This window comes from Streptomyces sp. NPDC053367 (genome assembly GCF_044545925.1).
Taxonomy (GTDB): Bacteria; Actinomycetota; Actinomycetes; order Streptomycetales; family Streptomycetaceae; genus Streptomyces.
Genome location: NZ_JBITYN010000003.1, coordinates 57,672 through 111,892, shown reverse-complemented (window position 1 = coordinate 111,892; position 54,221 = coordinate 57,672). Strand labels below are relative to the sequence as shown.

General features: G+C 72.7%; 59 protein-coding genes, 5 tRNA genes and 1 other RNA gene (2 of these 65 cut by a window edge). 31 read left to right on the top strand and 34 right to left on the bottom strand.

All coding sequences use genetic code 11. The features are described 5' to 3' along the window. The 3 genes from ACIGXJ_RS10155 to ACIGXJ_RS10145 form a co-directional block, all read right to left on the bottom strand. A protein-coding gene (locus ACIGXJ_RS10155) for a YceI family protein (protein WP_399642897.1) crosses the window boundary here: on the bottom strand, positions 1–204 show its start. The gene continues 618 nt to the left of window position 1, outside the view; 204 of the gene's 822 nt are visible here — the first part of the coding sequence; the start codon lies at positions 202–204; its stop codon lies off the left edge, out of view. A 97-nt stretch (positions 205–301) separates the two neighbouring features. Next, positions 302–2,791 (bottom strand): MFS transporter, encoded by a 2,490-nt coding sequence (locus ACIGXJ_RS10150; protein ID WP_399642896.1) that lies wholly within the window; start codon positions 2,789–2,791, stop codon positions 302–304. A 13-nt stretch (positions 2,792–2,804) separates the two neighbouring features. After that, positions 2,805–3,293, bottom strand: a complete 489-nt coding sequence (locus ACIGXJ_RS10145; protein WP_399642895.1) for a MarR family winged helix-turn-helix transcriptional regulator — start codon at positions 3,291–3,293, stop codon at positions 2,805–2,807. A gap of 276 nt (positions 3,294–3,569) precedes the next feature. Here ACIGXJ_RS10145 and ACIGXJ_RS10140 point away from each other — a divergent pair, with 276 nt between their 5' ends. Beyond that, positions 3,570–3,764, top strand: a complete 195-nt coding sequence (locus ACIGXJ_RS10140) for a hypothetical protein (protein ID WP_399642894.1) — start codon at positions 3,570–3,572, stop codon at positions 3,762–3,764. Positions 3,765–3,798: 34 nt separating this feature from the next. Here the strand turns inward: ACIGXJ_RS10140 and ACIGXJ_RS10135 are convergent, their stop codons facing one another. From ACIGXJ_RS10135 to ACIGXJ_RS10105, 7 genes are all read right to left on the bottom strand, one after another. Beyond that, on the bottom strand, positions 3,799–4,065 hold the full coding sequence (locus ACIGXJ_RS10135; protein WP_399642893.1) for a hypothetical protein: 267 nt from the start codon (positions 4,063–4,065) through the stop codon (positions 3,799–3,801). Between the two features lie 177 nt (positions 4,066–4,242). Continuing rightward, positions 4,243–5,154, bottom strand: coding sequence for an RNA polymerase sigma factor SigF (locus ACIGXJ_RS10130; protein WP_399642892.1), 912 nt, complete (start codon positions 5,152–5,154; stop codon positions 4,243–4,245). Positions 5,155–5,467: 313 nt separating this feature from the next. Continuing rightward, positions 5,468–6,331, bottom strand: coding sequence for an RNA polymerase sigma factor SigF (locus ACIGXJ_RS10125; protein ID WP_399642891.1), 864 nt, complete (start codon positions 6,329–6,331; stop codon positions 5,468–5,470). 153 nt (positions 6,332–6,484) lie between these two features. Beyond that, positions 6,485–6,778 carry a Dabb family protein gene (locus tag ACIGXJ_RS10120; RefSeq protein ID WP_399642890.1) on the bottom strand — a complete coding sequence of 98 codons (294 nt, stop codon included), beginning with the start codon at positions 6,776–6,778 and terminating at the stop codon, positions 6,485–6,487. Next, entirely contained in the window at positions 6,775–6,954 is a 180-nt protein-coding gene (locus tag ACIGXJ_RS10115) for a hypothetical protein (RefSeq protein WP_399642889.1), read from the bottom strand. The genes ACIGXJ_RS10120 and ACIGXJ_RS10115 overlap by 4 nt, the downstream gene beginning before the upstream one ends. Positions 6,955–7,328: 374 nt before the next feature. Next, the gene (locus ACIGXJ_RS10110; RefSeq protein ID WP_399642888.1) at positions 7,329–8,033 is read right to left on the bottom strand and encodes an AAA family ATPase; all 705 of its coding nucleotides are present in this window, start codon (positions 8,031–8,033) and stop codon (positions 7,329–7,331) included. Beyond that, complete coding sequence (locus ACIGXJ_RS10105) at positions 8,030–8,788, bottom strand: GntR family transcriptional regulator (protein ID WP_399642887.1); 759 nt, start codon at positions 8,786–8,788, stop codon at positions 8,030–8,032. Before ACIGXJ_RS10105 ends, ACIGXJ_RS10110 begins: the two co-directional genes overlap by 4 nt. A 477-nt stretch (positions 8,789–9,265) precedes the next feature. Here ACIGXJ_RS10105 and ACIGXJ_RS10100 point away from each other — a divergent pair, with 477 nt between their 5' ends. The 14 genes from ACIGXJ_RS10100 to ACIGXJ_RS10035 all read left to right on the top strand — a co-directional run bounded on the left by ACIGXJ_RS10100 (position 9,266) and on the right by ACIGXJ_RS10035 (position 19,775). After that, complete coding sequence (locus ACIGXJ_RS10100) at positions 9,266–9,535, top strand: DUF6284 family protein (RefSeq protein WP_399642886.1); 270 nt, start codon at positions 9,266–9,268, stop codon at positions 9,533–9,535. After that, the gene (locus ACIGXJ_RS10095; protein ID WP_399642885.1) at positions 9,532–10,389 is read left to right on the top strand and encodes a protein spdB; all 858 of its coding nucleotides are present in this window, start codon (positions 9,532–9,534) and stop codon (positions 10,387–10,389) included. The genes ACIGXJ_RS10100 and ACIGXJ_RS10095 overlap by 4 nt, the downstream gene beginning before the upstream one ends. Further along, on the top strand, positions 10,389–10,736 hold the full coding sequence (locus ACIGXJ_RS10090; protein ID WP_399643658.1) for an RRQRL motif-containing zinc-binding protein: 348 nt from the start codon (positions 10,389–10,391) through the stop codon (positions 10,734–10,736). Before ACIGXJ_RS10095 ends, ACIGXJ_RS10090 begins: the two co-directional genes overlap by 1 nt. A gap of 1 nt (position 10,737) precedes the next feature. Next, positions 10,738–11,055: a hypothetical protein gene (locus ACIGXJ_RS10085; RefSeq protein WP_399642884.1), complete on the top strand. Its 318-nt coding sequence runs from the start codon at positions 10,738–10,740 to the stop codon at positions 11,053–11,055. A gap of 2 nt (positions 11,056–11,057) precedes the next feature. Further along, the gene (locus ACIGXJ_RS10080) at positions 11,058–11,231 is read left to right on the top strand and encodes a pRL2-8 (RefSeq protein WP_399642883.1); all 174 of its coding nucleotides are present in this window, start codon (positions 11,058–11,060) and stop codon (positions 11,229–11,231) included. Positions 11,232–11,349: 118 nt separating this feature from the next. After that, complete coding sequence (locus tag ACIGXJ_RS10075; protein ID WP_399642882.1) at positions 11,350–13,479, top strand: ATP-binding protein; 2,130 nt, start codon at positions 11,350–11,352, stop codon at positions 13,477–13,479. A gap of 204 nt (positions 13,480–13,683) precedes the next feature. Next, the gene (locus ACIGXJ_RS10070; protein ID WP_399642881.1) at positions 13,684–14,151 is read left to right on the top strand and encodes a hypothetical protein; all 468 of its coding nucleotides are present in this window, start codon (positions 13,684–13,686) and stop codon (positions 14,149–14,151) included. A gap of 19 nt (positions 14,152–14,170) precedes the next feature. After that, positions 14,171–14,425, top strand: coding sequence for a hypothetical protein (locus ACIGXJ_RS10065; RefSeq protein ID WP_399642880.1), 255 nt, complete (start codon positions 14,171–14,173; stop codon positions 14,423–14,425). 91 nt (positions 14,426–14,516) lie between these two features. Beyond that, a complete protein-coding gene (locus ACIGXJ_RS10060; RefSeq protein WP_399642879.1) occupies positions 14,517–15,617 on the top strand; it encodes a DNA cytosine methyltransferase in 1,101 nt (366 codons plus the stop codon). Continuing rightward, positions 15,614–16,507, top strand: a complete 894-nt coding sequence (locus ACIGXJ_RS10055; RefSeq protein WP_399642878.1) for a bifunctional DNA primase/polymerase — start codon at positions 15,614–15,616, stop codon at positions 16,505–16,507. The genes ACIGXJ_RS10060 and ACIGXJ_RS10055 overlap by 4 nt, the downstream gene beginning before the upstream one ends. Further along, the gene (locus ACIGXJ_RS10050) at positions 16,504–16,935 is read left to right on the top strand and encodes a hypothetical protein (RefSeq protein WP_399642877.1); all 432 of its coding nucleotides are present in this window, start codon (positions 16,504–16,506) and stop codon (positions 16,933–16,935) included. The genes ACIGXJ_RS10055 and ACIGXJ_RS10050 overlap by 4 nt, the downstream gene beginning before the upstream one ends. Then, positions 16,932–18,083, top strand: a complete 1,152-nt coding sequence (locus ACIGXJ_RS10045; RefSeq protein ID WP_399642876.1) for a DUF3631 domain-containing protein — start codon at positions 16,932–16,934, stop codon at positions 18,081–18,083. Before ACIGXJ_RS10050 ends, ACIGXJ_RS10045 begins: the two co-directional genes overlap by 4 nt. 205 nt (positions 18,084–18,288) lie before the next feature. Continuing rightward, on the top strand, positions 18,289–18,519 hold the full coding sequence (locus ACIGXJ_RS10040; RefSeq protein WP_399642875.1) for a helix-turn-helix domain-containing protein: 231 nt from the start codon (positions 18,289–18,291) through the stop codon (positions 18,517–18,519). A gap of 11 nt (positions 18,520–18,530) precedes the next feature. Beyond that, positions 18,531–19,775, top strand: a complete 1,245-nt coding sequence (locus tag ACIGXJ_RS10035; protein WP_399642874.1) for a tyrosine-type recombinase/integrase — start codon at positions 18,531–18,533, stop codon at positions 19,773–19,775. Between the two features lie 280 nt (positions 19,776–20,055). Here the strand turns inward: ACIGXJ_RS10035 and ACIGXJ_RS10030 are convergent, their stop codons facing one another. The 5 genes from ACIGXJ_RS10030 to ACIGXJ_RS10010 form a co-directional block, all read right to left on the bottom strand. Beyond that, positions 20,056–20,184 (bottom strand): hypothetical protein, encoded by a 129-nt coding sequence (locus ACIGXJ_RS10030; RefSeq protein ID WP_399642873.1) that lies wholly within the window; start codon positions 20,182–20,184, stop codon positions 20,056–20,058. 464 nt (positions 20,185–20,648) lie between these two features. After that, a tRNA-Ser gene (locus tag ACIGXJ_RS10025) sits at positions 20,649–20,733 on the bottom strand. 59 nt (positions 20,734–20,792) lie between these two features. Then, a complete protein-coding gene (tadA, locus tag ACIGXJ_RS10020; protein ID WP_399643656.1) occupies positions 20,793–21,224 on the bottom strand; it encodes a tRNA adenosine(34) deaminase TadA in 432 nt (143 codons plus the stop codon). A gap of 89 nt (positions 21,225–21,313) precedes the next feature. Then, positions 21,314–21,853, bottom strand: coding sequence for a hypothetical protein (locus tag ACIGXJ_RS10015; RefSeq protein WP_399642872.1), 540 nt, complete (start codon positions 21,851–21,853; stop codon positions 21,314–21,316). A 314-nt stretch (positions 21,854–22,167) separates the two neighbouring features. Next, positions 22,168–22,878: a hypothetical protein gene (locus ACIGXJ_RS10010; RefSeq protein ID WP_399642871.1), complete on the bottom strand. Its 711-nt coding sequence runs from the start codon at positions 22,876–22,878 to the stop codon at positions 22,168–22,170. 95 nt (positions 22,879–22,973) lie between these two features. On the opposite strand from ACIGXJ_RS10010, the gene upp reads away from it, so the two are divergent. After that, complete coding sequence (gene upp, locus ACIGXJ_RS10005; RefSeq protein ID WP_399642870.1) at positions 22,974–23,609, top strand: uracil phosphoribosyltransferase; 636 nt, start codon at positions 22,974–22,976, stop codon at positions 23,607–23,609. Between the two features lie 56 nt (positions 23,610–23,665). Here the strand turns inward: upp and ACIGXJ_RS10000 are convergent, their stop codons facing one another. Both ACIGXJ_RS10000 and ACIGXJ_RS09995 read right to left on the bottom strand, forming a co-directional pair. After that, positions 23,666–24,313: a LytR C-terminal domain-containing protein gene (locus ACIGXJ_RS10000; protein ID WP_399642869.1), complete on the bottom strand. Its 648-nt coding sequence runs from the start codon at positions 24,311–24,313 to the stop codon at positions 23,666–23,668. Positions 24,314–24,413: 100 nt separating this feature from the next. Next, positions 24,414–24,710, bottom strand: a complete 297-nt coding sequence (locus ACIGXJ_RS09995; protein WP_004943146.1) for a type II toxin-antitoxin system VapB family antitoxin — start codon at positions 24,708–24,710, stop codon at positions 24,414–24,416. 104 nt (positions 24,711–24,814) lie between these two features. On the opposite strand from ACIGXJ_RS09995, the gene ACIGXJ_RS09990 reads away from it, so the two are divergent. Next, positions 24,815–26,380: a helicase HerA-like domain-containing protein gene (locus ACIGXJ_RS09990; RefSeq protein WP_399642868.1), complete on the top strand. Its 1,566-nt coding sequence runs from the start codon at positions 24,815–24,817 to the stop codon at positions 26,378–26,380. A 33-nt stretch (positions 26,381–26,413) separates the two neighbouring features. Here ACIGXJ_RS09990 and ACIGXJ_RS09985 read toward each other — a convergent pair whose 3' ends face one another. The 4 genes from ACIGXJ_RS09985 to ACIGXJ_RS09970 form a co-directional block, all read right to left on the bottom strand. Then, positions 26,414–26,539, bottom strand: a complete 126-nt coding sequence (locus ACIGXJ_RS09985; RefSeq protein WP_399642867.1) for a hypothetical protein — start codon at positions 26,537–26,539, stop codon at positions 26,414–26,416. A 49-nt stretch (positions 26,540–26,588) separates the two neighbouring features. Next, a complete protein-coding gene (locus ACIGXJ_RS09980) occupies positions 26,589–26,912 on the bottom strand; it encodes a hypothetical protein (RefSeq protein ID WP_399642866.1) in 324 nt (107 codons plus the stop codon). 75 nt (positions 26,913–26,987) lie between these two features. Further along, the gene (locus ACIGXJ_RS09975; protein ID WP_399643654.1) at positions 26,988–27,626 is read right to left on the bottom strand and encodes an HdeD family acid-resistance protein; all 639 of its coding nucleotides are present in this window, start codon (positions 27,624–27,626) and stop codon (positions 26,988–26,990) included. An 84-nt stretch (positions 27,627–27,710) separates the two neighbouring features. Then, positions 27,711–28,301 carry an HhH-GPD-type base excision DNA repair protein gene (locus ACIGXJ_RS09970; protein ID WP_399642865.1) on the bottom strand — a complete coding sequence of 197 codons (591 nt, stop codon included), beginning with the start codon at positions 28,299–28,301 and terminating at the stop codon, positions 27,711–27,713. Positions 28,302–28,378: 77 nt separating this feature from the next. On the opposite strand from ACIGXJ_RS09970, the gene ACIGXJ_RS09965 reads away from it, so the two are divergent. The 7 genes from ACIGXJ_RS09965 (at position 28,379) to ACIGXJ_RS09935 (ending at position 36,425) form a co-directional block, all read left to right on the top strand. Continuing rightward, entirely contained in the window at positions 28,379–30,457 is a 2,079-nt protein-coding gene (locus ACIGXJ_RS09965) for a penicillin acylase family protein (RefSeq protein ID WP_399642864.1), read from the top strand. Then, positions 30,450–31,079 (top strand): GNAT family N-acetyltransferase, encoded by a 630-nt coding sequence (locus ACIGXJ_RS09960; protein WP_399642863.1) that lies wholly within the window; start codon positions 30,450–30,452, stop codon positions 31,077–31,079. The genes ACIGXJ_RS09965 and ACIGXJ_RS09960 overlap by 8 nt, the downstream gene beginning before the upstream one ends. Then, positions 31,076–31,549 carry a cupin domain-containing protein gene (locus ACIGXJ_RS09955; protein ID WP_399642862.1) on the top strand — a complete coding sequence of 158 codons (474 nt, stop codon included), beginning with the start codon at positions 31,076–31,078 and terminating at the stop codon, positions 31,547–31,549. The genes ACIGXJ_RS09960 and ACIGXJ_RS09955 overlap by 4 nt, the downstream gene beginning before the upstream one ends. Continuing rightward, positions 31,546–32,322, top strand: a complete 777-nt coding sequence (locus ACIGXJ_RS09950; protein ID WP_399642861.1) for an SDR family NAD(P)-dependent oxidoreductase — start codon at positions 31,546–31,548, stop codon at positions 32,320–32,322. The genes ACIGXJ_RS09955 and ACIGXJ_RS09950 overlap by 4 nt, the downstream gene beginning before the upstream one ends. Positions 32,323–32,667: 345 nt before the next feature. Next, positions 32,668–34,272, top strand: coding sequence for a copper resistance CopC/CopD family protein (locus tag ACIGXJ_RS09945; protein ID WP_399642860.1), 1,605 nt, complete (start codon positions 32,668–32,670; stop codon positions 34,270–34,272). 111 nt (positions 34,273–34,383) lie between these two features. Continuing rightward, positions 34,384–35,796: a histidine kinase gene (locus ACIGXJ_RS09940; RefSeq protein WP_399642859.1), complete on the top strand. Its 1,413-nt coding sequence runs from the start codon at positions 34,384–34,386 to the stop codon at positions 35,794–35,796. Further along, the gene (locus ACIGXJ_RS09935) at positions 35,793–36,425 is read left to right on the top strand and encodes a response regulator (protein WP_399642858.1); all 633 of its coding nucleotides are present in this window, start codon (positions 35,793–35,795) and stop codon (positions 36,423–36,425) included. The genes ACIGXJ_RS09940 and ACIGXJ_RS09935 overlap by 4 nt, the downstream gene beginning before the upstream one ends. A 10-nt stretch (positions 36,426–36,435) precedes the next feature. On the opposite strand, the gene ACIGXJ_RS09930 is transcribed toward ACIGXJ_RS09935, so the two are convergent. From ACIGXJ_RS09930 to ACIGXJ_RS09910, 5 genes are all read right to left on the bottom strand, one after another. Then, positions 36,436–37,533, bottom strand: coding sequence for a hypothetical protein (locus ACIGXJ_RS09930; RefSeq protein WP_399642857.1), 1,098 nt, complete (start codon positions 37,531–37,533; stop codon positions 36,436–36,438). Further along, the gene (locus ACIGXJ_RS09925) at positions 37,530–38,177 is read right to left on the bottom strand and encodes an ankyrin repeat domain-containing protein (protein ID WP_399642856.1); all 648 of its coding nucleotides are present in this window, start codon (positions 38,175–38,177) and stop codon (positions 37,530–37,532) included. The genes ACIGXJ_RS09930 and ACIGXJ_RS09925 overlap by 4 nt, the downstream gene beginning before the upstream one ends. A 58-nt stretch (positions 38,178–38,235) precedes the next feature. Then, positions 38,236–38,808, bottom strand: a complete 573-nt coding sequence (locus ACIGXJ_RS09920) for a heme-binding protein (protein ID WP_399642855.1) — start codon at positions 38,806–38,808, stop codon at positions 38,236–38,238. Between the two features lie 640 nt (positions 38,809–39,448). Further along, the gene (locus ACIGXJ_RS09915; protein ID WP_399642854.1) at positions 39,449–39,670 is read right to left on the bottom strand and encodes a hypothetical protein; all 222 of its coding nucleotides are present in this window, start codon (positions 39,668–39,670) and stop codon (positions 39,449–39,451) included. A 319-nt stretch (positions 39,671–39,989) separates the two neighbouring features. Beyond that, positions 39,990–40,077, bottom strand: a tRNA-Ser gene (locus ACIGXJ_RS09910). A gap of 72 nt (positions 40,078–40,149) precedes the next feature. Between ACIGXJ_RS09910 and ffs the strand changes: the two genes are divergently transcribed. The 6 genes from ffs to ACIGXJ_RS09880 all read left to right on the top strand — a co-directional run bounded on the left by ffs (position 40,150) and on the right by ACIGXJ_RS09880 (position 49,163). Then, an RNA gene (gene ffs / locus ACIGXJ_RS09905) (signal recognition particle sRNA small type) lies at positions 40,150–40,248 on the top strand. 214 nt (positions 40,249–40,462) lie between these two features. Further along, positions 40,463–42,763 (top strand): DNA polymerase III subunit gamma and tau, encoded by a 2,301-nt coding sequence (locus ACIGXJ_RS09900; protein ID WP_399642853.1) that lies wholly within the window; start codon positions 40,463–40,465, stop codon positions 42,761–42,763. A 130-nt stretch (positions 42,764–42,893) separates the two neighbouring features. Continuing rightward, a complete protein-coding gene (gene purD / locus ACIGXJ_RS09895; RefSeq protein WP_399642852.1) occupies positions 42,894–44,147 on the top strand; it encodes a phosphoribosylamine--glycine ligase in 1,254 nt (417 codons plus the stop codon). Positions 44,148–44,422: 275 nt separating this feature from the next. Then, positions 44,423–46,390 (top strand): hypothetical protein, encoded by a 1,968-nt coding sequence (locus tag ACIGXJ_RS09890; protein WP_399642851.1) that lies wholly within the window; start codon positions 44,423–44,425, stop codon positions 46,388–46,390. A 240-nt stretch (positions 46,391–46,630) separates the two neighbouring features. After that, positions 46,631–48,139: a N,N-dimethylformamidase beta subunit family domain-containing protein gene (locus ACIGXJ_RS09885; protein ID WP_399642850.1), complete on the top strand. Its 1,509-nt coding sequence runs from the start codon at positions 46,631–46,633 to the stop codon at positions 48,137–48,139. A 124-nt stretch (positions 48,140–48,263) separates the two neighbouring features. Next, positions 48,264–49,163 carry a phosphoribosylaminoimidazolesuccinocarboxamide synthase gene (locus tag ACIGXJ_RS09880; protein WP_399642849.1) on the top strand — a complete coding sequence of 300 codons (900 nt, stop codon included), beginning with the start codon at positions 48,264–48,266 and terminating at the stop codon, positions 49,161–49,163. Positions 49,164–49,256: 93 nt separating this feature from the next. On the opposite strand, the gene ACIGXJ_RS09875 is transcribed toward ACIGXJ_RS09880, so the two are convergent. From ACIGXJ_RS09875 to ACIGXJ_RS09840, 8 genes are all read right to left on the bottom strand, one after another. Beyond that, positions 49,257–49,332, bottom strand: a tRNA-Gly gene (locus ACIGXJ_RS09875). Positions 49,333–49,355: 23 nt separating this feature from the next. Further along, positions 49,356–49,964, bottom strand: coding sequence for a response regulator (locus tag ACIGXJ_RS09870; protein ID WP_399642848.1), 609 nt, complete (start codon positions 49,962–49,964; stop codon positions 49,356–49,358). Next, positions 49,961–51,169 (bottom strand): sensor histidine kinase, encoded by a 1,209-nt coding sequence (locus ACIGXJ_RS09865; RefSeq protein ID WP_399642847.1) that lies wholly within the window; start codon positions 51,167–51,169, stop codon positions 49,961–49,963. Before ACIGXJ_RS09865 ends, ACIGXJ_RS09870 begins: the two co-directional genes overlap by 4 nt. Positions 51,170–51,241: 72 nt before the next feature. Continuing rightward, positions 51,242–52,006 (bottom strand): ABC transporter permease, encoded by a 765-nt coding sequence (locus tag ACIGXJ_RS09860; protein ID WP_399642846.1) that lies wholly within the window; start codon positions 52,004–52,006, stop codon positions 51,242–51,244. Further along, the gene (locus ACIGXJ_RS09855; RefSeq protein ID WP_399642845.1) at positions 52,003–52,953 is read right to left on the bottom strand and encodes an ABC transporter ATP-binding protein; all 951 of its coding nucleotides are present in this window, start codon (positions 52,951–52,953) and stop codon (positions 52,003–52,005) included. Before ACIGXJ_RS09855 ends, ACIGXJ_RS09860 begins: the two co-directional genes overlap by 4 nt. 133 nt (positions 52,954–53,086) lie before the next feature. Then, positions 53,087–53,159 (bottom strand) — tRNA-Gly (locus ACIGXJ_RS09850). Positions 53,160–53,239: 80 nt separating this feature from the next. Further along, positions 53,240–53,311, bottom strand: a tRNA-Gly gene (locus ACIGXJ_RS09845). A gap of 124 nt (positions 53,312–53,435) precedes the next feature. Then, positions 53,436–53,753, bottom strand: coding sequence for an Lsr2 family protein (locus ACIGXJ_RS09840; protein WP_399642844.1), 318 nt, complete (start codon positions 53,751–53,753; stop codon positions 53,436–53,438). A gap of 311 nt (positions 53,754–54,064) precedes the next feature. Here ACIGXJ_RS09840 and purS point away from each other — a divergent pair, with 311 nt between their 5' ends. Next, positions 54,065–54,221, top strand: partial view of a phosphoribosylformylglycinamidine synthase subunit PurS gene (gene purS, locus ACIGXJ_RS09835; protein ID WP_015659417.1) — the 5' portion only. 107 nt of this gene lie beyond the right edge of the window; the window shows 157 of its 264 coding nt (coding positions 1–157); it begins with the start codon at positions 54,065–54,067; its stop codon lies beyond the right edge, outside the window.

The following is a 54,221-nucleotide window of genomic DNA, read 5'->3' as shown; positions in this document are numbered from 1 at the left end:
GGCGCTCGCGGCGGCGGGCGCGTAGCCGACGGCCGTCACGATCACCGTGTACGCTCCCGGCGCCAGGTCGGTCGTGTCCCGTACGGCGCCCTCCTCGTCCGCCTCCGCCCGCAGCACCTGGGTGCCGCTCATGTCGGTGACGGTGACGACCGCGTGCGACACGGCCCATCCGTCGCGGGTACGGACCTTCGCGGTCAGCCCCATCTCATGTACTCCTCAGGTCGGAAAAGAAGGACCGGCCCGCGGCGGGACGCGCACCTCCGCTCAGAGCGCGCGCCCCGCCACGGGCCGGGGCCGGGAACTACTCGCCGGGGTGGGCGAGTTCGATGTCGTGGCCGTCGGCGCCGGGGCCGGCGACCGTGAGGGACGTGGCCACGGGCGGGTAGCCGGTCGCGATGACCGTGTACTCGCCGCCGTCCAGATCGGTGAAGGCGTACGCCCCGTCCGCGCCGGTCGTCGCGGTGCCGGCCACGTTGCCCGCCGCGTCCAGCAGCGTCACCCGGGCGTCGGCCAGCGGCCCGTGCGGGGCCCGTACGACGCCGGTGATCCGGGCACCCGCCTCCAGCTCGACCTCGACACGGGTGATTCCGGTGCCGCCGACCTCCACGGGCAGGGCACGCGGCCGGAACCCGGCGGCGTTGACCGCCACGGTCACCGTGCCGGGCACCAGCTCGGTGAGGGCGAACTCGCCCTGCTCGCCGGTGGTCGCCGTGGCCAGCAGCTCGCCCCGTACGTCGGTGACGACGACCATGGCGTCGCTGACCGGCCGCGCGTCCTCGGCGGCGCGGACCGTGCCGGTCAGACCGCTGGTGCCGCTGAGGAGGATGTCGTACGCCACCGGGTCGTCGTTCACGACGATCGTGGACGCCTGCGGCTGGTGGCCGTCGGCGGCGGCGATCAGGACGTACGAGCCGGGGCCGGGGGTGTCCACGGTGTAGGAGCCGTCGGACTGGGCGACCGAGCGGCCGAGCTGGCGGCCCGAGAGGGAGATCAGCGTGACGGCGGCGCTCGGGACGGGGGCGCTCTCCGCGCCTCGTACGACGCCGTGCACCGGGACGCCGCCGGACACGGGCTCCTCACCGGTGACGGCGACGGTGGCCGTGGCGGTGGCCGCGGGCCGGGTGGGCGCGGAGGCCGGGGTCCGCGAGGCGTTGGCCGCGGTGGCGGTCTTGGCCTCGGCGACGGTCTCCTCGTTCGCCGCGGCCGCCTGGGCCAGGGCGCCGCTGGTGCGCAGCGGGACCTCCTTGATGAAGAGGGTGACGACGAAGGCGAGGAAGGCGATCGGGGTGACGTAGAGGAAGACGTCGGCGATGCCGTGGCCGTACGCGCCCTCCAGCCAGGTGCGGATCGGGGCGGGCAGCAGGTCCATGTCGGGGATCTGCCCGGAGCCGGCGGCCTTGGCGGCGGCGGCCTGCTCCCGCGGGCCGAGCTGCCCGATGGTGTCCTGCGCGTAGTGCGTGATCCGGGTCGACATCACCGAGCCGAGCGCCGAGACGCCCACCGCGCCGCCGAGGGAGCGGAAGAAGGTGACGACCGAGCTGGCGGCGCCGAGTTCGTGCGGGGCGACCTGGTTCTGGGTGGAGAGGACCAGGTTCTGCATCATCATGCCGACGCCGAGGCCGAGGACCGCCATGAACAGGGCGATCTTCCAGTAGTCGGTGTCGTAGCGCATGGTGCCGAGCAGGCCCAGACCGGCCGTCAGCAGCACACCGCCGCTGACCAGCCAGGCCTTCCACTTGCCGGTCTTGGTGATGATCTGCCCCGAGACCGTCGAGGACACGAACAGGCCGGCGATCATCGGGATCGTCATGACGCCCGACATGGTCGGGGACTTGTCCCGCGCGAGCTGGAAGTACTGGCTGAAGAACACGGTCCCGGCGAACATCGCGATACCGACGAACAGCGAGGCGACGGAGGCCAGCGCGATGGTGCGGTTGCGGAACAGGTGCAGCGGGATGATCGGCTCGGCGGCCCTGGTCTCGACGAACAGGAAGACGAGCGTGAGCAGCAGCGCGCCGCCGACCATCGTGTACGTCTGCCAGGAGAGCCAGTCGTACTTGTCGTCCGCGAAGGTGACCCAGACCAGCAGCAGGCTGACGGCGGCGGTGATGAAGAAGGCGCCGGCCCAGTCGACCTTCACCTTGCGGCGGCTCTCCGGCAGGTGCAGCGTCTTCTGCAGCACGACCAGGGCGATCAGCGCGAAGGGCACACCCACGTACAGGCACCAGCGCCAACCCAGCCAGTCCGTGTCGGTGATGACACCGCCGACCAGCGGGCCGCCGACCGTCGCGACCGCGAACGTCGCGCCGAGGTATCCGGAGTAGCGGCCGCGCTCGCGCGGGGAGATCATCGCGGCCATGATGATCTGCGCCAGCGCGGTCAGACCGCCGGCGCCGAGACCCTGGATGACCCGGGCGCCGATCAGCATGCCGGGGTTCTGGGCGAGACCGGCCACGACCGAGCCGACGATGTAGATGACCAGCGCTATCTGCACCAGCGCCTTCTTGCTCACCAGGTCGGCGAGCTTGCCCCACAGCGGGGTGGAGGCCGTCATCGACAGCAGGGCCGCGGTGACGACCCAGGTGTAGGCGCTCTGGCCGCCGCCGAGGTCCTGGATGATCTCGGGCAGCGCGTTGGAGACGATCGTCGAGGACAGGATGGCGGCGAACATGCCGAGCAGCAGCCCGGAGAGCGCCTCCATGATCTGCCGGTGGGACATCGCCCCGCCGTCGGAGGAGCCTCCCCCGTGCTTGGCGTGGGCCCGCACACCGGTCGGTGTGGTCGTTGCCATGGGCTTCCTTCTCTTACTTCGATTCCGCGGGTGTACGGGTGGTCTGCTGCGGGTCCTCGGCGTACGTCGCCGGCCGGCAGTCGCCGAAGCTGTCGCGCAGGCGGGTCATCAGCCCGATGAGCTGGCCCACCTCGTCGTCGGTCCAGTCGCCGAGGCGGGTGGCCAGCAGACGGGTCGTCCGCCGGGACAGCTCGTCGAGCTGGGCGCGGCCCGCCGGGGTCAGCCGCAGGATCCTGGAGCGCTTGTCCGCCGGGTCGGGGGAGCGCTCGATCCAGCCGCGGGCCGCCAGGTGGGCGACGTGCCTGCTGGTGACCGACATGTCCACCGAGAGCAGCTCGGCGAGCCTGCTCATGCGCATGTCGCCGTTCCTGTCCAGCAGGGTCAGGACGGCCGCCGAGCCCGCCGGGCAGTCGGCGGGCAGGATCCTCGCCAGGCCGCGCTTCACGGCGCCCACGGCGCTGAGCTGGCGGGCGAGTTCCTCGTAGAGCGCCTGCTCGGCCATGGCACCTCCTGGTTCGTTGCTTAGGGCAACCATAAAAACAGATGGTTGACGAAGGCAAATTAAATCGGGCGTCCCGGACATAAAAAGTTGGCAAAGGCAAGTATTGCGGCCGTAAACCGCCAGGTGGGCCTGCCCGCGCCCACCGGGGCGCCTGTCTCCGGCGGCACCGACCCCTCGTGGCGCCCACCGCCCGCACGCCCTGCGGACGCCCGGGAGCCGGTCCGCCCCGCACCCGCCGCTTGGGCCGCGCACGCGGATTCGCTAGGCTCGCGGCCCATGGCCAACACCCAGAACCCGCAGGGCAACTACGACCCCGCAGGCAGCACCCAGATGTTCCGCGCGTTCGTCGACGAGGCTCCCCAGGCCAGTGGCCCGCAGGCCTCCTCCTCCGGCCCGCGGGTCGGTCTGATCGTCGGCGTGGTCGTGGCGATCGCGGTCGTCGCGGCCGTCGCCTGGCTCGCGCTGAAGTAGGGCCGACGGGCGGGCGGCCGACACCGGCCGCCCGTCAGGTCCGTACCACCGAGACGTCCCGCGTCTCGACGCACACCCCGAGCGGCACCCGCCACGCCTCCACGCACGCCTTCCGGGCGGGTTCCGTCCGTGTCCCCGGCGCCGTCGCCATCGGCAGGTCCTGTGCCGGCCTCGCCGTGCTCCGGTCGGCGCCCGGCGTGCCGATGATGTGCGGAGCGAGGGTGGCCGCCCCCGAACGCGCCGCTGTGCCGCCTGCGTCGTGCAGTTCTGCTGTCGCGCTCTCGTACCGCCGCTCCGGCACGGCCTCCCCCGACACCGGCTCGCCCCGGACTCGGACGACGGCCGCCGAGGCGCCCGGCAAGGCGCGTCGGCGGCCGTGTGTCGTGGCTCGTGCCGAGGCCGTCGCGAGAGGTGTCGCGAGCTGGTGGCCGACGGTCCGTCAAAGAGAAAGCAGCGAGGCTTACTCGATCAGACCGCCTCAGTCCGAGATCAGGCCGTCCCTCAGCTGGGCCAGCGTGCGGGTGAGCAGGCGCGAGACGTGCATCTGGGAGATGCCGACCTCCTCGCCGATCTGGGACTGGGTCATGTTGGCGAAGAAGCGGAGCATGATGATCTGCCGCTCGCGGGGCGGGAGTTTGGCCAGGAGCGGCTTGAGGGACTCGCGGTACTCGACGCCCTCCAGGGCCGCGTCCTCGTAGCCGAGGCGGTCGGCCAGGGAGCCTTCGCCGCCGTCGTCCTCGGGGGCGGGGGAGTCCAGCGAGGACGCGGTGTACGCGTTGCCGACGGCGAGCCCGTCGACGACGTCCTCCTCGGACACGCCCAGCACGGAGGCGAGTTCGGCGACCGTCGGGGAGCGGTCCAGCTTCTGGGAGAGCTCGTCGCTGGCCTTGGTCAGGGCGAGCCGCAGCTCCTGGAGCCGGCGCGGCACGCGCACCGACCACGACGTGTCGCGGAAGAAGCGCTTGATCTCACCCACGACCGTCGGCATGGCGAACGTCGGGAACTCCACGCCCCGTTCGCAGTCGAAGCGGTCGATCGCCTTGATCAGCCCGATGGTGCCGACCTGGACGATGTCCTCCATCGGCTCGTTGCGCGAGCGGAAGCGGGCGGCGGCGTAGCGCACGAGCGGGAGGTTCAGCTCGATCAGGGTGTCCCGGACGTACGCGCGTTCGGGGCTGTCCGCGTCGAGTGCGGCGAGCCGCAGGAACAGGGAGCGGGAGAGGGTGCGGGTGTCGATGTCCCCCGAGGTCGGGGGCGCCGGGACGGTGGCGGCCGGGAGGTCCTGGGCCGGCGCGGCCTCCGGAGCCGAGGCGTCGTCGAACGCGGCGTCGGGCGCGGACTCGCTCTTCGTGAGCGTGAGCACCTTCGAGCTGCCCTTGTCTGCGGACATGCCACCCCCTTTGGGTCGCGGACGGTCGCGGCCGGCCCTCATGCCGAGGAGCACAGCCCTCACCTGAATACCGGAGCCGGAGCCACGGCAAACGCGCTTCCGGCAGAATGTCACATGTCGGCAACGCGCTGTAGTGACATGTCGACATGCGAGATGCGAATAGGCCCTGGAAACAGGGGGTGTGACGGTTTTTCAGGGCCTTTTCGACGGCAACTGCGCAGGTGGACGATTCGCTCCCGCAGGTTACCCCTCGCGCGCGTGTTCCAGGCTCTCTCCAGCACTCTTCAAGACGTCCCCGGACGCCGGGGCGCTCTCACGCCTCGATGCGGTTGGCCATCCGCAGCCGCTGGAAGCTGCGTGCGAGCAGCCGGGAGACGTGCATCTGGGAGACGCCGAGTTCGGCGCTGATCTGGGACTGGGTGAGGTTGCTGTAGTAGCGCAGCAGCAGGATGCGCTGTTCGCGTTCGGGGAGCTGGACCAGGAGGTGGCGGACCATGTCCCGGTGCTCCACGCCGTCCAGGGCGGGGTCCTCGTAGCCGAGGCGGTCGAGGAGGCCGGGCAGTCCGTCGCCCTCCTGGGCGGCCTCGAGGGAGGTCGCGTGGTACGAGCGCCCGGCCTCGATGCACGACAGCACCTCCTCCTCGGTGATGCGCAGCCGCTCGGCGATCTCGGCGGTCGTGGGGGTGCGGCCGAAGGCGGTCGTCAGGTCCTCGGTGGCGCTGTTGACCTGCACCCACAGCTCGTGCAGCCGGCGCGGGACGTGGACCGTGCGGACGTTGTCGCGGAAGTAGCGCTTGATCTCGCCGATGACGGTCGGCATGGCGAAGGTCGGGAACTGCACGCCCCGGTCGGGGTCGAAACGGTCGATGGCGTTGATCAGCCCGATGGTGCCGACCTGGACGACGTCCTCCATGGGCTCGTTGCGGGAGCGGAAGCGGGCGGCGGCGTAGCGCACGAGCGGGAGGTTGGCCTCGATCAGCGCCCCGCGCACCCGGTCGTGCTCCGGCGTGCCCGGCTGGAGCTCCTTGAGCTGGGCGAAGAGCACCTGTGTCAGCGCCCTGGTGTCCGCCCCTCGGCTGCGCTGCGGAGCGGCCGGAGCGGGAGCCTCTTCCTGGGGCGGCGCAGTACTGGCCGACACGGTCAACGCCACCTCTTCATCGGTCAACTCATCCGTCAAAAGCGGTCATAGCATCACAAGACATGCCCACTGTGTGCAAGCACCGCATAACCCCGTGTTGAGGTACCAGTTGGGGCATACCGCCCAGAAGGGATGGGTGCCGGACGTGCGAAAGCCCCGCACCCGGACGGTGCGGGGCCTGCCGTGCGGCGGTCAGAACTCGTAGTCGGCGATCACCCACGTGGCGAACTCCCGCCACAGGGCCACGCCCGCCTGGTGCGCGGGGTGCTCGACATAGCGGCGCAGCGCCTCGGCGTCCTCGAAGGCGGAGTTGATCGCGAAGTCGTAGGCGATGGGGCGGTCGCTGAGGTTCCAGCCCAGCTCCCAGTGGCGGAGCTCGGCGATCTCGCCGTCGAGGGCGCGGAAGGCCTTCTCGCCCTCGACGACGCGCGGGTCGTCACGGTCGACGCCCTCGTTGAGCTTGAAGAGGACCAGATGGCGGATCATGAGTTACCTCCGTGGGCGACCCAGGACATGAAGTCGCCGATGGCCTTGGCGGCGTCCGAGATGCCCTCGAACCCTATCTGCACGTAGTCGGCCGCCTTGGCCGGGTCGGTGATGATCAAGTACAGGACGAAGACCACGAGTACATAGACGGCGATCTTCTTCGCGTTCACCGCCACCGCGGCCTCCCCTGTCGCCTGCCCTGGCCTACGAGCTCCTGCGTACCGGCGGCGAGTGTAACTTCACGTCGTATTTGAGGACCAACGGCCTGCCCGTCGAGGGCCGCGCCGCGGGACCCCGCTCCCCGCACGCACGAAGGGCCCCGCCTTGCGACGGGGCCCTTGTTCGAGCGGTAGCGGAGGGATTTGAACCCTCGGTGACTTGCGCCACACTCGCTTTCGAGGTCTGTTCGTGCTGGTCAGGGCATGACCCGGGGCCGTTCATCCCCGTTCATTCCCGTACTCCGGCCCGTGCCGTGAACAGCTCTGAACGGCGCTGGACCGGCATGAATGAGACGGAAACTGAGACGGACGGGGGCGGGCTGACCAGCCCGTTAGCCCTTCCTCGCCGTCTCGTCCATGCGCGCCGCAGCGTCGTCCAGGGCTGCAATCACGGTCGCAGGATCCCCGTCGTACGTGAGGTGCGGTTCGTCCTCTCCGGGCGGGAAGAAGCGGGTGCGGTACCGCTGGAGGTCACTCTCGGAGAAGTAGATGGCGTTGGGGTCGTGTGCGTGGTCCTCGTTGCGCTTGCTGATCCGTGACCAGAGTTCGTCATGGCTTGCTGCGAGAAGGACGAGCAACGGGATGGCGCCGGCATCGGTTGCGACGGCTCGCCACCGCGCGCGGTCCTCCGGGGTCCAGAGGCCATGGTCGAGCACGGCGTCACCCCCCGACAGCAGCCTTTCCCGGAGTTCGACAGCGACGTCCTCAAGGACCGGCCGTTCAAGGGTGGGGAAAGAGCCGCGCGGGAAGTCCACGCCGTATACGCCGTGACGGCGGAACATCTCCTCGTCCGGGCACAGGCGTACGAATCCGCGAGCGGCGAGGGCGCGGGAAAGCGTGGTCTTGCCAGAGCCGGGAAGGCCGACCAGCAGGACACAGAACGGCGGGCGTGAGGACATTGGTTTCGTCATGGTCTCGGAGATGGCGGCCATCTCGTCTTCGGCCTCCGGCGTGATCGTGCCAGTGCTGCGGGCCGCGAGCAGTACGCCCAAGCGGTCTTCGAGCACGCTCCACAGCGTGTCATCCACGACCGTCACGGGGAAACCTCCGATTCAGTCCGCCACGTTCGCCCCGGACTGCCCAGGTCGACGCCGTACTCAACGACGCTACCTTCGCTGTCGATGAACTTCGCTGTCATCACGACGACCGGTTCGGCCGGCGGGTTGCTGGGGTCAAGCTCTAGGAGCCGTGCATCCTCCGCGGTCAGCAGGCGGGCTGAGGCGGTGTCCACACGATGACTGATCGGGCGGCCGGTCGTCTGCGCGATGAGCTGGAGTGAAGTACCGCCGGTCAGGCGTTCGCTCAGGGCCAGTTGTGGGATGAGCTTTCCGTACTGAGCGGGGATCCAAGAGGTGCTGTGGGCCACGATGCCATGCCGGTCCCTGTAGACCCGGCGACGACGGATCACGTCTGTGCCCGGCTCAATGTCCAGAGCCTCAGCGACGTCAGCCGGGGCAGGCACCACGGCCGCCTGGTGCGAGTCGGACCGCTCGCCTGAACCCCAGCTCGAACCTGTGCGTCGCCCCCGGTCTTGGCGCTGAGACCCCGAAGACATGGGCGCCGGCCGGTCGAGGACTTCGGTACCGATGCCGTGGATTCCTCGCACCAGGCCCTCGTTGCGCAGCTTGCGCAAGGCTTTCTCGGCCGTCGCCGTGCTGACGCTCCACTCCTCCGAGAGGTTTTTGATGCTCGGCAAGAGGGTCCCTGGCTGTAGCTGACCAGACGTAATCAGCTCGGTGTAGTGGGCGGCGATCTTCGCGTACGGCGCCCGATTGTCGGCCTGGCCTGCCATGTCGTCCGCTCCCTGTCGTCACTTCCCTGAGGTTCCCTAGCTTACCGCTTGACACCGCAGGGAACCCTAGGGAACCTTAGGGATGTGCCCGCCGGTCGGCTCGACTGATCGGGGGCGCTGGTTCCCGACGTGCGCTCAATCGGCCGTCAGGGGGCGACAGCAACGCCCGGAGGAAAGCCCGCAGGGGTGAGTACGAAGGAAGCGTCAGTTGATTGAAAACTCAACAGCGTGCCGAGGGAAGCCCGTTCCCCCTTCGCAATCAAGAGAGCGGGCGCGCGTAGGTCCTGCCCTGCGCGCGGTACAGCGCGACCTTCAGCCTTCCGCCGCACGATGCGGCGGCCGGTTGCCTCCGCTGCTCGTCTCGTACGAGCAGCGCCGAGGGGAGCCGGATGTTCCGACTCAACGGCAAGCGCCCCCGGTGCGGGAACACCGAGGGCGCGGTTCGGGCCGTTCACCTGTGGAAGGACACACGACCCAATGAGCCACATCGTCACTGTTCAGGACGCTGTTACCGCGTTCGCCGACTTCATGGAGCCGACGGACGCCGAGCTGGACGCGATCGAGCAGGAGTCGCCGCTGATCCTGGCGGAGGTCGACCTGCTGGACGCGCAGATCATCACGCTCGACCGCACCCCGACCGAGTTGGACAAGCGGCGCATCCGCCGGGCCCGTAACCGTGTGCTCGCCGCGCGCCGGGATCTGGTGAACCGCGCGGCCGGTGCGAGCGCGCCGGGGGGTGCGGCGTGAAGGCCAAGACCGTTCTTCCCTCTGTCGCGATGACGGCGGTGTCCATGGTGCTCACCCTCGCCGTGGTGGTGATGTGGCTGGGCGCCGCGATGCCGTGGCCCGTCGCCCTGGTCGTCGGTCTGGGCATCGACGGCGGATGGCTCGCCACCCTCGCCTACGAGCGCAGGCTCGCCGCGCAGGGCGACCACAGCCGGCCCGTGACCGCCGTCGGCTGGTTCTTCGGCCTGGTCGCCACGGGCGTCCTGGTCGCCCACGCGCTGCTGGCCGAAGCATCTTCCGGGGCGTGGCTGGCCGTGGCATGGCTGCCACTCGCGGCCAAGGCGCTGTGGCTGGTGCATGGGTTGTGGGAGCGCACCGCGCTCACCCCGGCCGCGCTGGACGCCATCACCGGGATTCAGCAGGAAGCCCGCGACGAAGCGGCCGTGGCCCGTGCCCGGCTGCGCGCCGAAGCCTCTACGGAGGAGACCCGGCTGACGGCCGTGACGCAGGCCGGTGCTCGCGTCGCGCGCGTCCAGGCCAGGACCGCCGAGACCCTCGCCGGGGCGTGGTCGACGCTGGAAGCGGCCCGGCGGGGCGAGGACACCGGCAGGGCGCTGACCAGCGTGACGGCCCGCGTCACACCCGACGACACACCCACATGGGAGCTCCCGGTGTGGGGGCCCGTCGAACCCCTGCCCGCGCTGGAGACGGGGCCCGCCTTGAGTGACGCGGACCTTGCGGAGCTGGTGGACAGCATCCGGCGCAGCGAGGTTCCTGCGCTGTCGTACCGGGAGATGGCCGCCCGGTTCCGCGCGGCCGGCCACTCCGCCTCCGAGGTCCGGCTGCGGGCCGCGTGGAAGCGCGTGGCTGTCTGATGGGCGCGCTGCCGGTGTTCCGCTGGCGCCTGGCCCCGGACGGATACGCCACCCGCCGCCAACTCAGGTCCCGCGGACTGCGGCCCGGCGGGCAGCCCGTCGCGGCCCAGCTCGAACGGCCGCGTCGACGGCGTGAGCCGCTGGTCGCCTACCTGTACCGCATCGACCTCGCCAAACCCGTACGGCCGATGACGCCGGCCCGGCGCCGTGCACTGGAGTGCGCGATGCGCGCCCGCCGCACCTGCCCCAAGTGCCACACGGACGCCGGATACGTCATCCCGCCCTCGCTCGGCATGTGCGTTCCCTGCGCCTACCCCGAACCCTGCGACGCCCTGAGGAGTGCCTGAGATGGGCAAGCCCAACACGAGCAAGCTGGACCGCGAGATCAAGCTGACGACGCGCAAGTTGGAAGCCGTCCGCAAGGGCGAGATGTGGGCGCTGACCGGCCCGGAGCGGCGCAAGGTGCTGCGGGCGCTGGCCGGTGGCGGTTACAACGTCGTGCGCGGCAAGAGCACCGGCCGCGCTGAGCGCAACCTTGACTCCGTCGCCGTCACGGCCGTGACCCGGCTGGAGGCCGAGCTGCACGCGCTGCACAAGGAGCGGGCCCGCATCGTCGCCGAGGCTGCCGCCGCCAAGGCCGCCAAGACGTCGTCCGGGTGGTGGTGACCATGGCCGAACTGGAGACACCGCCGGGCGAGTGCCCTCAGTGCTGGCGGCACGCCTACGACTCCCGCAACGCCCACAGCCATCTGGGACCGCGTGAGGACTGCCCGGAGTGCGTCGACCACATGATCAACGGCTGCCCCTACCTGGTGCCGAAGAAGTCGTACCGGTGGTGGTGACACCCCGTACCTGAGCACCCCGCACCCCTGACGGGCGGCCCTGATCCGCCGCCCGCCCACTCTCTCTTCCGTGTCTGCAACTCCCGCCCTGATCTGGGCAGTCAGGAGTCCCGTCGTCATGAGCGACAACGTCGTTCCCCTGCACAAAGACACCACCCCCGTCGCGTCGGCCGTCACCCGGCTGACGGTCGTGCCCGACCCGGCCGCGCCCGTCCCGACGCCGATCGAACGCCCCGTGCCGCTGTGGGTCCGTTCCGGTCGGGCCGTCCACCGCGCGGTCACGCACGAGAACACCCGCACCGCTGCACGCGCCGTCGCCCGGCACAGCCTGTATGTGTGGGGCGGGGCGAGGATCATGCGCCGCCGGGCGTGGGACGGCCGCACGGCCGCCCGGTACGAGCGCTACATGCGCGCCGCCGAGGCCGCGGGAAACATGGAGCTGGCCGCCGAGTGGGAGGAACGCGGGCAGCGCTTCCGCGAGGCCCGCCACCGCCGCCGTATGGACCTGCTCACCTCACCGATCGATGCCGCCCGGGGCCTCGCGGCCGGCGCGGGGATGAGCGTCGGGGGCCTGGTCGCCCTCGGCGTCGTCATGGCCGTGGCGACCAAGGACGCCGGAGACGTCTTCACCCCGCTCATGGCCACGGTGGAGTTCATCAACCTGCTCATCACCATCGTCTCCGTGGTGTGGGGGCCGCTGATCTCGATCGGCCCGTTCCTCGCCCTGCTCGCCTTGTGGTCGGTCGGCCGACACCAGCAGGCCGCACCCGCGTGGGCTCTTCCCCCGAACGCCCGCTCTGCAGAGGGCGAGGCCATCACCCCGTCGATCGTGGTCAAGGCCCTGCGCGACCTCGGCGTGCCCGCCCTCGCCCGCGCCATCAAGGAAATGGGCGACGCCGGCGCGTCCATGCTCGGCCCGATCCGCATCGCCGGATGCGGCGTGGAAGTCGACGTCACCCTCCCGTCCGGCGTGTCGACGAACGAGATTCAGCAGCGCCGCAGGAAGCTCGCCGAGAACCTCACCCGCCACGAGCACGAAGTCTTCATCACCATCCCCGAAGCTGCCCGCACGGTGCGCCTGTGGATCGCCGACTCCGGCGCGCTGGACGAGCCGATCGGCCCGTCCCCGCTGGTCACCGACGACACCCTGACCGCCGACTACGCCAAGGGCCGCGCCCCCTGGGGGCAGGATCTGCGGGGGGACGCTGCCGCGCTGAGCGTGTATCAGCGGCACCTGCTCATCACGGGTCTGTCGAACCAGGGCAAGACCGCCGCCCTGCGTGCGCTCGCGCTGTGGCTCGCCCTGGACCGGTCGGTGGAGTTCTGGCTGGGCGACCTCAAGGGCGTGGGCGACTGGGCCATGTTCGACGGCCTTGCCACCCGGCTCATCCAGGGCCCGACCGACGAACATGTCATCCAGGTCACCGAGATGGTTGAGGACGCGGTGGAGGAGATGAACCGCCGTCTCCAGGCCCCGCCCGGCACTGAATTCCCGCCGCTGATCGTGGTCGTGGATGAGGCGCAGGTGGCATTCATGTGCCCGGTCAAGGACGCGGACAAGCGCCCTTACGGCGGCTCGTCCTCCACCTCCCGGTACTTCATGGCCGCGCGGAAGATCCACAACCAGGGGCGGGCCGTGAACGTGCTGCTGTGGCAGGGCACGCAGGACCCCACCGACCAGAACCTTCCCAAGCTCGTGCGCGAGGGCGCCCACACCCGTGCCTCCCTCGCCCTGGGGACGGAGTCGCAGGCCCGCATGGCGCTCGGAGACAAGGCCGTCGACGGCGGCGCCGCACCGAACCTGCTGCGGCCGGGCCTGGACAAGGGAACGCTGGTCGTCGCGTCCGACGGCATCGCCGTCCCCAAGGGGCAGTCGTCCATCACCGTGCGCACGCACTACATCAGCACCGACGATGCCAAGGTCATCGCGAACCGGGCCAAGGCTCTGCGCGACGGCGTCACGACCCTGACCGTCATTGAGCGCGGCGCCGACCGCGACCCCCTCGCCGACATCCTCACCGTCATGGGCGACGCATCCCGGGTGCGGACCAAGGACGTCCTCACCCGCCTCGCCGCACTCAACTCAGACGCCTATGGCGACTGGTCGTTCCTCGACCTGACCCGCGTTCTCGACGGCACCGGCGCCGAGCCGTACAAGTCCGACGGCAAGATGACGATCAGCCGTGAGCGCCTCGCCCGTGCCCTCGCCGACCGCGCAGCGGACGATTCCGCTTCTGCCGACGAGTAGAGGGAGGCGCCCCCTCCCCGGGCCAGGGAGGCAGGGAGAACTCCCTAACCGCCTCCCTGACCCGCCTCCCTGGTCCTGACCTGCACAGATAATCGCTCAGGGAGTCAGGGAGGCACGCAGGTCAACACCCCCGAAACCCCCTCCACACACCCTCGGCAAGGGGGTGTCTCAGCCTCCCTGCCCGCCGTCCGGAAGGGATTCCGCATGTACCCGGAGCACAGCCCGAACGCCCCCGCAGCGCGGGCCGCAGAGGTCCACCACCCCACACCCCTCGCCCCCACCGTGGCCCCGTACGGGGCGCCCCTGGTCCCGGTGCAGCCGCACGGCGTGCCGGCGGTCGCGAGCGTCGTCCTGCCGGACGGTCGAGTCGTCACCGGCTACGCCGTCAGCCCCGCCCAGCCCGAACCGGTCACGGCCAAGCCGCCCGTCTCCCGCGCGGCTGTGAACGTCGCCCTCGGCGGCGTGGGGTTCCTCGCGGTGAGCGGCGGCCTGCTCCTGCTGAGCACGTTCATCGCCGCGCTCACGGCACTGGTCACCCAGCTCGTCATCCTCGCCGCCGTCATCTTCGGCGGATGGATCGCCGTGCAGGCGCTCAGCACCCGCCGCGACAGCGGTGGGACCACGGTCAACATCGGCAAGGCCGTCATCAAGCGCAACACGTTCCACGGCTGACAGGAGACCCACACCCGTGATGCGACTGCGTATCCAGACCGCGAACTGCCCCCGCTACGCGCTCATCCTCACCGACACCCCGCGCCCCGACTGCGTCAACTGCGCCGGTGCGGGCGGCATCTTCCACGACTACGCCGACCACACCGGCGAATACGCCGGCACCGAGTGCGAGCCCTGCGCCTGCTGGACCGACTGGCGTCTCAGGCTGCTGCCCCTGCCGTCCTGGCTCCGCCGCCGCCCCCGCGGCGGCTACAGCGACGAACCGCCCTTCTAGCTACGCCAAGGGCGGCCCCCACCTCTCGCCAAAGAACGCGGGGCCGCCCTTGCCAACCAGAACCCACTCAAGGAACTGGAGATCTCCCAGCATGACCCAACCCACCGACATTCGGCGAGCATCTGACTCGCCCCGCATCCTGGCGCTGTGCGCCGGCTACGGCGGTTTAGAGGCCGCAATCCGGTCCCGCATCGGCGGCCAGGTCGCCGCGTTCGCCGAGAACGACCCTTACACCGCAACTGTGTTCACCGCCCGCCACCCGGGCGTGCCCAACCTCGGGGACATCCGCCACGTCGACTGGAACCGCGTCCGGGACGTGTTCCGGCCGGACGTGATCGGCGCCGGTTTCCCCTGCCGCAACACCTCGAACGCCGGACGAAGGGACGGGATCAATGGGCAGTGGTCGCGGGTCTGGAAAAACGTCGCTGAGGCTGTGGGCCACGTTCGACCGCGCCTCGTCTTCCTGGAAAACGTGGCGGCGCTCCGCTCGCGGGGGCTGGACGTCGTCGCCGCGGACCTGGCCGCGATCCGGTATGACGTCCGGTGGACATGCGTACGCGCTGGTGACCCCGAAACCGGGGCCCCGCACGAACGCGACCGCTGGTTCGCAGTTGCCCATCCCGCTGATGCCGACCCCCACCAGTTCGGACGGCACTGGCGGCCCCGGCACCAGCCCGAAACGCAAGGGCGGGATGAACCTGCGCACCGCCGTCACGAAACTTCCGACGCCCCCGCAGTCGTGAGCCTGCTGCCCACGCCGGCGGCACGCGACTGGAAGTCGGGGGCGTCGAACCTGCTCGACCGCAACGCCCGGCCCCTGAACGAGGTCGCCGTGAACCTGCTCGCCGGTATCGACAACACCCCCAGCGGGCCGGTCCCGCTGGACGAACGGTGGGTGGCCTCGGACGGCACCGACTTCGGGCCCGCGATCCGCCGTTGGGAGCGCATCACCGGACGTCCGGCGCCCTGCCCCACCGAACCGGGCACGCGCGGCAACCGGCGCCTGTCCCCGCTGTTCACGGAGTGGATGATGGGTCTGCCCGAAGGGTGGGTCACCGCCGTGCCCGGCATCCCCCGCAAGGAACAACTGAAGATCCTCGGCAACGGCGTCGTACCTCGCCAGGCCCACCACGCCTACGGCCTGCTGCTCGGCGCCCATGACGCCGCGCTGGCGCTGGGGGTGGCGGCATGAACGAGGACCTGATGCGCGCCGCTCTGGAAGCCGCCGAGCGCGGCTGGCACGTCTTCCCCCTGCGGCCCGGCACCAAGCGGCCCGCCCTCCACGGCGAGCAGACATGCCCCCGCACCGGCCCGTGCGCTGGCGGGCATCTGAAATGGGAGCAGCGCGCCACCACCGACCCCGACCGCATCCGCGCCGCCTGGGCCCGCGCCCCCTACAACGTGGGCATCGCAACCGGCCCGTCCGGTCTGCTGGTCGTCGACCTGGACGTGCCCAAGGACAAGGGCAGTTCGGACACGCCTTGCGGCGCGACGACCTTTGCGGCGCTCTGCGAGCGCGCCGGCCACGCAATCCCCGCCACCTACCGCGTGCGGACCGCGAGCGGCGGGGTGCATCTGTACTTCAACGCCCCGCCCGGCACCCGCCTCACCAACACGGCGGGCACGATCGGGGAGTTGGTGGACACCCGCGCGTGGGGCGGTTACGTCGTCGCGGCGGGCAGCACCACCCCCACGGGAACCTACGAGCCCCTGTGCGGCCCTGAGACGGCCGCACTGCCCGGATGGCTGCACACCATCCTCCAACCCGCCCCCAAATCCCCTCAGGCCCCCTCCACGGCTGTAGCAGGGCAATCCCGCCGATACGCGGACGTAGCGCTCGCCGCCGAGACACGAAACGTCGCTTCGGCGGTCCACGGGGAGCGGGAGGCGAAACTCTTCCGCGCCGCACGCGCGTTGGGGCGGTTCGTCGCGTGGGGCGACCTCCCCCGTCACGTGGTCGAGCAGGCTCTTCAGGGAGCGGGGGAGGCGGCCGGACTCACCGCGGCCGAGTGCCGCTCCACCCTGCGCAGCGCCCTGAACTGGTCAATCAGCCACAACCAGACCAGGAGGAACGCGGCATGAACACCCCGCCCCGCCCCCTCCTGAAGAGCATCCCCACCACCCCGGACGGCCCGCAGCCCGCCGAACCGGCCGCCCCGCCGGCGGCCGTGGGCGAGCCGAAAGGCGTCGCCCGTAAGGGCGTCCGAACTACTCTTCGTTCTGACCGCCCGTGGGCCGACCCCGTCCGCCCCAACCCGTTAGACCCCACACCGGAGCAGCCCGGGCTGCGCGTCTACGCCCCGCCGGTCTACCGCGACCACTACGACGGGGCCCGCTGGTCCAAGCGCTACGGCGACACCCCTACCGCCGCCTACGCCTGCCCCTGCGGGCAGACCCGCACCGCGCGCGGGCAGCAGGCCGTGGCCGAACTGGTCGCCGACTACGACGCCCACAAGCACTTCTGCACCGGGGCCCCGGCCTCGCACACGGAAGGGAGGGCCGCCGCATGAGCGCCCCGCAGCCCATCGACGGCGCCGCCCTGCTCGACGAGGTCGAGCGGTTCCACCGCCGGTTCAACGTCTTCCCCACGGATGCCGCCTACGTTGCCGTCGCGCTGTGGGACGCCCACGCCCATCTGCTCGACTGCTTCGACTCCACCCCGCGTCTCGCCTTCCTGTCCCCCGAACCGGGGTCGGGCAAGTCGCGGGCGCTTGAGATCGTGGACACCCTCGTTCCCCAGCCCATGACGGCCGTCAACGCATCAGCCGCCGCCCTGTTCCGCGCGGTGTCCGGGCCGAACGGCCGACCGACCATCCTGTTCGACGAAATCGACACGATCTTCGGACCCAAGGCAGGGGACAACGAGGAACTACGCGGCTTCCTCAACGCCGGCCACCGACGTACCGGGGTCACCTACCGGTGCATCGGTGACGGCGGCAACCAGACCGTTCAGGCGTTCCCCTCCTACTGCGCGGTCGCGGTCGCCGGACTCGGCTCGCTCCCGGACACGATCATGACCCGGTCCGTCATCATCCGCATGCGCCGCAAGGGCCTCAACGAGACCGTGGAGCCCTACCGGGCCCGCATCCACGAGGCCGAGGGCAACAGGTTGCGCGACCGGCTCGCCCAGTGGACCGAACAGGTCCGCGCGCAGGTGGCGGACACGTGGCCGGACATGCCAGACGGCGTCACCGACCGGCCCGCCGATGTCTGGGAGCCCCTGCTGGCCGTCGCGGACGCTGCCGGGGGCGAGTGGCCCGAACGGGCCCGCAACGCCTGCGTGACCCTGGTCAAGGCATCCAGGGCCAACGACAAGGGCAGCCTGGGCATCCGGCTCCTGACCGACCTGCGCGATCACGTCCTGGTCGGCATCGACCGCCTGCCCACCGTCGCGATCCTGGACCGGCTCAACGCCCTGGACGATGCTCCGTGGGCCGACCTGGGCGGCAAGCCGCTCGACAACCGGCGGCTTTCCCGGATGCTCGCGGAGTACATGACGGCCGACAACGAGCCCATCAGCTCCCGCAACATCAAGACCGGCGGGAGCGTCCTCAAGGGCTACTACACCGCCGATCTCTGGGACGCGTGGGCCCGCTACTGCCCGCCACCCCCGGAAAGTCCGCTACCTCCGCTACCCGGCACCGAAAACGTGGCCTGACCAGCAACAACGCGGTAGCGGCAACCGGCCCCGGTTGCCGCTACCGCCCCGCTACCCATCCGCTACCGCTACCCCTTCCCGCTACCCCGAACAGGCCCCTGACCTGCGCGGTAGCGGCGGTAGCGGAAGTAGCGGCCCTCAGAAGGGGGTCTAGGAAGACCCCGCTCCCAACTCCCCGCCCGTGAGACGAAGGAGCGTCAATCGCATGGACACGGCCAACCTCGCCGATGCCCTCGATCCCACCCTCGTGCTGCTGACCGTGGAAGAGGCTGCCCGCCGTCTCCAGATCGGTCGAACCGTCTGCTACCGGCTCATCCGCTCCGGAGAGCTGGAGTCCATCACCGTCGGTCACCTCCGCAGGGTTCCCGCCGACGCTGTGCCGGAGTTCGTCTCCCGCCGCCGCATGAGCCACCGCCCCGCCCGCACTGCCGCCTGAGGAGTGAACGTATGACCGAAGCGAACGGCGAGAAGAAGCGCACCCGACAGCCCAACGGGCGGTCGTCCATCTACCAGGGCAGTGACGGCAAGTGGCACGGTCGAGTCACCGTCGGCGTCCGCGACGACGGCCGGCCGGACCGGCGCCACGTCGAACGGAAGACTCGCGCCGAGGTGACGGCCGCCGTCCGCGAGCTGGAGAAGCAGCGCGACGCAAAGACCCTCGCCAAGCCGGGCAAGCCCTGGACGGTCGAGACGTGGCTGACGCACTGGGTCGAGACCATCGCGCCGCTCGCGGTGAATGAGAACACCATGGTCGGCTACGGCGTCGCCGTCCGAAAGCACCTGATTCCCGCCCTGGGCGGTCACCGGCTCGACAAGCTCAGGCCGGAGCACATCGAGCGGTTCTACGGGCGGATGCAGGCCGACGGCCGTAAGGCCGGAACGATCCACCAGATTCACCGCACTTTCCGCACCTCGCTGAATGAGGCGGTACGGCGGGGCCACCTGGGCCGGAACCCCGTCCAGCTCGCCAAGGCGCCCCGCGTCCGGGAAGAGGAAGTCGAGCCCTTCACCGTGGAAGAGGTGCAGCGACTCTTGCAGGCCGCCGACGGCCGCCGGAACTCCGCACGCTGGGCCGTGGCGCTCGCGCTCGGACTCCGGCAGGGCGAGGCACTGGGCCTCAAGTGGTCGGACGTGGACCTTGAGCGGGGCGTCCTGATGGTCCGCCGGAGTCGTCGACGCCCGCGCTACGCCCATGGGTGCGATGGCACCTGCGGCCGGAAGGCTGGCTACTGCCCTCAGCGTCAGCGGACGAACCCCGAGACGGCCGAGACGAAGTCGCGCGCGGGACGGCGCGCGGTCGGTCTGCCCGCGCAGCTCGTCGACCTGCTCAGGGTCCATCGGATCAAGCAGGATGCCGAACGCGCGGCGGCCGGTGAGGACTGGGCCGACGAAGGATGGCTCTTCGCAACCCCGACCGGCCGGGGCACGTCACCCCGCACGGACTACGACGACTGGAAGGAGCTGCTGGAGGACGCCAAGGTGCGGGACGGCCGTCTGCACGACGCCCGCCACACCGCGGCTACCGTCCTGCTGATCCTCGGAGTCTCCGAGCGGGCCGTGATGGGGCTCATGGGCTGGTCGACCACGGCCATGGCCGCGCGGTACCAGCACATGGTCGACTCCGTCCGCAGTGACGTTGCCCGTCAGGTTGATGGACTCATCTGGAAGCCAGAGACAGGCCCAGCCGCGTGACCAGCTACGTTGGCGCCTAGGACGCTGGCGCAATGCTCAGCCGCGGAAAAGTTCGGTGGAAATGGTTGGCGGAATACTCGCCGACAACAATGCCCGACTGTCGTAAAACTTTGACGCGGACCGTAATGTCAAACTGCCACCGTCAAACTGATACCGTCTATGACGACGACCAGACCTCGCCCTCCCGCGAGATTGAGGCTCGCGGACAGCGAGGGCGAGGCTTTGGTGGCGTCGTGAGCCCTGGCTGATCACTCAGCCGGGGCTCACACCTGCTTGCGGATCACAGACAGCGCTCATAGAGCCACGCGATCACGAGGAAGACCTCGCAGCCGGCGGACACGCGCTCCGAGGAGACGTGCGGCTGTACGTGTTCCTGCCACCGATCCCTCAGCCACTTGAAGGGCTTCAAGATCGGCTCCTTTCTGACCCGAGGGTCAGAGAGGCGGGGTGGCGCCCCGCTTCGCCGGAGACGCAATCCGCGCCCCCAGCTGAAGGGTGCGGTTCGTTGTCCTCGGAAGGAGTAAGCAGGACGATACAGCGCGCGTCGAAAGAATCCCCAATCGTTCGCCCGTAAGTGCCCCTTGCGGCGAGGCCGTTGGAGATTTTCGCAGTTCAGGGGCTTCCGCTTGAGTTCCTCGTATGCCACTAAGAAATAGGCGCAGCCAACACCGGCCCCTTACCTGTGGAAAAGCACGCGCGCGCGTGTACGTCGTCGATCTCTTCGCGGGGCCTGGTGGAGTGGCTGTGAGGTCACAGCACGCGCACGGTGGAGCATCAGCCCGAGCGTGGGCCGCGCGCTGCCAACCGAGACGGAAACTGAGACGGAAGCCAGAAGGGGCGCCCGGTTCGATGACCGGGCGCCCCTTCTACCTGCGGTAGCGGAGGGATTTGAACCCTCGGTGACTTGCGCCACACTCGCTTTCGAGGCGAGCTCCTTCGGCCGCTCGGACACGCTACCGAGGGAGACCTTACAGCACGCCGGGCCCAGGTCAGAAATCGATATGCGGGCGGCCGCGGTCAGCGGGAGCGGAAGAAGTCGGTGAGCTGCCGGGCGCACTCCTGCGCGAGGACGCCCTCGACGACCTCGGGCCGGTGGTTGAGCCGCCGGTCGCGTACGACGTCCCAGAGCGAGCCGGCGGCGCCCGCCTTGTCGTCGCGGGCGCCGTAGACGACGCGGTCGACGCGGGAGAGGACGATCGCGCCCGCGCACATCGTGCACGGCTCCAGTGTCACCACCAGGGTGCAGCCGGTCAGCCGCCACTCGCCGAGCCGCTCGGCCGCGCGCCGGATGGCGAGCACCTCGGCGTGGGCCGTGGGGTCGCCGCCGGCCTCGCGTTCGTTGTGCCCGGTGGCCAGCACCGTCGTTCCGTCCGCGGCCAGCACGACGGCGCCGACGGGCACGTCGCCGCCCCGGACGGCCAGTTCGGCCTCCCGCAGGGCGAGGCGCATCGGTGCCCGCCAGCGGTCGCGCACCGGATCGGGGACACGGTCGCCCGTGTCCCCGCCGGCCGGTTCGTCCGCGGTCGTGTCCACAGCGGTCAGCGGACGGTCTCCAGGACCTCCGAGGCGCCGAGGGCCTCGGCGATCTCGGTGAGCGCGTCCGTGGTCAGCGACTTCAGCTCCTTCTCGCTGACGCCGAGGTCGTCGAGGATGCCGGAGTCGCCGACCGGGCCGTGCGGCGGCACCGCTTCGGCGGAGGCGGCCGGCCCGGCGTCCTCGGAGTCGTCGTCGTCACCGTCCTCGCCGTCCTCGGTGCCGTCGAGGTCGAGGGCGTCCAGGACGTCCTCGTCACCGGGGTCCCGGCCGAGGAGTTCGTCGGTGAGCAGGATCTCCCCGTAGCTGCTGCGGGAGGCCGCGGCGGCGTCCGAGACATAGATCCGCGGGTCGTCCTCGCCGTCGACGCGGACGACGCCGAACCAGGCGTCCTCCTGCTCGATCAGGACGAGAACGGTGTCCTCGTCGGGAGAGGCTTCCCGGGCCAGGTCGGCCAGATCCGACAGGGTCTCCACATCGTCGAGCTCTGTGTCGCTCGCTTCCCACCCGTCTTCGGTGCGCGCGAGCAGTGCGGCGAAGTACACCGTGACTCTCCCACTGGTCAGAGGCGTGCCGGTTGGGGGTCCCCCCGGCGGAGGTTACGGGCGGAGAGAGCTCAGGCTCCGAGCCCCACCCACTCGGAATCGTGGCAGAAACAAAGCGCCCAGGGGACGTCTTCGGCTCCCTGTGTCCGGCAGTTTCGATCGCGGACCTGCAATCGGCTCACCGGCGCGCTCGTCACCACCACCAGCGGATCGTACGCGGGTTTCTCCGTGGCCCACGCACTCCTGTCACGGCCAACGCCCGTGACAGGAGCGGAGCTTCCCGTTCCACCGTGATCTTCCGGGGAGGTGGTTCTCTACCAGCGGAACGTTCGCATGCGCATCGCGTGCCGCAGCCGCGCGGCCTTGGCCCGCCGCGGCTGAACCCGGTCACGCAGTTCCCTCGCCTCGGCGAGTTCCCGCAGGAACCGGGCGCGCCGCCGCCGCCGCTCCCCGTCCGACTCGGGCGTCTGCTCGTCCCCGCGGGCGGACGGAGGGTCGTCACCGTCGCGGGGGGTGCCGCCGCGACCGGGAGCCGAGCCGGGGGCGCCGCCGCCCGGGGCGGGCCCGCGGCCGGTGTCCTGGTTCCGGCCGGCCGTGCCGGTGCTGCTCGCGCGGGCTCGGCCCGAGCCGGTACTGCCCCGGCGGGACCCGGCCGTGCCGGACTCCGCCGCGCTCGCCCCGGTTCCGTCGCCCGGGCCCGCGCCGGCCTCGGCCGCGCCTCTTCTCCCCGCGCTCGTCCGGGCCGTGCGGGTCCCGCCCGCGGCCGTCCCGCCCGCGGCCGTCCCGCCCGCGGCGGCGGCGCCCCTGGCCCCGCCGCCGCCGGCCCGGCGGTCCGCGGCCGTCTCCCTCGCGGGCCCGGTCCTCTCGGGTCCGGCCCTGTTGCCGGAGGCCGTCGGTTTCCTTGTGCGTGTGCTGTTTGCGGCCGTACGAGGGCCCGGCGTGACGGCGCCGGGCATGTCGCCGGTGTCGTCACGGCCCACGCGGCTCTTGCGCTTGGTGCCTTCGCGGTCAGGCAGGTCTGGCATCGGCTCACCACCCCGGTCCGTCCCTTTCACTGTCCCCCGACCGGGTGGTTCCACGCCAGCGCGCGGCGACAGGGAGCGCGGTTACTGTTATGGACATGCGTCTCCACGTCGTCGACCACCCCCTGGTCGCCCACAAGCTCACCACGCTGCGCGACCAGCGCACCGACTCCGCGACCTTCCGGCGTCTCGCCGACGAACTGGTCACCCTGCTCGCCTACGAGGCCACGCGGGACGTGCGTACCGAACAGGTCGACATCGACACCCCGGTGTCCCGGACCACCGGCGTCAAGCTCTCCCACCCGCGGCCCCTGGTCGTGCCGATCCTGCGCGCCGGTCTCGGCATGCTGGAGGGCATGGTCCGGCTGCTGCCGACCGCCGAGGTCGGCTTCATGGGCATGATCCGCAACGAGGAGACGCTCCAGGCGTCGACGTACGCCACGCGTATGCCCGAGGACCTCTCCGGGCGGCAGGTGTACGTCCTGGACCCGATGCTGGCGACCGGCGGCACGCTCGTCGCGGCGATCCAGGAGCTGATCAAGCGCGGTGCCGACGACGTGACCGCCGTGGTGCTGCTCGCCGCGCCCGAGGGCGTCGAGGTCATGGAGCGGGACCTGGCCGGGGCGCCGGTGACCGTGGTGACGGCGTCCGTGGACGAGCGGCTCAACGAGCACGGCTACATCGTGCCGGGCCTCGGTGACGCCGGGGACCGCATGTACGGGTCGGCCGAGTAACGCCGTTCCCGCGTGGGGGCGCGGGCCGCTGGGGTCCCGCCCCCTGAAGGAAGCTCTCAGCAGCTCTTCCGCGAGGTGCTCGGCCTCGGTGCCGGTGCCGTCAGGCTCTTCACCGCCCTCGCCGCGTCCGCCTTGGGCGTCAGCGTGCGGAACCTGTTGCCGATGATCAGGTCCAGCGTCGCCCCCTTGCGGCCCGGCTCGGTGCGCTGCTGCGCGCCGGTGAGCTGGGTGGCGAGGACGGCCAGCGAGGTGTCCTTCGCGGAGGCGGGCCCGAGGAGCAGGCCGATGCCCTGGAGCTTCTTGTCGTAACGGGCGCCGGCGTTGCCGACGTCCCCGATGCGGAAGCCGCGGCGCTTCAGCTCGTCCGCGGTCTGCTTGGCCAGGCCCTGCCGGGTCGTGGCGTTGAAGACGTTGACGGTGATCCGGCGCGGCTCGGGCAGGGCGGCCACGGCCGCGCTGGGCGACGGGCTCGCCTTCGGGGCGCAGTCGGCCGTGGAGCCGGCCGCTCTGGTGGTGTCCCCGTCGCTGCCGGAGAAGACGTCGATGAGCTGCACCGTGCCCCAGCCGGCCGTGCCGAGGACGGCGAGGGAGGCGACGACCGCGAGGACGACCCTGCCCCGCCGCCGGGGGCGTCGCATCCGCGGGTATTTGTCCCCCGTGATCCGGTACTGGCCGCCCATGCCAGGGGGAGTCAGCATGCTCATGGGCGCAGCGTAGTGCGACCGGGCGGCGATGCCTACTAGATGATCATTCGACGTCGCGCGGCGGAACCCGAAAGGGCCAACGCACGAGCGGCGGCCGGCGTCAGTCCAGCTCGAGGACGCGCGCGTGCAGCACCTGACGCTGCTGGAGCGCGGCGCGGACGGCGCGGTGCAGACCGTCCTCCAGATAGAGGTCGCCCTGCCACTTCACGACGTGTGCGAACAGGTCGCCGTAGAAGGTGGAGTCCTCGGCGAGGAGGGTCTCCAGGTCGAGCTGCTGCTTGGTCGTCACGAGCTGATCGAGGCGGACCGGGCGCGGCGCGACGTCCGCCCACTGCCGGGTGCTTTCCCGGCCGTGGTCGGGGTACGGCCGGCCGTTTCCGATGCGCTTGAAGATCACACGGAAAGCCTACCGGTCAAGACGTTCCGGGCGCAGCCATGGAGACGGAGTGCGACTGTGGAAAAGATGCCGCAAATCGGGGTGAACCGGAACAGGGGTCCGAGATGAGCGACCGCGAGACCACACCCCGGACCACCGCGGGTCCCGCACCGGACCTCCCGTCCGCGGCCCGGGAGATCGCCGCCGGGTACGCCTTCACCGGGCCCGCCGTGGACCTCGGCGCCCTGATCTGGGACGGGGTCTGCCTGCCGGACGCGCGCGTGCGGGTCCCGCTGTCCGTGCTGAACCGGCACGGCCTGGTCGCGGGCGCCACCGGCACCGGAAAGACCAAGACGCTCCAGCTGATCGCCGAGCAGCTGTCGGCGCAGGGCGTGCCGGTGTTCCTCGCCGACATCAAGGGCGATCTCTCCGGGATCTGTGCGCCCGGAGCCATCAACGACAAGGTCCGCTCCCGTGCCGCCGAGATCCGCCGGCCGTGGACGGCGACCGGGTTCCCGGCCGAGTTCTACGCGCTCGGCGGCCTCGGCCACGGCATCCCCGTGCGCGCCACCGTCACCGGCTTCGGACCGGTGCTGCTGTCGAAGGCCCTCCAGCTCAACCGGACCCAGGAGCAGTCCCTCGGCCTGGTCTTCCACTACGCCGACACCAAGGGGCTCGAACTGGTCGACCTCAAGGACCTGCGGGCGGTCGTGGCCTTTCTGGCCTCCGACGAGGGCAAGGAGGAGCTGAGGAACCTCGGCGGCCTGTCCAGGGCCACGGCCGGGGTGATCCTGCGCTCGCTGACCGCCTTCGAGGCGGAGGGGGCGGGTGCCTTCTTCGGGGAGCCGGAGTTCGACACCTCGGAGTTCCTGCGGACGGCCGGGGACGGGCGGGGCACCGTCTCCGTCCTGGAGCTGCCCGCCGTGCAGGACAGGCCGCGGCTGTTCTCGACGTTCCTGATGTGGCTGCTCGCCGACCTCTTCCACGACCTGCCCGAGATCGGCGACGCCGGCCGGCCGGAGCTGGTGTTCTTCCTCGACGAGGCGCATCTGCTGTTCGACGGGGCCTCGAAGGCGTTCCTGGACGCCGTCACGCAGACCGTGCGGCTGATTCGCTCGAAAGGGGTCGGCGTGTTCTTCGTGACGCAGACCCCGAAGGACGTGCCCGCCGACGTCCTCGCCCAGCTCGGCAACCGTGTCCAGCACGCCCTGCGCGCCTTCACCCCGGACGACCAGAAGGCGCTCAAGGCCACGGTGAAGACCTTCCCTGACTCCGCCTACGACCTGGAGGAACTCCTCACCGGCCTCGGCACCGGCGAGGCCGTGGTCACCGTCCTCGACGAGAGGGGCGCCCCGACCCCGGTCGCCGCGACCCGGCTGTGCGCGCCGGAGTCGCTGATGGGCCCGGTCGACCCGGCCGTACTGGACCGGGCGGTGACGGCCTCGCCGCTGCACGGACGTTATGCACAGCCTGTGGACCGCGAATCGGCGTACGAGAAGCTCACGGCCGCGCCCGAGGACCGGCAGCCCCGGGAGAAGCACACCCGGGCCGACGCCCCGCAGGACGAGCCCTCCCTCGTCGAGCAGGTCGTCGGCAGCGGCGTGTTCAAGTCGCTGGCCCGCTCGGTCGGCACCCAGCTCGGCCGGGAGATCACCCGCTCGCTCTTCGGCACGGCCCGCCGCAGACGGTGAGGGCCGGGCGCCCGCGGGGGCGCCCGGCTCGGTTCAGCGCTCCTTGCGCTCTCCTGCCGGCGGGCACGGCTCGGGCCGCTTCCCCTCCGGTTTGGGCGCGCCGCGCGCGGCCTCGGCGCGCAGCAGGGCACGCAGGACCGCGTAGGGATCCGAGGGCATCTCGGTGCTCCTTGCGTCGTGACGGACAGGGCCTGGGGAAGCGGCTCCGTCAGCAGCGCAGGACCACCGTGCGCAGGACGTCCGGGCCGTACGACGGCAGCGGCGCAGCCGGCACCGGGCGGCGGGCGGGGACGGCGGGCGGCCGCGGCCGCGCCGGGGCCCGGCGCGCGGGTGCGGCGGGCCGGTGCAGGACGCGGTGCGGTGGACGCAGGGCCGTGTCCAGAAGGTCGTACTCGACGATCTCCCCGGGCACCGCGAGGGCCGGCGCGGTGAGGTTCGCCGCCGGGGGCGCGCCCAGCAGCAGGGCGAGCACCAGGACGAGCACACGCGGCCAGGTGCGGCGGCCGCGCAGCGCGCTCGGTGCGGTGCTCATGCCGGGTGCTGTGCCCGGCACGGCCCCGGGGTCAGCACGCCGGGGCCGAGATCCGCCCGCACGGACCACACGCGGTCACAGGGTGCGCGGCACCTGCCGGGCGTGGCGGCGCAGCACCCACGCCGTGACGATCTCCACGGCGCCGACGGCCACCAGCCAGACGCCGCCGAGGAGCGTGAGCACCGCGACCGACTCGAAGGGCGAGACGATCAGCACGATCCCGCCGAGGAAGGTGAGCCCGCCGAGGAGGATCTGCCAGCCGCGGGCCGGCATCGAGCCGTCGGAGGCGGCGGCCAGGGTCTGGGTGATGCCGCGGACGAGCCAGCCGATGCCGATCCACAGGGCCAGCAGCAGGATCGACTGCATCGGGCCGCGGAAGCAGAACAGGCCCAGCAGGATCGACACGACGCCGCTGATGAAGGCGAGGACCCGCAGGGCGGTGGTGCGGTGGGTGCCGAACGCGGCGACCAGCTGGAAGACGCCGCTGATCACGAGGTAGACGCCGAAGAGGACGCCGACGGCGAAGAGGGTGGCGTCGGGCCAGACGAGGACGAGGACGCCGAGGACCAGCGAGGCGACGCCGGTGAGCAGCACCACCTGCCACGCGGCTCGGGACAGGGCGTGCAGCGGGCCCTCGAGGGCGGGCTCGGGCTCGTGGAGGGCGGGGTGCGGGGGCACGCCCGCGTGGACGCGGCGGTCGTCGAACTCGCTCATGATCCATGCTTCGACCGGGCGGCGGGTCTCCGCCACTTGGCGGACTCCGTCCCGGTGACGCCGACGGCCGCCGGGGGAGGACGCTCAGGCCTTCTTCTTCATCGCTCGGGCCTTCGCCTTCATCTCCTGCTTGTGGGCGCGCACCCTGGTCAGGGACTCCGGGCCGGTGATGTCGGCGACCGACCTGAACGCGTCGGGTTCGCCGTAGGAGCCCGCCGCCTCACGCCAGCCCTTCGGCCGCACGCCCAGCTGCTTGCCGAGGAGGGCGAGGAAGATCTGGGCCTTCTGCTTGCCGAAGCCGGGGAGGTCCTCCAGGCGGCGCAGTAGCTCGGCGCCGTCGGGGACGCCCTTCCAGACGAGCTCGGCGTTGCCGTCGTAGTGCTCGACGAGGTAGCGGCACAGCTGCTGGATGCGCTGGGCCATGGAGCCGGGGTAGCGGTGCACGGCCGGTTTCTCCGTCAGGAGCGCGGCGAAGTCCTCAGGGTCCTGGGCGGCGATGGCGTGGGCGTCCAGGTCGTGCGCGCCGAGCCGGTCGGCGATGGTCCGAGGCCCCTTGAACGCCCACTCCATCGGCACCTGCTGGTCCAGCAGCATCCCGACCAGCGCGGCGAGGGGGGAGCGGCCGAGCAGTTCGTCGGCCGCGGGGTCCTGGGCGAGGTGCAGCGTGACGTCCATCCCCCGATCATCCCTCCGCCCGGGTCGCGTAGCATTTCGCGGACAGACAGACTTAGGCAAGGCTTACCTAAAGCGAAATGGGGTCGAGGGTGACCGCCGAGATCTACCGAGACGCGTGGGGCATCCCGCACCTGCGCGCGGACAGCGCCCTCGCGCTGGCCCGGGCCCAGGGTCTGGTCACCGCGCGCGACCGGGCCTGGCAGGTGGAGGTCGAGCGGCACCGCGCCGAGGGGACCACGGCGGCGTTCCTCGGCCCGGAGGCCGTGGCGTGGGACGTGTTCGCGCGGCGGCTGCGGCTCGCCGACACCGCGCGGCGGTGCTACGCCCGGCTGGAGCGGACCGACCCGGAGAGCGCGGCGTGGGTGCGGGCGTACGCCGACGGTGTCAGCGAAGGGCTGGCGCGGGAGACGGCCGCGCCCGAGTTCGCGCGGGCCGGGCTCGCGCCCGGGCGCTGGCAGCCCTGGACGCCGCTGGCGGTCTGGCTCACCGCGCACGTCCCGTTCGCCGGGTTCCCCTCCAAGATCTGGCGGGACCTGCTGCGCAGGCACCTCGGCCCCGGGGCCGTCGCCCTCTTCGCCACCGACGGCATCGGCACCAGCGGCAGCAACGGCTGGCTGATCGGCGGCGAACGCACCGTCACCGGGCAGGCCCTGCTGGCCGGCGACCCGCACCGCTACATCGAGGACCCCGGCGTCTACCAGCAGATCCGCCTCGCCTGTGACGAGTTCGACGTGGTCGGCCTCGCCGTCCCCGGTGTCCCCGGGATCGCCCACTTCGGGCACGCCGGCAGCGTCGCCTGGGCCATCACCCACGCCATGGCCGACTGCCAGGACCTGTACCGGGAGCGGCTGCGCCGCACGGGCGCCGGGGTGGAGGCCCTCGGCCCCGACGGGCGGTGGCACCGCGCCGCCACCCACACCGAGACCGTCGAGGTCGCGGGCGGGGAACCGGTGCGGATCGAGATCGTGGAGACCGCACGCGGCCCGGTCGTCTCCGGCGGCCCCGAAGGTCTCGACGACGGCACCCCGCTCGCCCTCAGCCTGCGCTACCCCGCCCGCGTCACCGGCGACCTCGGCTTCGGCGCCCTGCTGCCGCTGCTGCGCTCCCGCACGGTCGCGGACCTGGACCGGGCCGCCGACCTGTGGGCCGAACCCGTCAACGTCCTCCAGGCGGCCGACACCCGGGGCGGCACCCTGCACCGGGTCGCCGGCCGGGTGCCGCTGCGCGCCGACGCCAACCGGGCCGGCGTCGTCGACGCCTGGGAGGACGGCCACGACTGGCGGGGCTGGCACGACATGCCCCGCGGCGGCCTCACCGACGGCATCGCCGTCATGGCCAACGCCCGCGGCCTCGCCGCCCCCCTCGGCGTGGAGTTCGCCCCACCCCACCGCGCCGACCGCATCACCGCCCTGCTCACCGGGAAGCGGCGGTGGGCGGCCGGCGACATGGCCGCGATCCACAGGGACACCCACCTCGCCTCGGCCGCGCCGCTCCTGGACCTGGCCGCCCTGGCGGAACCCATCAGCCCGCCGGCCGCCGCCCTGCGCGACCGGCTCCTGCGCTGGGACCGCCGTATGGACGCCGACAGCCGGGACGCCGCCGCCTACGCCGCCCTGCGCAGCCGGGTCGTGCGGGCGCTGGCCGCGCAGCCCGCGTTCACCGCGCTCGCCGAGCCGCCCGCGCACTCCGATGTCCTGCTGCCGTGGCTGGCACTCGTCCCGCGCGTCGGCTTCGCGCTGGAGAACCTGCTGCGGGCCGAGGACCTGTACGGCATCGACCGGGCCGCCCTCGTCCGCCAGGCCCTGGAGGACACCGCCGCGCAGCCGCCCGCCACCTGGGGCGACACCCACCGCCTCGCCCCCTGGAGGGCCCTGCCGGACACGTCGTACGACGAACCGGGGCTGTCCGGCGACAGCGACTGCGTGCTGTGCACGTCGGCCGTCCCCGGGGTCACCGACCTCGCCGCGCGCGCGTCGGCGGCGCGGTTCGTGTGGGACCTCGCCCGGCGCGAGGACAGCCGCTGGATCGTCCCGTACGGCGCGTCCGGTGTGCCCGGCTCGCCCCACCACCGCGACCAGCTGCCGCTGTGGCTCGCGGGAGACCTCGCCCCGGTCGTCACCGACTGGGACCGCCTGCAGAAGGAGACCGATGTCTGACCTGGCCCCCGGCGCCCCCTCCCCGTACGCCTCCCGCGAGGCCGTCCACGAGCAGCGGATCGACGGCTTCGGCACCGTCCGCGTGCTGCCCCTCGACCCGGCCGCCGACGCCCCGCTGCTGCACCGCTGGGTCAGCGAGGAACGCGCGGCCTTCTGGGGCATGACCGGCCTGACCGAGACTCAGGTCGCCGAGATCTACGCCCACATGGACACCCTCGACACCCATCACGCGTTCCTGCTGGAGCGCGACGGCGAACCGGTCGCCCTGCTCCAGACCTACGAGCCCGAGGCCGACCGGGTCAGCGAGTGCTACGACGTCCGCCCCGGTGACATCGGCGTCCATCTGCTGCTCGCCCCCGCGGGACCCGGCGGCGCCCGCCCCGGCTGGACCGGCGCGCTGGTCCGCGCGGTCCTCTCCTACACCCTGCTGACCCTGGACCGGCGGCGGGTCGTCGTCGACCCCGACGTACGCAACGACAAGGCCGTCGCCCTCTTCCGCAGGCTCGGCTTCGAGGCGGGCCCCGCGGTCGTGCTCCCGGAGATCGACCTGCCGGACGTGTACCTGCCGGAGAAGAACGCCCAACTCGCCTTCCTCACCCGGGAGGTAGCCTTCCCGGCATGACGCCGCAGGAGCTCGTCGACCACTACGGCATGCAGCCGATACCGCGCGAGGGCGGCCACTTCAGCCGCACCTGGACCGGACCCGAGCGGCCCGACGGCCGCCCGGAGGGCACCGCGATCGTCGCCCTCCTCACGGCCGACGACTACTCCGCCCTGCACCGCCTGGCGTCCGACGAGACCTGGCACTTCTACCTCGGCGACCCGCTGGAGCTGCTGCTGCTGGCCCCGGACGGCACGTCCCGTACGGCCGTCCTGGGCCCCGGCATCGCCCGCGGCCAGCAGCCGCAGCTCACCGTCCCGGCCGGCACCTGGATGGGCGGCCGGGTCGTCCCGCCGGGCGCCTGGACGTTCTTCGGCTGCACCACCACCCCCGGCTTCACCTACGAGGACTACGAGCACGGCGACGCCGGCCTCCTCACGGCGCGCTACCCCGCCGAGGCCGCCCGGATCATGGCACTGTGCCGGCCATGAACGAGCGGCACCACGGACTCCTGGACGGCCAGGTCGCCCTGGTCACCGGCGCGGGCGGCGGCATCGGCCGCGGCATCGCCCTGCGGTTCGCCGAGGAGGGCGCGGCGGTCGCCCTGCACTGCCGTACGGCCGTGGCGGCCGCGGGCGGGACGGCCGCGCGCATCACGGACTCCGGCGGCCGGGCGACGGTGCTCACCGCCGAGCTGACCGACCCCTCCGCGTGCCGGGCACTGGTGCGCGAGGCCGCGCGGTGGGGCGGCGGACGGCTGGACGCGCTCGTCAACAACGCCGCCGTCCAGCCGGTGCGCGACCTGCCCGGCATGACGGCCGGGGAGTGGCGCGAGGTCGTCGACACCAACCTGACGCCGGTGTTCGCCTGCACCCAGGCCGCCGCCGACCTGATGCGGGACCGGGACGGCGGCTCGGTCACCCACATCGCGTCCGTCGAGGCCCACCGCCCCGCGCCCGGCCACGCCCACTACGGCGCCTCCAAGGCGGCCGTCCTGACGCACGCCCGCGCGGCGGCGCTCGAGTACGGCGCGTGGGGCGTCCGCGTGAACACCGTCTCCCCCGGCCTGATCGACCGCGAGGGCCTGAGCGAGACGTGGCCGGAGGGCGTCGCCCGCTGGCACGACGCGGCCCCCCTGCGCCGCCTGGGCCGGCCGCGGGACGTGGCCGACGCCTGCGTCTTCCTGGCCTCCCCGCTGGCGTCCTGGATCACCGGCCAGGACCTGATCGTGGACGGCGGGGTGTCGGCGCGGCCGGGGTGGTGAGCGGGGTGGAACCCCGGACGGCCCGGGGTGGTGGGCGGGGTGGGACGCCGGACGGCCCGGGGTGGTGAGCGGGGTGGAACCCCGGACGGCCCGGGGTGGTGGGCGGGGTGGAACCCCGGACGGCCCGGGGTGGTGGGCGGGATGGAACCCCGGATGGTCCGGGGTGGTGGGCCCGGTCGGTGAGCCGGGGTGCGGACCCGGGTGGCCCGGGGTGGTGGGCCCGGTCGGTGAACTGGGGTGCGGACCCGAGCGGTCCAGGGCGGCCCGGGGCGGTGAGCCGGGCCGGTGAACCGCCGTCGGACGGCCGGCTGAGCAGAACGGCCCACAGATCCGTACCCGTACGACGTGCGACGCATCCGGCCTGCCCTCCTGCTCGGCATCCTCCTCCTCACCCTGTTCACCGTGCTCGCCCCCGCCACGCCCGCGTCCGCCCACGCGGCCCTGCGCACCACCACCCCCGCCGACGGCACGGTCCTGAGGTCGGCCCCCCGCGAACTCACCCTCGCCTTCACCGAGTCCGTCGCCCTCCTCGACGGCTCGGTCCGCGTGCTCGACCCCGGCAACCACCGCGTCCGCACGGGAGAGCCACGCCACACGGGCGACACCGTCCGCGTCGCCCTCCCCGACGACCTGGGGCGCGGCACCTTCACCGTCGCCTGGCGGGTCGTCTCCGCCGACAGCCACCCCGTCTCCGGCGCCTTCACCTTCTCGGTGGGAGAGCCCACCCCCACCTCCGCGGCCACGGCCCCACCCGAGGACCCGGCCACCACCACCCTCCACAACACCGCCCGCTACCTCGCCTACCTCGCCGCCGCCCTCCTCCTCGGCACCGCCGCCTTCACGCGGATCTGCCGCCCCCCGCACCCCGAACGGCTGCGCCCGCTCCTGCGCACCGGCTGGTGGACCCTCCTCGCGGCCACGCTCGCCCTGCTGCTGCTCCGCGCCCCCTACGAGGCGGGCACCGGCCTCACCACGGCCCTCGACCCGGACGCGCTCACCCGCACCCTCACCGGCCGCCCGGGCCTCACCCTCCTCGCCCGCCTCGCCCTGCTCGCGGCGGCGGCCCTGTATCTACGGCGCCCCGACCGCGACCCCCGCACCGGTGCGGCCCTCGCCGTCGGACTCGCCCTCACCTGGGCCACCGCCGAGCACGCCTCGGCCGGCATCCAGGTGCCGGCGGCGATCGCGTCCTCCGCGCTGCACCTGCTCGCCATGTCGGTGTGGCTGGGCGGCCTCGTGGCCCTCCTGCGCAGCACGCCCTCCGCCGGGACGACGGCCCGCTTCTCCCGGCTGGCCCTCGCCTGCGTGGCCGTCCTCGCCCTCACCGGCCTCTACCAGTCCTGGCGGGGTCTGGGCTCCCTCGACGCCCTGACCGGCACCTCGTACGGCCGGATCCTGCTGGCCAAGCTGGGCGCGGTGGCCGTACTGCTCACGGCGGCGGTGTTCTCGCGCCGCTGGACGACCCGGCTCGCCACCCCGAGACGCTCGGTCCTCACCGAGGCGGCCGTCGGCGTCCTCGTGCTGGTGCTCACCACCCTGCTCACCGCCACGCTCCCCGGCCGGGCCGCCGAAGCCGCCGAGGCGGCCACCCTCGCGGCCCCGGCCACCGTCACCTCCACCGTGACCGTCCCCTTCGACGTGGGCACCCCGGGCGGCCACGGCAAGGTCCAGGTCTCCCTCGACCCCGCACGGGTCGGCGCGAACTCCGTCCAGGCCGTCGTCCTCGGCCCCGACGGCGGTATCGCCACCGTCCCCGAGCTGCGGATCTCCTTCACCCAGACCGCACAGGACGTCGGCCCGATCGACGCCCGCCTGGAGGACCTCGGCGGCTACTGGGGCACCGACGCCGTCACCCTCCCGCTCCCCGGCACCTGGACCATGAAGGTCACCGTCCGGACCTCGGAACTGGACCAGGCGACCGAGAAGGCCCGAGTGGTCGTAGGCCCCTGAGGACACCGCAGGAGTCAGCCGAACGGATGACCCCCGCAGGCCGCACCAGGGGAACAATGGAGGTGTTTGCGCAGTTCAGCGCGACGGCCAAGGCCCGGGGAAGGCAAGGGTATGACTCCAAGGGAGGAACGGGACGACACCCGCGCCCTCGCGGTCGTCATGCACACCGCCTTCTTCGTGCTGCTCGGCGCGTCCCTGGCCCGCTACCTCGCCCGCCACGCCGGTGACCCGCGCACCCCCTGGGTGATCGCCCTGTCGGTGCTGCTGGCGGCGCTGTACGTGCTGGGCCCGGCCCTCGGCACCCGGCTCACCGCCCGCCGGCTGGTCTGGCTCGGCGCGGTCGTGGCCGCGTGGGCGGTGCTGGTGGTGACGGCGCCGAGCTTCGCCTGGTGCGCGGTCCCGCTGTTCTACACCGGCCTGCGGACGCTTCCGGCGCGGGCCGCCGTCACCCTGGTCGCGCTGCTCACCGCCCTGACCGTGGGGGCCCAGCTGAAGCTGGCCGGCTGGGCCGACCCCAATGTGCTGCTCGCGCCGCCCGCCGTCGCCGCCGTCGCCACCGCCGTGTTCGTGGTGATGGAACGGCAGGCCGCCCGGCAGCGCGCCCTCATCGACGACCTCGTCCGCACCCGCCGCGAACTGGCCGCCACCGAGCGCCGCGAGGGCACCCTCGCCGAGCGCGAACGGCTCGCCCGGGAGATCCACGACACCCTCGCCCAGGGCCTGTCCAGCCAGCGCATGCTGCTCCAGGCCGCCGACCGGGTCTGGGACAGCGCCCCGGACACCGCGCGCGGTCACCTCCGCACGGCCGCCTCCATCGCCGAGTCCAACCTCGCCGAGGCCCGCCGTTTCGTGCACGACCTCACCCCGGCCGACCTGGCCGGCGCGGGCGGCCTGCCGCAGGCGCTGCGCGCGGTCGCCGAGCGGGAGAGCGGAGCCGGGCTGGTCGTGCGGGTCCACACGGAGGGGGCCGTACCGGCGCTCGCCGCGCCCGTGGAGTCCGCGCTGCTGCGGATCGCGCAGGGCGCCCTGGCCAATGTGCGCGAGCACGCGGGCGCCACCACGGCCACGCTCACCCTGACCTGCCTGGACGATCAGATCGTGCTGGACGTGGCGGACGACGGGCGGGGCTTCGACCCCGGGGCCGCGAGGTCCGCGGAGGCGTCCGGGCCCGCCCGCGGCTACGGCCTGCCCGCGATCCGGGCCCGGCTGCGCCAGCTCGGCGGCACACTCACCGTGGAGTCGGCACCGGGCGAGGGCACCGTCCTGTCCGCGGCGATCCCGCTGGAGCCGAAGGCGGGACCGGGAGGCGAGCCGGATACGGGACCGGGAGGCGAGCCGAAGGCGGCACCCGGAGGGCAGCCGGATGCGGGACCGGGACCGGAGTCAGAGGCGGCACCCGGAGGTGAGCCCGAGGCGGCCTCCGGGGGCGAGCCCGAGGCCTCCTCCGGAGAGGAGCCCAAGACGGGGCCGGGACGGGAGCCGAGAGTGCAGCCGAACGCCGAACCCGGAGGGGAACCCCGATGACCCTGACCCGCATCCTCGTCTGCGACGACCACGTAGTGGTCCGCGCCGGCCTGCTCGCCCTCCTCGCCAGCGCCCCCGACATCGAGGTGATCGGCGAGGCGGGCAGCGGCGAGGAGGCGATCGCGCTGGCCCGCAAGCTGGAGCCGGACGTGGTGCTGATGGACCTCCAGCTCGGCGAGGGCATCGACGGCGTGGAGACCACCCGCCGTATCGTCGCGGCCCGCGAGGAGGACAAGCCGCACGTCCTCGTCCTCACCACCTACGACACCGACGCGGACATCACCCGGGCCATCGAGGCCGGCGCCACGGGCTATCTCCTCAAGGCCGAACGCCCCGAGGAGCTCTTCGCCGCCATCCACGCCGCCGCCGAGGGCCGCACCGCGCTGTCCGCGCCGGTCGCCGGCCGCGTCATGGCCCAGATGCGCAGCCCCCGGCCCGCCCTCACGCCCCGCGAGCGCGACATCCTCACCCACCTCGCCCAGGGCCTGCCCAACCGCGAGATCGCCCGCACCCTGTTCATCAGCGAGGCCACGGTGAAGACCCACCTGCGCCGCATCTACGACAAGCTCGGCGTCGACACCCGCGCGGCGGCCGTGTCGGTGGCCAAGGAGCAGCGCCTCGTGCCGTGAGACGGCCCGGTCAGAGCACCACGACCCCCAGGGGCCGCCGCCCGGCGGGCAGCCTGCGCGTGCCGCCGGAGGCCACGTCGACGACCGTGAGGCCGTCCCAGTACCCGTCCCGCGTGAACCCGCCGCTGACATAGGCCGTACGCCCGTCCCGCGACACGGCGACGTCCTCGTGCGGCCCGTCCAGCGGATGCACCCGCTCCCGCCCGTCGGGCGTACGCACGGTCAGGGACGGCCCCCGGCCGGACGCCGGGTCGACGGGCCCGGTCCCGACGACGAACAGGGTCCCGTCGGGCGTGACCGCCACCCCGTGCTGGTGCGTGTCCGCGGTCATGGCCTCCACCCGGGACCGCCCGGTCCGCGGGTCCGCCACGACCAGCCGCTCGCCCTCGAACGGCAGCAGCAGCCGCCCGTCCGACGGCCGTACGGCCAGGTAGTGCGGCTTCAGCCAGGAGCCGAGCCCGCCCTCGGTGCCGTACGGCGCGACCTCGATCCGCCGGGGGCGCCCGCGCGCCGGGACGACGGTGACGTCGAAGGAGTCGTGCCCGGTGACGTACACCTCGGAGCCGTCGCGGGAGACGTCGACGTCGAACGGCCTGCGCCCCACGGGCACGACCCGCACGACCTCGCGCGCGGCCGTGTCGACGACCTCCAGCACGCCGTTCCCGCCGGGGACGTTCACCCCGACGTACGCGTACCGCCCGTCGGGCGCGAGTGCCACGCCCGTCCCGCCGCCGCGGTACTCGCCGTAGGCCGGCGGCCCGAGCCGGGCGGGGGACGTCCGGTAGGGGATCAGGGCGGTCCGGCGCCGGGCCCCGGTGTCGATCACGGCGACCCCCTCGGCGGCCGCGGCCCAGGCCCGCCCGTCGCCCCCGACGGCCAGCCCGTAGGGGGCCGTGCCGGCCCGCACGGACTCCACGGGCCCGGTGGCGGGGTCGACGAAGGTGACGGTGTCGGCACCGAAGTCGGTGACGAGGAGAAGCCCGGCCGAGGAGGCGGGCGCGCCGGTACGGCGTTCCGCGCGCGGCGGCCGGGCCCCGGAGGCGGACGGCGTGCAGGCGGAGACGGCCGCAGTGGCGGCGAGGGCACCGAGGAAGGCACGCCGGTTCACCGCGCGGCCCTCCGCAGCAGGGCGGCGATCTCCTCGAAGCCGCGGCGCTCGGCGTGCCGCAGGGGCGTGACGCCCTCGCGGTCGGCGAGGCCGGGGTCGGCCCCGGCGGCGAGGAGCAGGGCGACGACCTGCTGGTGGGCGCGGCCCCCGTCGCCGAGGATCACCGCCTCCAGCAGGGCGGTCCAGCCGAGCCGGTTGACGTGGTCGACGTCGATGCCGGTCTCTTCAAGCACGGCACGCACATAGGCGACATGGCCGCGTTCGGCGGCGGGGATGAGGCAGACGCCGCCGTAGCGGTCGCGCAGCCGCAGGTCGGGGTCGTGGGGGAGCAGCAGCCGCATCATGGCGACGCTGCCGGTGACGCCGGTGACCAGCCAGGGGCTGTCGTCCCGGTCGTCCTGGGCGTCGGGGTCGGCGCCCGCCGCGAGGAGCAGCCGGGCGGCATCGACGTGGTCGGCGAGCGCGGCGAGCAGCAGCGGGGTGCGGCCGTGCTCGTCACGGGCCTCGACGTCGGCGCCCGAGTCGAGGGCGAGCCGCACGGTGGCGCAGTCCCCGCGCCCGGCGGCGAGCAGCAGCTCCCGGTCGAAGGCGGTCACGGCGGTGTTCCTCCTCCTGCCGCGGCCGGCCAGTACGGCTCGGATCATGGCGTCCTCCGGGCCGTACGCCGGGCCCGTCTCTCGCGGTGGGCCCGGCGTACGGATGTCACTTGGCGAGCGCGGCGGCGCCGGCCTGGGCGTACTTCTCGTCGAGGTCGCCGGACGGGGCGCCGGCCACGCCGATGCCCGCGATCGGGGCGCCCTTGGCGGTGACCGGGGCGCCGCCGGCGAGGAAGAGGGTGCCGGGGATGTCCTTCAGGTTCGGGGCCTGCTCCAGGCGCTTGGCCAGCTCGGAGGTGGGCGCGTTCCAGGAGACCGCGGTGTAGGCCTTGCGCTCGGCGGACTCGTAGGACTGCGGGCCCGCGCCGTCGCCGCGCAGGGTGACGACGGTGTTGCCGTTGCGGTCGACGACGGCGACGGACACGCGCCGGCCGTCCTTCTCGGCGGCCTCCAGCGCGGCCTCGGCGGCGTCGGTGGCGGCGTCGACCGTCAGGTGCGTGGTCTGGGTGGTGCTGCCCTGCGCGGCGGCGACCGGCGCGGCGGCCTCCGGGGCGGCGGCGGTGTCCGCGGCGCTCGCTGCGACGGTGCCGAACGCACCCGCGGCGACGGCGGCGAGGACCGCGCCGCCGGTGAGGACGCGGGCGCGGGTGGAGAGGGTCTTCTGGCGAGCGTGCTGCATGGCGGGGTGAGCCCTTCGTGTGTGCCTCGGCCTGTCGTGTCTGCGGCCTTGCGTTCCCTTCGATCCTCCGGCCGCACCAGGGCCCGGACGGTCGGCGGAGAGGCTGCACACGGCGCGCGGAACGGATGACGCGAAGGTCATCCGTTCGGATGACGGAACGGGGCGAGGGCGACCCCTGACGGCTCCTGACGGCCCCTGACGACCCCGGAACCTGTGACCACGGACGGGTGACCCATGACGACGCATGAGGACCCATGACGACGCATGAGGACCCATGACGACCCATGACGACCCATGAGGAGGCATGACGAAGGGCCCCGCAGGAGATCAGCAGGAGATCAGCGGGGCCCTTCGTTTCGCCTTGCCGGAGTCAGCGTCATGCGGGCAGGCCCTAGGCCGCCTCGGACCCTGCCGCGCGCCGGTCCCGGGTGGGCTCCTGTACGTCCTCGAACGGCATGGTCTCGTCCGTCCCGAAGTCGGGGGCCTGGAAGGGCTGGGTGGCGGGAGGCGGCGCTGCCGCAGCGGAGTAGCGGGGTTGCCCTTCCCGGGCGGAGAACAGCGACGTCAGATCGATGAGAGGTCTCTCTTTCGCTACAGGTCCCTGACGGGACCTGGGGTGCCCTGACCGGGCACAGCGGTCCTACAGCTTGGTCATCTTGCCGTACGGGCTCAGGATCCGCATTTGCGTCGAGCCGAAGTCCACGAGCGCCGCGATGCCGTCCTCGATGCCGATGACCCGGCCGAGGCCGTACACATCGTGCGAGACCTGGTCGCCCAGGGCGAAGTGCTTCGGGGCCGGTGCGACCGGCGCCTTGAAGGGGCTGGTGGGCAGATGACGCTTCTGTGCAGCAGGCTTTGTCATGGCTCAGTATGCGCCTCCACACCCCCCGCCCGCTGTGGCCGCGGGCACAGATCCTTCCGGCACACACCGCGGAACAGGCTGCTGACCTGGGGTTAGAGGCGCTCCGCGCGCTGGTCGGGCCCTATGAATTCGGTGTTTCCCGCTCCGCGAGGAACTCGTCGAGCAGCGCGAAAAGTGCCGCGATGACCCGTTCTTCCTGCTCCGGCGAGAGGTCACTGAAGATCATCCGCGGATCTTCCCCGGACCGGACCACTGGAGACACGTCGAAGGGCCCCACCGCGAACGGTGGGGCCCTTCGACAACGTGCCCGGTGAGGCACTGGCGGAGGATACGAGATTCGAACTCGTGAGGGGTTGCCCCCAACACGCTTTCCAAGCGTGCGCCCTAGGCCTCTAGGCGAATCCTCCGCTGGGAACATTACATGACCGAGAGGTGTGCTCGCGAACTCGTTCCCCCTGGCCGCGATCGGGTACCCTTGGCGCAGCCCCTCACGCGGCGCTATCTGACTGAACTCCCCCAGGGCCGGAAGGCAGCAAGGGTAGGTCGGCTCTGGCGGGTGCGTGGGGGGCGCTTGCGTTCCCCGCCGGAATCGCAGGCGCAGCGTCTCCCGGCCCCCGGCCGGAGCCCGGTCCTCCCCGGTGTGGGAGACCCCGGTGCGGCTCAGGACTACGTCCGCCGTCCCGCCCCCCGGCCCCGCCCCGGAGCCGGCCTCCCGCCTCCGCCCCGTGATCGGATCTGCCCCGGATCTCCGCGCGGTCCGCTTTGTCAGTGGGCGCCTATAACCTCGTAGGCGTGTCGTCTCTTGCGCTGTACCGCCGCTATCGCCCGGAGTCGTTCGCCGAGGTCATCGGGCAGGAGCATGTAACCGACCCGCTGCAGCAGGCGCTGCGGAACAACCGGGTCAATCACGCGTACCTGTTCAGCGGTCCGCGCGGGTGCGGCAAGACGACCAGCGCGCGGATCCTGGCCCGCTGTCTGAACTGCGAGCAGGGGCCCACGCCGACGCCCTGCGGGGAGTGCGAGTCGTGCCGGGACCTGGCCAGGAACGGCCCGGGGTCCATCGACGTCATCGAGATCGACGCCGCGTCGCACGGCGGTGTGGACGACGCCCGTGACCTGCGGGAAAAGGCATTCTTCGGGCCCGCCCGCAGCCGCTACAAGATCTACATCATCGACGAGGCCCACATGGTCACGTCGGCCGGCTTCAACGCGCTGCTCAAGGTCGTCGAGGAGCCGCCGGAGCACCTGAAGTTCATCTTCGCCACGACCGAGCCCGAGAAGGTCATCGGGACCATCCGGTCGCGTACGCACCACTACCCGTTCCGGCTCGTCCCGCCGGGCACCCTGCGGGAGTACCTCGGCGAGGTGTGCCAGAAGGAGGACATCCCCGTCGAGGAGGGCGTCCTGCCGCTGGTCGTGCGGGCCGGCGCCGGCTCCGTGCGTGACTCCATGTCCGTCATGGACCAGCTCCTCGCCGGCGCGGGCGCCGACGGTGTGACGTACGCCATGGCCACCTCCCTCCTGGGCTACACCGACGGCTCCCTGCTCGACTCGGTCGTCGAGGCATTCGCCACCGGCGACGGGGCCGCCGCCTTCGAGGTCGTCGACCGTGTCATCGAGGGCGGCAACGACCCGCGCCGCTTCGTCGCCGACCTGCTGGAGCGGCTGCGCGACCTCGTCATCCTCGCCGCCGTCCCCGACGCCGCCGAGAAGGGCCTCATCGACGCCCCCGCCGACGTCATCGAACGCATGCAGGCCCAGGCCAGCACGTTCGGCGCCGCCGAGCTCAGCCGCGCCGCCGACCTGGTCAACGAGGGCCTGACCGAGATGCGCGGCGCCACCTCGCCCCGCCTCCAGCTGGAACTGATCTGTGCCCGCGTGATGCTGCCCGCCGCGTACGGCGACGAGCGGTCCGTCATGGCCCGCCTGGACCGCCTGGAGCGCGGCGTCAGCTTCTCCGCGGGTGCCCCGGCCGGAATGCCGGCCATGGGATACGCCCCCGGCCCCGACGCCCACGCCGCCGCGCCCGTCCCGCCGGGCGGTGCCGCTGCCGCGGCCCGCGCGGCCGTACGGGGCTCCGGCGCACCGGCACAGGCCCCGGCGGCCGCTCCTGCCGCACCGGCCGGGCCCATGACCGCCGACCCGGCCGCGGCCCAGCACACCGAGCACGCCGCCCCGGCCCCCGCCGCCCCTCCCGCAGCCGAGCCCCCCAAGCCCCACCCGCAGCCCTCGGCGCAGCCCCAGCCCCAGCCCGCGGCCGCCGCCCCCGGCGCCTGGCCCACGGCGGCGCCCGCCGGTGGCGGCCGACGCCCCGGCGGCTGGCCCACCGCGGCGGCCCCCGGCGGCGCCCGCCCCGCCACGACGGCCACCCAGCCCCCGGCTCCCCAGCCCGCGGCTCCCCAGTCGCCGGCCCCCGCCCAGGCCGCCCCCACAGCCGCCTCCGCCTACACACCCGCCCCCGGCGGCCTCGACCCGCGCGCGCTGTGGCCGGACATCCTGGAGGCGGTGAAGGCCAAGCGCCGCTTCACCTGGGCCTTGCTGAACGCTCCGAACGCCCATGTGGTCGGCTTCGACGGCACCACCCTCCAGCTCGGCTTCGTCAACGCGGGCGCCATGGACCGCTTCGTGGGCAGCGGCAGCGAGGACGACCTCAAGGCGGTCCTGGCCGAGCGCTTCAACGTCCACTGGAAGATCGACGCGATCGTCGACCCCTCCGGCGGCTCCGCACCCCCGCAGCCGGGCGGCGGCTACGGCGGCCACGCCCCGGGCGGCGGCTACGGCTCCCCTGCCGCCCCCGGCGGCCACACCCCCGGCGGCTACGCCCACGGCACCGCGGCCCAGCCCTCCGCCCCGGCCCAGCCCGCCACCCCGTCCCGGCCCACCCCCGCCCCGCAGTCCGGCCAGGCAGCGGCCCCCGCCCAGACGACCTCCCCGGCCCCGCCCGCCCGGCACCACGCGCCCGACCCCGTCGCCCCCGAGGACGACATCCCCGAGGACGACGACCCCGACCTCGACGAGTCGGCCCTCTCCGGCAAGGAGCTGATCGTGCGCGAGCTCGGCGCGACGGTGATGGAGGAGTTCACGAACGAGTGAGCCGGGCGCGCGAAACGCTGGTCAGTGACGCGCCCCGAGCCCTCTCTCGTAGAAACGCACAACCCGCCCGACCCCGGCCTATAGGAAGCCCGCACAAAGGCGCAAACCCGCCTCCGGTTAGGCTGACCCCGTGAAGGTCCTCGTCATCGGCAGCGGCGCCCGCGAACACGCCCTGTGCCGCTCCCTGTCCCTCGACCCCGCCGTCACGGCGCTCCACTGCGCCCCCGGCAACGCCGGCATCGCCGAGGTCGCCGAGCTGCACCAGGTCGACGCCCTGGACGGCGCCGCCGTGGCCGCGCTGGCCACCGAGCTCGGTGCCGAGCTGGTCGTCGTCGGCCCGGAGGCCCCGCTCGTCGCGGGTGTCGCCGACGCCGTGCGCGAGGCCGGCGTCCCGGTCTTCGGCCCATCGAAGGAGGCCGCGCAGCTGGAGGGCTCCAAGGCCTTCGCCAAGGACGTCATGGCCGGCGCCGGCGTCCCCACGGCCCGCTCGTACGTCTGCACGACCGCGGAGGAGGCCGCCGAGGCCCTCGACGCCTTCGGTGCCCCCTACGTCGTGAAGGACGACGGCCTGGCCGCCGGCAAGGGCGTGGTCGTCACGTCCGACCTGGAGGCGGCCAAGGCGCACGCGGCCGGCTGCGAGCGCGTGGTCATCGAGGAGTTCCTCGACGGCCCCGAGGTCTCACTCTTCGCCGTCACCGACGGCGAGACGGTCGTCCCCCTGCAGCCCGCGCAGGACTTCAAGCGGGCCCTCGACAACGACGAGGGCCCGAACACCGGCGGCATGGGCGCCTACTCCCCGCTGCCCTGGGCGGACCCGAAGCTGGTCGACGAGGTCATGGAGACCGTCCTCCAGCCGACGGTCGACGAGCTGCGCCGCCGCGGCACCCCGTTCTCCGGCCTGCTGTACGCGGGCCTGGCGATCACGAGCCGTGGTGTGCGGGTCATCGAGTTCAACGCCCGCTTCGGCGACCCCGAGACGCAGGTCGTCCTCGCCCGGCTGAAGACTCCCCTGGCCGGGGTCCTGCTGGCCGCCGCGAACGGCACCCTCGCGGACCTCGCGCCCCTGCGCTGGAGCGACGACGCGGCCGTCACCGTCGTCGTCGCCTCGCACAACTACCCGGACACCCCGCGCACCGGCGACCCCATCACCGGTCTGGACGAGGTGGCCGCCGAGGACGCCCCGCACGCCTACGTCCTGCACGCGGGCACCAAGCGCGACGGGGACGCCGTGGTCAGCGCGGGCGGCCGGGTGCTGTCCGTCACGGCGACCGGCCGGGACCTCACCGAGGCCCGCGAGCGCGCCTACCGGGCGGTCGCGCGCATCCGCCTGGACGGCTCCCAGCACCGTACGGACATCGCGGCGAAGGTGGCGGGCGCCGCCTGACCGGCGCTCCGCGAGACAACCCCTCGGGCCCCGGTTCCGTCTCAGGAACCGGGGCCTGATCCTTGCCCTCCGTCATCCACCTTTGCCCAGAGCCATTCCATCGAGTGACCGATCCGCTATCCGGCTGACGGGGGCCCGGGGCCCAACTAGGGTGCGGCGCAAGCGTTCCGGCACTTGGCCCACCGGCATTGCGATGTCAGTGGCGGGTGCCACAGTGGGGGAGTGAGCAACACCAGGGAAGCACCAGGACGACAGCGAGGGGGTGAGGTCCGGTCGTGACCGGCATGGGTGTGGAGGCAGGCGCGCAGGCCGCTCGGTCGCGGGCGCTGGCCGTGCTGCGGGTGCGCAGCCGGGCGCTGGCGGTGGCCCTGCTGCCCGCCGCGGCCGCGGTGATCCTGCTGGCCGGCGGCACCACGGACCATCTCGTGGGGCCCGGCTGGGACGCCGCCCGCTGGGCGGTGTCGGCGCTCGCCGCCGCGGTGCTGCTGGTGGCCGGCGGTGTCGCCCTGGTCGTCGCCCGCGCCCGGCCCGCCGTCAGCCCGACCGTCCCGGTCGCGGAGGAAGCGGCACCCGATCTGTACCGGCTGGTGCGTGACCTGGCCGACCGCCTCGAGGTCCCGGCGCCCTCGGCGATAGCGCTCACCCCGGACTGCGACAGCTGGCTGGAGGACCGCACCCACCCGGCGCACGGCCCGCCCGCCCCGGCCGGCCGTGACGAGGTGGCGGACTCCCGCGACGACTCCGGGCGGCCCGCCCGCCGCTCCCCGGCCGCGCCCGTCCTGGTCATCGGCTCCCCGTTCCTGTGGTGGATGCGCGTGGGCGAGCTCCGCGCGGTCCTCGCCCCGGTCGTCGCCGGTACGGGACCGTCGGCGCACCCCGACATAGCCGCCGCCCGGCGTTTCGTACGGGGCCTGGACGCCGCGGTGGCCGTCGCCTCGGCGCCGCGCCGCGACCCGGTCTCCCGGCTGCTGTGCTCCGGCGTCGGCCGGCTCGCCCGGCTGATGCTGAACGGCTGCCGGGAACACGCGGTGCAGATGGAGCGCGGGGTGGCGGCCGCCGCGGCCGAGCGGGCGCAGACGGTGGACTACGGCCTCCGGATCGTCGCCCAGGAGCAGGTCGGCCTGGCCTACGCGGGCTGGGACCGCCTCCTGACGAGGGTCGCCCTCCCCGCCTGGCGCATGGGCCGCTGGCCGTCCCGCCTCGACGCGGGCGTGGTGGCCGCCCTGACCGAGCTGTCCCGCCGCGACCGCCTGGCCGAGGGCTTCACCTCCCGCCTCGGCGAGCGCCCTGCCTGCGACCTCCTGGAGGAGCCGGGCGCGGTCGACGAGGCGGCCTCTCTCCTCGCCGCCCGCCTCTTCCATGGCGGCCCGGCCGAGGCCGGCCCCGACTGGTCCCCGGTCGACTGGCAGGAGTACCCGGAGGAGGTCGTCGACCGGAAGTGGCGCACCGACGCCGCCCGCCTCCACCGGGTCCTCGACACCCTCGGCGTCCGCCGCCCGGCCCCCCACACCGACGGCCCCACCCTCTCCAGGGTCCTGGACCACCTGACGACCACCCCCACAGCCCCGCCCCCGGACGAGCCCCACCCGGCCACGGCCGACCGCTTCACGCCGACGGCCGCCGCCACCCGTCCGACCCCCCACACCCCCGACACACCCGACACCGTCCCGCCCACCCCCGACGAGGCAGTCGCCCACGCCGCCCAGCCCTCCGGCCCCACCCCGGACCCGGCGGATGTGAACGAATCGGCCGCAGTCGAGGCCGAAGCCGAAGCCGAGGCCGAAGCCGAAGCCGAGGCCGAAGCCGAAGTCGAAGCCGACCTCGACCTGGACCCCGAGGTCGAAGAACACCGCACCAACCCCCGCTGCGCAGCCCTCGCCGAAGGCATCTCCGCCGAGCTGGCCCGGGAAGAGGCCGAGGCCCACCCCGCCACGACCCCCGGCGCCCGCACCACGCTCTGGGACGACGACCTCCCCCTCTTCCCCCTCCAGCCCCCTCGCACCCCCAGAGAACTCCTCGCCGACCACATCACGGCGATGGTCTGCTGCGCCGCCATGGACACCGCGGGCGCCGCCCCCGGCCTGGACTGGCTGGACGGCCCCTCCCTCCTGGTCGACGGGGAGCGCGCGGCCGACCTCACCCCGAAGGTCCTCACCCTGGTCGAGGACGGCGACCCCGCCCCCTTGCGCTCCTGGCTCACGGAGGTCGGCATACGCCCGGAGAAGCCCGTACGCCTCGTCTGACCCCTCTCCCGACCGCCGCACCGGCGAGCCCCGGCACCCGGACCGGCCGGCGCAGCACCCCGTACCGGAGCACCGTCTTCCACTTTCGGTCAATCGAAGACGAACAGTGACGGGATCCATGCGGAATGTGATGTGCTGGGAAGCGGTCGCGCACATGGCAAGAACGCGCGACATAGGACAGCAACATGCGCCCGCCACACCACGCACCGTCATACGGGGGCCCGAGGGAGGGGAGCCACCATGGGATCGGAGCACATCCGCCGGTGGGAGTCCGGCGCACTGGCCCACGCGGTGACGGACCCCTTCGGCCAGGGCCCCGTCCCCTGGCTGCGCGGCAGCGAGACCTACTTCGACGACACCGGCCAGGTCGTCCCCTGGTACGTGGACCAGGCGCCGGGCCAGACCCCCCGCGAGGGCACCCCGCGCGTGCCGCCCCCGCGCAACGCCCCCTCCTCCTCGGGCGCGCCCCGCTCGGCCGACGACGTGCACCGCCAGATCAAGGGCTTCACCTCCACCGGCGCGGTCGCCCCCGGGGAGGCCCTCGACTTCCACATCACCGTCGACCCGCCCCAGGAGTTCGGCGTCGACATCTACCGCATCGGCCACTACGGCGGCGACGGCGCGGCGAAGATCACCACCAGCCCGCGTCTGTCCGGTATCGTCCAGCCCCCGCCGCTGACCGCCGGACGCACGGTCTCCTGCCACCACTGGTGGCTGTCCTGGCGGCTGCAGATCCCGTCGTACTGGAGCAACGGCGCGTATGTCGCGGTCCTGACCACCGCCGACGGCTACCGCTCCCACATCCCCTTCACCGTCCGCGACGGCCACCCCGCCGACCTGCTGCTGCTCCTGCCGGACATCACCTGGCAGGCGTACAACCTCTACCCGGAGGACGGCCGCACCGGCGCCAGCCTCTACCACGCGTGGGACGAGGACGGCCGCCTGCTGGGCGAGGCCGACGCCGCCACGACCGTCTCCTTCGACCGTCCCTACGCCGGCGCGGGCCTGCCCCTGCACGTCGGCCACGCCTACGACTTCATCCGCTGGGCCGAGCGCTACGGCTACGACCTCGCCTACGCCGACGCACGCGATCTGCACGCCGGCCGCGTCGACCCCGCCCGTTACCGGGGCCTGGTCTTCCCCGGTCACGACGAGTACTGGTCGGTCCCGATGCGCCGCACGATCGAGCTGGCCCGCGACACCGGCACCTCGCTCGTCTTCCTGTCGGCCAACACCATGTACTGGCAGGTCGAGTTGGGCCCCTCCCCGTCCGGGGTGCCCGACCGGCTGCTGACCTGCCGCAAGCGCAAGGGCCCTGGCAGGCCGGTGCTGTGGCGTGAGATCGACCGTCCCGAGCAGCAGTTGGTGGGCATCCAGTACGCCGGCCGGGTCCCCGAACCGCACCCCCTGATCGTCCGCAACGCAGGCCACTGGCTGTGGGAGGCGACCGGCACCCACGAGGGCGAGCCGATCGAGGGCCTGGTCGCGGGCGAGGCCGACCGCTACTTCCCGCGCGCCCCGCTGCCCGAGCACGAGGAACGCGTCCTGCTCGCCCACTCCCCGTACACCGACGGCGACGGCGCCCGGCGCCACCAGGAGACCTCGCTGTACCGTGCGCCGTCCGGCGCCTGGGTGTTCGCGTCCGGGACGTTCGCCTGGTCGCCGGCCCTCGACCGCCCCGGCCACGTCGACGCCCGGATCCAGCGCGCGACCGCCAACCTCCTCGACCGCATCTGCAAACGGGACTGATCACGGCCCTGACCACCTCCCCGATCACCTCGCCCCGCCGCGGTCCCCGTGGGACCCGGTGTCCACGCCTCGCCCCCCGATACGGGACAATCGAGCCACTTGGACAGAACCACGGGGAGGAACCGTGTCCGGATTCGTCGAAAAGCCCGAACCGATCCAGGTTCCGGGCCTGGTGCATGTGCACACCGGCAAGGTGCGCGACCTGTACCGCAACGAGGCGGGCGACCTCGTGATGGTCGCCAGCGACCGCATGTCCGCCTACGACTGGGTGCTGCCGACCGAGATCCCCGACAAGGGCCGCGTCCTCACGCAGCTGTCCCTGTGGTGGTTCGACCAGCTGCGCGACCTCGCCCCCCACCACGTCCTGAGCACCGAGCTGCCCGAGGGCGCCCCCGCCGACTGGGCCGGCCGCACCCTGGTCTGCAAGTCGCTGCGGATGGTCCCCGTGGAGTGCGTGGCCCGCGGCTACCTCACCGGCTCCGGCCTGGCCGAGTACAACGACTCCCGCACGGTCTGCGGCCTCGCCCTCCCCGAGGGCCTGACCGACGGCTCCGAGCTGCCCGCCCCGATCTTCACCCCGGCCACCAAGGCCGCCGTCGGCGAGCACGACGAGAACGTCTCCTACGAGGAGGTCGCCCGCCAGGTCGGCGCCGACACCGCCGCCCGGCTGCGCCAGACGACCCTCGCCGTCTACGGCCGCGCCCGCGACATCGCCCGCGAGCGGGGCATCATCCTGGCGGACACCAAGTTCGAGTTCGGCTTCGAGGGCGACACGCTCGTCATCGCCGACGAGGTCCTCACCCCCGACTCCTCCCGCTTCTGGCCGGCGGACCAGTGGCAGCCGGGCCGCGCGCAGCCGTCGTACGACAAGCAGTTCGTGCGGGACTGGCTGACGTCGGCCGAGTCCGGCTGGGACCGCAGGAGCGAGCAGCCCCCGCCGCCCCTGCCGGAGCAGGTCGTCGAGGCGACCCGCGCCAAGTACATCGAGGCCTACGAGCGTCTGACGGGCACACGCTGGGCGTAACTCCCGTGGCGGAAGGGGCCCCTGGGAAACCAGGGGCCCCTCGCACGAGTCCCGCAACACGAAGAAACCCCCGGCGGAGACCGGGGGTTTTTCTGGAGCGGACGACGAGGCTCGAACTCGCGACCTCAACCTTGGCAAGGTTGCGCTCTACCAACTGAGCTACGTCCGCAGTGCGCCGTGGCGCGAGAGCAACTATACCCAACCTCGCTCGCGCGCGAGACGCACTGCCGCATGACGGTTGTCCGCACCGAGCTTCATGACGGCCGAGGAGAGGTAGTTGCGCACGGTCCCCTGGGACAGCGAGGCCCGTTCGGCGATCTCCGCGACGGGCGCCCCGTCGGCCGCCAGCTCCAGCACCTCGGCCTCCCGCGCGGTCAGCGGCGAGTCCCCGGCGGCGATCGCGTCGGCCGCCAACTCCGGGTCCACATAGCGGTTTCCCGCGTGCACCGTACGGATGAGCTCGGCGAGCCGCTGCGCGCTGACGGTCTTCGGCACGAAGCCGCGCACCCCCGCGGCGAGCGCCCGCTTCAGATGCCCGGGCCGGCCGTGGCTGGTCACGATCAGCACCCGGCAGCCCGGCAGTTCGGCCCGCAGCGATGTGGCGACCTTCACACCGTCCGCGCCCGGCATCTGGAGGTCCAGCACGGCGACATCGGGCCGGTGGGCCCGGGCCATCGCCAGTGCCTCCGGCCCGGTGGCGGCCTCCGCGACGATCAGGAGGTCGTCCTCCAGCGCCAGCAGCGCCGCCAGGGCGCCCCGGATGAGGTGCTCGTCGTCGGCGAGCAGCACCCGCACGGTCATCCGGCCGCCCCGCTCACCGGCACCCGCGCCACCACGCGGAACCTGCCGTCGCCGGCATGGCCGGCCTCCAGCGTCCCGTCCACCGCGGCCAGCCGCTCCCGCAGCCCGGCCAGCCCGGAGCCGCCGCCTTCCGAGGCCGTCCCGGCCCCGTCGTTCTCCACCGTCAGCACCACATGCCCCTGTGTCGTCCGCAACCCCACCGCGCACCGTCCCGCGTCGCCGTGCCGCAGCACGTTCGTCGTGGCCTCGCGGACCACCCACCCGAGCGCCGACTGCACCTCGGCGGGCAGCTCGCAGGCCTCCTCGGTCATCTCGCACTCGATCCCGGCCGCGGTCAACACACCCTTGGCGCCAGCGAGTTCGGCGGCCAGGTCGGCGTCACGGTAGCCGCGTACGACATCGCGCACCTCGCGCTGGGAGTCCTGCGCGATCCGCTGGACCTCGATCATCTGCTCCACGGCCTCGGGCCGCTCGCGCCGCGCCAACTGCACGGCCAGCTCGCTCTTGAGGGCGATCACCGCCAGATTCCGCCCCAGTACGTCGTGCAGGTCCCGCCCGAACCGCAGCCGCTCCTCGGCGACGGCGAGCCGGGCGCGGGTCTCGCGGGCGGCGTCGAGCTCGTAGACGGCGTTCAGCAGCCAGACGGAGAAGATGGAGGTGAAGGCCAGGAACCCGCCGCCGACGAGCACCGCGAGGCCGGTGAGCAGCGCGGCCGGAGCGGGCGCCCCGATGGGCCAGGCGACCGAGGCGGCGCCCGCCGCGAATCCGGCCACGATCCCGAACACCCGCCTGCGGTTGCGCACGCCGAGCGCGATGGTGCCGGCCCCGAAGACCAGGACGCCCCCGAACACCGCACCCGCCGCGGACTCGACCTCCTCGCCGCCGGGCCCGTGCTCGGCGAGCCCGATCGTCCCTACGGCGATCACCGCGGTCACCGCCGCGAGCACCCACAGCAGCCGCACCGGCTGCTCCCGCTGCCCCCGCGTCCAGTCCAGCGCCCGCGACGCGGTCACCGCCCCGACCACCGCGTGCACGGCCACCACCAGCAGCAGCCAGACCCCGACGCCGCTGCCCGCCTCCCCCAGGGCCGCGAGGCCGACGGCGAACACCTCGATCACCCCGAAGAAGTGGAACGACCAGCGCGTGTACGTCTCGACCTTGGCGGGAGTGCTCTTCTCCCGCCACCAGCCCACCGGGCCACCCATACGCCTCCCCCTACGTCCCCCGACGCCCCGCCCGGCCCAGGCGGCCCGGCAGGCCCACCCGGACGCCGGGCCCTAACGCCGCGGCTCCCACCGGAACCACCGTCGTACAGCAAACACCGCGATCAACGTCCAGGCCAGCGCGGTCGCCCCCGCCGCGAGGGCGTCCGCCGCGGACAGCTCCCCGGTCCAGCCGCCCCGCACCAGCGTGATGACCCCGGTGAGCGGCAGCAGCTCGAACGCCGAGGCCACCCCGTCGGGCGCGAGTTCCAACGGGACCATGATCCCCGAGCCGATCATCGACACCATCACCAGCGGCAGCGCGGTGGCCTGGGCGCTCTCCACGGTCCGGGTGAAGCTCGCGGTCACCGCGGCGAGGGCCGCGCACAGCACCAGCCCCAGCAGCAGCCCCAGCACGGCGAGCGGAGCGGCCTTCGGCGCGGGCACGTCCAGCAGCGCCGTACAGCCCGCCACCAGCACCAGCGACTGCAGCAGTCCCGTCACCACGGCCGGCAGCGACGCACCGGCGAGGATCTCGGCGTCCCGCGGCTCCCCGGTGCGCAGCCGCTTGAGCACCAGCTCCTCACGCCGCCCCACGAACACCCCGACGAGCGCCGAGTACACCGCGAACAGCAGCGAGAACCCCACGGCCCCCGGCAGCAGCACCAGACCCGCACTGAGCCCGTTCTCGGCCAGGTCCATGTCCTCGACGACGGACCGCACGCTGAACGGCAGCACCAGCGGCACGACCAGCGCCCCGAGGAGCATCCCCCGGCTGCGCCCGAACAACGTCAGCTCGGCCCGCCCGAGCGCCGCGACCCGTCCCGTGACCGTGGTCATGCGGCCACCTCCACACGCTCCGCGCGCTCGGCCTCCCGGGCGATGCCCAGGAACGCCTCCTCCAGCGACGCCGCCCGCACATCCAGCCCGTGCAGCTCGACCCCGGCCCCCTCGGCCCACACCAGCAGCCGGGTGGCCGCCCGCTGCAGCTCGCGCGTCCGCAGCCGTACGACGTCCCCGTCCACGCTGTGCCCGCTCACCCCCAGCTCGCCCAGCGGCGGCAGGTCCCCGAGGAAGTACCCCTCGGGCAGCCGGAAGGAGATGTGGGAGGGCTGGGCGTCCGTCACCTCGGCCGGTGTGCCCGCGGCCGCGATCCGCCCGTGGTGCAGGATCGCCAGCCGCCCGGCCAGCTCCTCGGCCTCCTCCAGGTAGTGCGTGGTCAGCAGCACGGTCGTCCCGCGGTCCCGCAGCTCCCGCACCAGCTCCCAGGTCTCCTGCCGTCCCTGCGCGTCGAGCCCGGTCGTCGGCTCGTCCAGGAACAGCACCTCCGGATCGCCCAGCAGCGCCAGCGCCAGATCCAGCCGTCTGCGCTCCCCGCCGGACAGCTGCTTGACCCGTACGCCGGTCCGCCGGGCGAGCCCGACCCGCTCCAGCACCTCGCCCGTCGGCCGCGCCCCGGTCACGCACCCGGCCCACATCCGCGCGGTCTCGGCCACGGTCAGCTCCGACGGGAATCCGCCCTCCTGCAGCATCACGCCCGTCCGCGGCCGTACGGCGGCGCGCTCGGCGTGGGGATCGTGGCCGAGGACGCGCACCCGGCCCCCGCTGGGCGGCGCCAGGCCCTCCAGCAGCTCGACGGTGGACGTCTTGCCGGCCCCGTTGGTGCCCAGCAGCGCGAAGATCTCCCCGTGTGCCACGTCGAAGGAGATCCCGCGCACGGCCTCGAACCCGCCCCCGTACACACGCCGTAGATCGGTGACCTCGATCACGTGCTCTGTCGTGTTCATGGATTCAGCGTCCCGGCGCGCGGCGGCCGGCAGCAGTGCGCGCTGTCATCACTCGGCATGACAAATGTCAGACCCGGATACCTGGGGCGGGCATGAAAAAACCCCGGTCCAGAAGGACCGGGGTTTCATCCCGAGCGGACGACGAGGCTCGAACTCGCGACCTCAACCTTGGCAAGGTTGCGCTCTACCAACTGAGCTACGTCCGCATTGCCGCCGACCAGCTTTCACTGATCGGTGCGAGCACCAGCCTACCTGATCCACAACAGTGGTCGGGACGGCGGTGCAGAGCGGGTGACAGGAATCGCACACTGCGCCTTCCCCCTGGAAGGGGGATGTTCTACTACTGAACTACACCCGCATGCCGCTGTGAGCTGGGCTTTTCGGCCCCGCCCCGTGGCGTGCTCCAGACTCTAGCTGATCAGCGGGGGTGCTGTGCAAGTCGGTTGCGCCGAGGGGCGGGTGCGCGGGTGCCGGCGGCGGGCTCACTGGGCCGCGGCGAACGCCTCGTAGACCTTCTTGGGGATGCGGCCGCGCGCGGGGACGTCCATCTTGTTCGCCTGGGCCCAGGCGCGGACCGCCGCCGGGTCGGGGGCGACCTCCGTCTGCCGGAAGGCCCGGCCCGAGCGCGACCGCTTGCGGCCGGCCTCCACGTAGGGCGCGAGCGCCTTACGCAGTTTCTCGGCATTGGCTTCATTCAGGTCGATCTCGTACGACTTGCCGTCGAGTCCGAAGGCGATCGTTTCCGCCGCTTCCGAGCCGTCGATGTCGTCGAAGAGGGTGACCACGACCTTCTGCGCCACGAATATCGGTCCCTTCGTACGGCACGTCATGCAGCTCAGCTGTGCCGACGTGCCGAGTTTGTCGGCTATTGCCAATTCATTTGTACAGTGCCCGGCATTGCAAAGTGAAGCCCGACTAAATCTCTCCGCGTGTCCGGACGCAATAGGTATCGCAGGCCGATCGGCGATCTTTCCCGGGAATTTTCCCGGAACCCCCCGTTCGATACCCGATCGTGATGGCGGTCACGTAGGTTCCTACGACTCTACTCGCGTAGAAATTTTGTGCGGGTAGTCTGAAGGAACCTGCTCAGCACCACACACCGGGAGTGCCAGTGGCACGCGTCGTAGTCGACGTCATGCTCAAGCCGGAGATCCTCGACCCCCAGGGCCAGGCGGTGCAGCGCGCACTGCCGCGGCTGGGTTTCGAAGGCATCTCGGACGTCCGTCAGGGAAAGCGTTTCGAACTGGAAGTTGACGGGCCGGTCGACG

Bases quoted from the DNA above. Each gene is read 5' to 3' on its own strand.
- ACIGXJ_RS10150 (WP_399642896.1), bottom strand. From the start codon at position 2,791: ATGGCAACGACCACACCGACCGGTGTGCGGGCCCACGCCAAGCACGGG.
- ACIGXJ_RS10145 (WP_399642895.1), bottom strand. From the start codon at position 3,293: ATGGCCGAGCAGGCGCTCTACGAGGAACTCGCCCGCCAGCTCAGCGCC.
- ACIGXJ_RS10140 (WP_399642894.1), top strand. From the start codon at position 3,570: ATGGCCAACACCCAGAACCCGCAGGGCAACTACGACCCCGCAGGCAGC.
- ACIGXJ_RS10130 (WP_399642892.1), bottom strand. From the start codon at position 5,154: ATGTCCGCAGACAAGGGCAGCTCGAAGGTGCTCACGCTCACGAAGAGC.
- ACIGXJ_RS10120 (WP_399642890.1), bottom strand. From the start codon at position 6,778: ATGATCCGCCATCTGGTCCTCTTCAAGCTCAACGAGGGCGTCGACCGT.
- ACIGXJ_RS10105 (WP_399642887.1), bottom strand. From the start codon at position 8,788: ATGGCAGGCCAGGCCGACAATCGGGCGCCGTACGCGAAGATCGCCGCC.
- ACIGXJ_RS10100 (WP_399642886.1), top strand. From the start codon at position 9,266: ATGAGCCACATCGTCACTGTTCAGGACGCTGTTACCGCGTTCGCCGAC.
- ACIGXJ_RS10090 (WP_399643658.1), top strand. From the start codon at position 10,389: ATGGGCGCGCTGCCGGTGTTCCGCTGGCGCCTGGCCCCGGACGGATAC.
- ACIGXJ_RS10085 (WP_399642884.1), top strand. From the start codon at position 10,738: ATGGGCAAGCCCAACACGAGCAAGCTGGACCGCGAGATCAAGCTGACG.
- ACIGXJ_RS10080 (WP_399642883.1), top strand. From the start codon at position 11,058: ATGGCCGAACTGGAGACACCGCCGGGCGAGTGCCCTCAGTGCTGGCGG.
- ACIGXJ_RS10075 (WP_399642882.1), top strand. From the start codon at position 11,350: ATGAGCGACAACGTCGTTCCCCTGCACAAAGACACCACCCCCGTCGCG.
- ACIGXJ_RS10070 (WP_399642881.1), top strand. From the start codon at position 13,684: ATGTACCCGGAGCACAGCCCGAACGCCCCCGCAGCGCGGGCCGCAGAG.
- ACIGXJ_RS10065 (WP_399642880.1), top strand. From the start codon at position 14,171: ATGCGACTGCGTATCCAGACCGCGAACTGCCCCCGCTACGCGCTCATC.
- ACIGXJ_RS10060 (WP_399642879.1), top strand. From the start codon at position 14,517: ATGACCCAACCCACCGACATTCGGCGAGCATCTGACTCGCCCCGCATC.
- ACIGXJ_RS10055 (WP_399642878.1), top strand. From the start codon at position 15,614: ATGAACGAGGACCTGATGCGCGCCGCTCTGGAAGCCGCCGAGCGCGGC.
- ACIGXJ_RS10050 (WP_399642877.1), top strand. From the start codon at position 16,504: ATGAACACCCCGCCCCGCCCCCTCCTGAAGAGCATCCCCACCACCCCG.
- ACIGXJ_RS10045 (WP_399642876.1), top strand. From the start codon at position 16,932: ATGAGCGCCCCGCAGCCCATCGACGGCGCCGCCCTGCTCGACGAGGTC.
- ACIGXJ_RS10040 (WP_399642875.1), top strand. From the start codon at position 18,289: ATGGACACGGCCAACCTCGCCGATGCCCTCGATCCCACCCTCGTGCTG.
- ACIGXJ_RS10035 (WP_399642874.1), top strand. From the start codon at position 18,531: ATGACCGAAGCGAACGGCGAGAAGAAGCGCACCCGACAGCCCAACGGG.
- tadA (WP_399643656.1), bottom strand. From the start codon at position 21,224: ATGCGCCTCGCCCTGCGGGAGGCCGAACTGGCCGTCCGGGGCGGCGAC.
- ACIGXJ_RS10010 (WP_399642871.1), bottom strand. From the start codon at position 22,878: ATGCCAGACCTGCCTGACCGCGAAGGCACCAAGCGCAAGAGCCGCGTG.
- upp (WP_399642870.1), top strand. From the start codon at position 22,974: ATGCGTCTCCACGTCGTCGACCACCCCCTGGTCGCCCACAAGCTCACC.
- ACIGXJ_RS10000 (WP_399642869.1), bottom strand. From the start codon at position 24,313: ATGAGCATGCTGACTCCCCCTGGCATGGGCGGCCAGTACCGGATCACG.
- ACIGXJ_RS09990 (WP_399642868.1), top strand. From the start codon at position 24,815: ATGAGCGACCGCGAGACCACACCCCGGACCACCGCGGGTCCCGCACCG.
- ACIGXJ_RS09985 (WP_399642867.1), bottom strand. From the start codon at position 26,539: ATGCCCTCGGATCCCTACGCGGTCCTGCGTGCCCTGCTGCGCGCCGAG.
- ACIGXJ_RS09980 (WP_399642866.1), bottom strand. From the start codon at position 26,912: ATGAGCACCGCACCGAGCGCGCTGCGCGGCCGCCGCACCTGGCCGCGT.
- ACIGXJ_RS09975 (WP_399643654.1), bottom strand. From the start codon at position 27,626: ATGAGCGAGTTCGACGACCGCCGCGTCCACGCGGGCGTGCCCCCGCAC.
- ACIGXJ_RS09970 (WP_399642865.1), bottom strand. From the start codon at position 28,301: ATGGACGTCACGCTGCACCTCGCCCAGGACCCCGCGGCCGACGAACTG.
- ACIGXJ_RS09965 (WP_399642864.1), top strand. From the start codon at position 28,379: ATGGGGTCGAGGGTGACCGCCGAGATCTACCGAGACGCGTGGGGCATC.
- ACIGXJ_RS09960 (WP_399642863.1), top strand. From the start codon at position 30,450: ATGTCTGACCTGGCCCCCGGCGCCCCCTCCCCGTACGCCTCCCGCGAG.
- ACIGXJ_RS09955 (WP_399642862.1), top strand. From the start codon at position 31,076: ATGACGCCGCAGGAGCTCGTCGACCACTACGGCATGCAGCCGATACCG.
- ACIGXJ_RS09950 (WP_399642861.1), top strand. From the start codon at position 31,546: ATGAACGAGCGGCACCACGGACTCCTGGACGGCCAGGTCGCCCTGGTC.
- ACIGXJ_RS09940 (WP_399642859.1), top strand. From the start codon at position 34,384: ATGACTCCAAGGGAGGAACGGGACGACACCCGCGCCCTCGCGGTCGTC.
- ACIGXJ_RS09935 (WP_399642858.1), top strand. From the start codon at position 35,793: ATGACCCTGACCCGCATCCTCGTCTGCGACGACCACGTAGTGGTCCGC.
- ACIGXJ_RS09925 (WP_399642856.1), bottom strand. From the start codon at position 38,177: ATGATCCGAGCCGTACTGGCCGGCCGCGGCAGGAGGAGGAACACCGCC.
- ACIGXJ_RS09920 (WP_399642855.1), bottom strand. From the start codon at position 38,808: ATGCAGCACGCTCGCCAGAAGACCCTCTCCACCCGCGCCCGCGTCCTC.
- ACIGXJ_RS09915 (WP_399642854.1), bottom strand. From the start codon at position 39,670: ATGACAAAGCCTGCTGCACAGAAGCGTCATCTGCCCACCAGCCCCTTC.
- ACIGXJ_RS09885 (WP_399642850.1), top strand. From the start codon at position 46,631: ATGGGATCGGAGCACATCCGCCGGTGGGAGTCCGGCGCACTGGCCCAC.
- ACIGXJ_RS09870 (WP_399642848.1), bottom strand. From the start codon at position 49,964: ATGACCGTGCGGGTGCTGCTCGCCGACGACGAGCACCTCATCCGGGGC.
- ACIGXJ_RS09865 (WP_399642847.1), bottom strand. From the start codon at position 51,169: ATGGGTGGCCCGGTGGGCTGGTGGCGGGAGAAGAGCACTCCCGCCAAG.
- ACIGXJ_RS09860 (WP_399642846.1), bottom strand. From the start codon at position 52,006: ATGACCACGGTCACGGGACGGGTCGCGGCGCTCGGGCGGGCCGAGCTG.
- ACIGXJ_RS09855 (WP_399642845.1), bottom strand. From the start codon at position 52,953: ATGAACACGACAGAGCACGTGATCGAGGTCACCGATCTACGGCGTGTG.